50 protein-coding genes and 3 pseudogenes (1 of these 53 running past the window's edge) are annotated in these 56,780 nt (G+C 60.2%); 33 read left to right on the plus strand and 20 right to left on the minus strand.

Features of this window, described 5'->3' with window-relative positions:
• Positions 1–344 precede the first annotated feature (344 nt).
• The gene (locus AAEZ05_RS02150; protein ID WP_045059036.1) at positions 345–1,445 is read left to right on the plus strand and encodes a polyamine ABC transporter substrate-binding protein; all 1,101 of its coding nucleotides are present in this window, start codon (positions 345–347) and stop codon (positions 1,443–1,445) included.
• Between the two features lie 64 nt (positions 1,446–1,509).
• Here the strand turns inward: AAEZ05_RS02150 and AAEZ05_RS02155 are convergent, their stop codons facing one another.
• Both AAEZ05_RS02155 and AAEZ05_RS02160 read right to left on the minus strand, forming a co-directional pair.
• Positions 1,510–3,681 (minus strand): ATP-binding protein, encoded by a 2,172-nt coding sequence (locus AAEZ05_RS02155; RefSeq protein ID WP_350646496.1) that lies wholly within the window; start codon positions 3,679–3,681, stop codon positions 1,510–1,512.
• Between the two features lie 108 nt (positions 3,682–3,789).
• Complete coding sequence (locus tag AAEZ05_RS02160) at positions 3,790–4,026, minus strand: hypothetical protein (RefSeq protein WP_045059038.1); 237 nt, start codon at positions 4,024–4,026, stop codon at positions 3,790–3,792.
• Between the two features lie 188 nt (positions 4,027–4,214).
• Here AAEZ05_RS02160 and AAEZ05_RS02165 point away from each other — a divergent pair, with 188 nt between their 5' ends.
• Positions 4,215–4,556: a YajG family lipoprotein gene (locus AAEZ05_RS02165; RefSeq protein ID WP_045059039.1), complete on the plus strand. Its 342-nt coding sequence runs from the start codon at positions 4,215–4,217 to the stop codon at positions 4,554–4,556.
• Positions 4,557–4,643: 87 nt separating this feature from the next.
• On the opposite strand, the gene uraH is transcribed toward AAEZ05_RS02165, so the two are convergent.
• On the minus strand, positions 4,644–5,054 hold the full coding sequence (gene uraH / locus AAEZ05_RS02170) for a hydroxyisourate hydrolase (protein WP_045059040.1): 411 nt from the start codon (positions 5,052–5,054) through the stop codon (positions 4,644–4,646).
• A 10-nt stretch (positions 5,055–5,064) separates the two neighbouring features.
• Complete coding sequence (locus AAEZ05_RS02175; protein WP_236695851.1) at positions 5,065–5,523, minus strand: GlcG/HbpS family heme-binding protein; 459 nt, start codon at positions 5,521–5,523, stop codon at positions 5,065–5,067.
• A gap of 188 nt (positions 5,524–5,711) precedes the next feature.
• Here AAEZ05_RS02175 and AAEZ05_RS02180 point away from each other — a divergent pair, with 188 nt between their 5' ends.
• Positions 5,712–6,383 (plus strand): heavy metal response regulator transcription factor, encoded by a 672-nt coding sequence (locus AAEZ05_RS02180; RefSeq protein WP_350646497.1) that lies wholly within the window; start codon positions 5,712–5,714, stop codon positions 6,381–6,383.
• Positions 6,380–7,750 (plus strand): heavy metal sensor histidine kinase, encoded by a 1,371-nt coding sequence (locus tag AAEZ05_RS02185; RefSeq protein ID WP_045059043.1) that lies wholly within the window; start codon positions 6,380–6,382, stop codon positions 7,748–7,750. The genes AAEZ05_RS02180 and AAEZ05_RS02185 overlap by 4 nt, the downstream gene beginning before the upstream one ends.
• A 23-nt stretch (positions 7,751–7,773) precedes the next feature.
• On the opposite strand, the pseudogene proP reads toward AAEZ05_RS02185, so the two are convergent.
• A pseudogene (proP, locus tag AAEZ05_RS02190) lies at positions 7,774–8,976 on the minus strand (glycine betaine/L-proline transporter ProP); the annotation flags it as partial.
• A 101-nt stretch (positions 8,977–9,077) separates the two neighbouring features.
• On the opposite strand from proP, the gene AAEZ05_RS02195 reads away from it, so the two are divergent.
• Positions 9,078–9,305, plus strand: a complete 228-nt coding sequence (locus tag AAEZ05_RS02195) for a hypothetical protein (RefSeq protein ID WP_045059044.1) — start codon at positions 9,078–9,080, stop codon at positions 9,303–9,305.
• Positions 9,306–9,702: 397 nt separating this feature from the next.
• Here the strand turns inward: AAEZ05_RS02195 and AAEZ05_RS02200 are convergent, their stop codons facing one another.
• The 3 genes from AAEZ05_RS02200 to AAEZ05_RS02210 all read right to left on the minus strand — a co-directional run bounded on the left by AAEZ05_RS02200 (position 9,703) and on the right by AAEZ05_RS02210 (position 13,064).
• A complete protein-coding gene (locus tag AAEZ05_RS02200; RefSeq protein ID WP_045059045.1) occupies positions 9,703–10,263 on the minus strand; it encodes a hypothetical protein in 561 nt (186 codons plus the stop codon).
• An 83-nt stretch (positions 10,264–10,346) separates the two neighbouring features.
• Complete coding sequence (locus AAEZ05_RS02205; RefSeq protein ID WP_045059046.1) at positions 10,347–12,473, minus strand: TonB-dependent receptor family protein; 2,127 nt, start codon at positions 12,471–12,473, stop codon at positions 10,347–10,349.
• 141 nt (positions 12,474–12,614) lie between these two features.
• Positions 12,615–13,064 carry a hypothetical protein gene (locus AAEZ05_RS02210; RefSeq protein ID WP_045059047.1) on the minus strand — a complete coding sequence of 150 codons (450 nt, stop codon included), beginning with the start codon at positions 13,062–13,064 and terminating at the stop codon, positions 12,615–12,617.
• 319 nt (positions 13,065–13,383) lie between these two features.
• Here AAEZ05_RS02210 and AAEZ05_RS02215 point away from each other — a divergent pair, with 319 nt between their 5' ends.
• A complete protein-coding gene (locus tag AAEZ05_RS02215) occupies positions 13,384–13,809 on the plus strand; it encodes a universal stress protein (RefSeq protein WP_350646498.1) in 426 nt (141 codons plus the stop codon).
• Positions 13,810–13,818: 9 nt separating this feature from the next.
• Here AAEZ05_RS02215 and AAEZ05_RS02220 read toward each other — a convergent pair whose 3' ends face one another.
• The gene (locus AAEZ05_RS02220) at positions 13,819–14,622 is read right to left on the minus strand and encodes a helix-turn-helix transcriptional regulator (RefSeq protein ID WP_205892246.1); all 804 of its coding nucleotides are present in this window, start codon (positions 14,620–14,622) and stop codon (positions 13,819–13,821) included.
• Positions 14,623–14,726: 104 nt separating this feature from the next.
• Between AAEZ05_RS02220 and AAEZ05_RS02225 the strand changes: the two genes are divergently transcribed.
• The 8 genes and pseudogenes from AAEZ05_RS02225 to AAEZ05_RS02260 all read left to right on the plus strand — a co-directional run bounded on the left by AAEZ05_RS02225 (position 14,727) and on the right by AAEZ05_RS02260 (position 23,996).
• Positions 14,727–15,683 carry a threonine dehydratase gene (locus AAEZ05_RS02225; protein WP_350646499.1) on the plus strand — a complete coding sequence of 319 codons (957 nt, stop codon included), beginning with the start codon at positions 14,727–14,729 and terminating at the stop codon, positions 15,681–15,683.
• A 182-nt stretch (positions 15,684–15,865) separates the two neighbouring features.
• Positions 15,866–16,141 (plus strand): annotated as a pseudogene (locus AAEZ05_RS02230) (Nramp family divalent metal transporter); the annotation flags it as partial.
• A 222-nt stretch (positions 16,142–16,363) separates the two neighbouring features.
• On the plus strand, positions 16,364–18,094 hold the full coding sequence (locus tag AAEZ05_RS02235; RefSeq protein ID WP_350646500.1) for a PAS domain-containing sensor histidine kinase: 1,731 nt from the start codon (positions 16,364–16,366) through the stop codon (positions 18,092–18,094).
• Positions 18,079–18,468: a response regulator gene (locus tag AAEZ05_RS02240; RefSeq protein ID WP_350646501.1), complete on the plus strand. Its 390-nt coding sequence runs from the start codon at positions 18,079–18,081 to the stop codon at positions 18,466–18,468. The genes AAEZ05_RS02235 and AAEZ05_RS02240 overlap by 16 nt, the downstream gene beginning before the upstream one ends.
• Before the next feature lie 9 nt (positions 18,469–18,477).
• Positions 18,478–20,592 (plus strand): EAL domain-containing response regulator, encoded by a 2,115-nt coding sequence (locus tag AAEZ05_RS02245; RefSeq protein WP_205892242.1) that lies wholly within the window; start codon positions 18,478–18,480, stop codon positions 20,590–20,592.
• Between the two features lie 175 nt (positions 20,593–20,767).
• A complete protein-coding gene (locus tag AAEZ05_RS02250) occupies positions 20,768–22,078 on the plus strand; it encodes a sensor histidine kinase (protein WP_350646502.1) in 1,311 nt (436 codons plus the stop codon).
• An 88-nt stretch (positions 22,079–22,166) separates the two neighbouring features.
• Complete coding sequence (locus AAEZ05_RS02255; RefSeq protein ID WP_045059064.1) at positions 22,167–23,609, plus strand: ATPase domain-containing protein; 1,443 nt, start codon at positions 22,167–22,169, stop codon at positions 23,607–23,609.
• A 24-nt stretch (positions 23,610–23,633) separates the two neighbouring features.
• Positions 23,634–23,996, plus strand: coding sequence for a response regulator (locus AAEZ05_RS02260; RefSeq protein WP_045059053.1), 363 nt, complete (start codon positions 23,634–23,636; stop codon positions 23,994–23,996).
• Between the two features lie 43 nt (positions 23,997–24,039).
• Here the strand turns inward: AAEZ05_RS02260 and AAEZ05_RS02265 are convergent, their stop codons facing one another.
• From AAEZ05_RS02265 to AAEZ05_RS02275, 3 genes are all read right to left on the minus strand, one after another.
• Entirely contained in the window at positions 24,040–24,339 is a 300-nt protein-coding gene (locus tag AAEZ05_RS02265) for a hypothetical protein (RefSeq protein ID WP_350601140.1), read from the minus strand.
• A gap of 96 nt (positions 24,340–24,435) precedes the next feature.
• Positions 24,436–25,377, minus strand: a complete 942-nt coding sequence (locus AAEZ05_RS02270; protein ID WP_045059054.1) for an EamA family transporter — start codon at positions 25,375–25,377, stop codon at positions 24,436–24,438.
• A 199-nt stretch (positions 25,378–25,576) separates the two neighbouring features.
• Positions 25,577–26,470, minus strand: coding sequence for a LysR family transcriptional regulator (locus tag AAEZ05_RS02275; RefSeq protein ID WP_045059055.1), 894 nt, complete (start codon positions 26,468–26,470; stop codon positions 25,577–25,579).
• 241 nt (positions 26,471–26,711) lie between these two features.
• Here AAEZ05_RS02275 and AAEZ05_RS02280 point away from each other — a divergent pair, with 241 nt between their 5' ends.
• Together AAEZ05_RS02280 and AAEZ05_RS02285 are read left to right on the plus strand one after the other, a co-directional pair.
• Positions 26,712–27,923, plus strand: coding sequence for an MFS transporter (locus AAEZ05_RS02280; RefSeq protein WP_350646503.1), 1,212 nt, complete (start codon positions 26,712–26,714; stop codon positions 27,921–27,923).
• A 105-nt stretch (positions 27,924–28,028) separates the two neighbouring features.
• Positions 28,029–29,888: an ABC transporter ATP-binding protein gene (locus AAEZ05_RS02285; protein ID WP_350601138.1), complete on the plus strand. Its 1,860-nt coding sequence runs from the start codon at positions 28,029–28,031 to the stop codon at positions 29,886–29,888.
• A gap of 20 nt (positions 29,889–29,908) precedes the next feature.
• On the opposite strand, the pseudogene AAEZ05_RS02290 reads toward AAEZ05_RS02285, so the two are convergent.
• Positions 29,909–30,295 (minus strand): annotated as a pseudogene (locus AAEZ05_RS02290) (helix-turn-helix domain-containing protein); the annotation flags it as partial.
• Between the two features lie 296 nt (positions 30,296–30,591).
• On the opposite strand from AAEZ05_RS02290, the gene AAEZ05_RS02295 reads away from it, so the two are divergent.
• Together AAEZ05_RS02295 and AAEZ05_RS02300 are read left to right on the plus strand one after the other, a co-directional pair.
• On the plus strand, positions 30,592–30,903 hold the full coding sequence (locus AAEZ05_RS02295) for a cupin domain-containing protein (RefSeq protein WP_045059058.1): 312 nt from the start codon (positions 30,592–30,594) through the stop codon (positions 30,901–30,903).
• A 210-nt stretch (positions 30,904–31,113) separates the two neighbouring features.
• Entirely contained in the window at positions 31,114–31,515 is a 402-nt protein-coding gene (locus AAEZ05_RS02300; protein WP_350646505.1) for a DUF2790 domain-containing protein, read from the plus strand.
• A 44-nt stretch (positions 31,516–31,559) separates the two neighbouring features.
• On the opposite strand, the gene AAEZ05_RS02305 is transcribed toward AAEZ05_RS02300, so the two are convergent.
• From AAEZ05_RS02305 to AAEZ05_RS02325, 5 genes are all read right to left on the minus strand, one after another.
• Positions 31,560–32,492: a LysR family transcriptional regulator gene (locus tag AAEZ05_RS02305; protein ID WP_045057886.1), complete on the minus strand. Its 933-nt coding sequence runs from the start codon at positions 32,490–32,492 to the stop codon at positions 31,560–31,562.
• 72 nt (positions 32,493–32,564) lie between these two features.
• Positions 32,565–33,515: an aldo/keto reductase gene (locus tag AAEZ05_RS02310; RefSeq protein ID WP_350646506.1), complete on the minus strand. Its 951-nt coding sequence runs from the start codon at positions 33,513–33,515 to the stop codon at positions 32,565–32,567.
• A gap of 15 nt (positions 33,516–33,530) precedes the next feature.
• The gene (locus AAEZ05_RS02315; RefSeq protein WP_350646507.1) at positions 33,531–35,018 is read right to left on the minus strand and encodes an efflux transporter outer membrane subunit; all 1,488 of its coding nucleotides are present in this window, start codon (positions 35,016–35,018) and stop codon (positions 33,531–33,533) included.
• A 19-nt stretch (positions 35,019–35,037) separates the two neighbouring features.
• Complete coding sequence (locus tag AAEZ05_RS02320) at positions 35,038–36,513, minus strand: DHA2 family efflux MFS transporter permease subunit (RefSeq protein ID WP_350646508.1); 1,476 nt, start codon at positions 36,511–36,513, stop codon at positions 35,038–35,040.
• Positions 36,513–37,649: an HlyD family secretion protein gene (locus AAEZ05_RS02325; protein WP_045057892.1), complete on the minus strand. Its 1,137-nt coding sequence runs from the start codon at positions 37,647–37,649 to the stop codon at positions 36,513–36,515. Before AAEZ05_RS02325 ends, AAEZ05_RS02320 begins: the two co-directional genes overlap by 1 nt.
• A gap of 260 nt (positions 37,650–37,909) precedes the next feature.
• Between AAEZ05_RS02325 and AAEZ05_RS02330 the strand changes: the two genes are divergently transcribed.
• From AAEZ05_RS02330 to AAEZ05_RS02360, 7 genes are all read left to right on the plus strand, one after another.
• Positions 37,910–38,533 (plus strand): TetR/AcrR family transcriptional regulator, encoded by a 624-nt coding sequence (locus AAEZ05_RS02330; protein WP_045057882.1) that lies wholly within the window; start codon positions 37,910–37,912, stop codon positions 38,531–38,533.
• A gap of 10 nt (positions 38,534–38,543) precedes the next feature.
• A complete protein-coding gene (gene mug / locus AAEZ05_RS02335; protein WP_045057891.1) occupies positions 38,544–39,071 on the plus strand; it encodes a G/U mismatch-specific DNA glycosylase in 528 nt (175 codons plus the stop codon).
• A 138-nt stretch (positions 39,072–39,209) separates the two neighbouring features.
• Complete coding sequence (locus AAEZ05_RS02340; protein ID WP_045057881.1) at positions 39,210–40,454, plus strand: serine hydrolase domain-containing protein; 1,245 nt, start codon at positions 39,210–39,212, stop codon at positions 40,452–40,454.
• A 573-nt stretch (positions 40,455–41,027) separates the two neighbouring features.
• Complete coding sequence (locus AAEZ05_RS02345; RefSeq protein ID WP_350646510.1) at positions 41,028–41,852, plus strand: aspartate/glutamate racemase family protein; 825 nt, start codon at positions 41,028–41,030, stop codon at positions 41,850–41,852.
• Positions 41,849–43,234 carry an FAD-dependent oxidoreductase gene (locus AAEZ05_RS02350; RefSeq protein ID WP_350646511.1) on the plus strand — a complete coding sequence of 462 codons (1,386 nt, stop codon included), beginning with the start codon at positions 41,849–41,851 and terminating at the stop codon, positions 43,232–43,234. Before AAEZ05_RS02345 ends, AAEZ05_RS02350 begins: the two co-directional genes overlap by 4 nt.
• The gene (locus AAEZ05_RS02355) at positions 43,231–44,019 is read left to right on the plus strand and encodes an electron transfer flavoprotein subunit beta/FixA family protein (RefSeq protein WP_350646512.1); all 789 of its coding nucleotides are present in this window, start codon (positions 43,231–43,233) and stop codon (positions 44,017–44,019) included. Before AAEZ05_RS02350 ends, AAEZ05_RS02355 begins: the two co-directional genes overlap by 4 nt.
• Positions 44,016–44,975 carry an electron transfer flavoprotein subunit alpha/FixB family protein gene (locus AAEZ05_RS02360; RefSeq protein ID WP_350646513.1) on the plus strand — a complete coding sequence of 320 codons (960 nt, stop codon included), beginning with the start codon at positions 44,016–44,018 and terminating at the stop codon, positions 44,973–44,975. The genes AAEZ05_RS02355 and AAEZ05_RS02360 overlap by 4 nt, the downstream gene beginning before the upstream one ends.
• 72 nt (positions 44,976–45,047) lie before the next feature.
• On the opposite strand, the gene AAEZ05_RS02365 is transcribed toward AAEZ05_RS02360, so the two are convergent.
• Positions 45,048–46,007 (minus strand): LysR family transcriptional regulator, encoded by a 960-nt coding sequence (locus AAEZ05_RS02365; protein WP_350646514.1) that lies wholly within the window; start codon positions 46,005–46,007, stop codon positions 45,048–45,050.
• 97 nt (positions 46,008–46,104) lie between these two features.
• Here AAEZ05_RS02365 and AAEZ05_RS02370 point away from each other — a divergent pair, with 97 nt between their 5' ends.
• Genes AAEZ05_RS02370 through AAEZ05_RS02380 form a run of 3 tightly spaced genes read left to right on the plus strand, consistent with a single transcriptional unit; the run spans position 46,105 to position 48,885 of the window.
• The gene (locus AAEZ05_RS02370) at positions 46,105–47,559 is read left to right on the plus strand and encodes an FAD-dependent oxidoreductase (protein ID WP_350646515.1); all 1,455 of its coding nucleotides are present in this window, start codon (positions 46,105–46,107) and stop codon (positions 47,557–47,559) included.
• On the plus strand, positions 47,556–48,287 hold the full coding sequence (locus AAEZ05_RS02375) for an SDR family NAD(P)-dependent oxidoreductase (RefSeq protein ID WP_350646516.1): 732 nt from the start codon (positions 47,556–47,558) through the stop codon (positions 48,285–48,287). The genes AAEZ05_RS02370 and AAEZ05_RS02375 overlap by 4 nt, the downstream gene beginning before the upstream one ends.
• A 22-nt stretch (positions 48,288–48,309) precedes the next feature.
• Positions 48,310–48,885 carry a cysteine hydrolase family protein gene (locus tag AAEZ05_RS02380; protein ID WP_350646517.1) on the plus strand — a complete coding sequence of 192 codons (576 nt, stop codon included), beginning with the start codon at positions 48,310–48,312 and terminating at the stop codon, positions 48,883–48,885.
• 85 nt (positions 48,886–48,970) lie between these two features.
• On the opposite strand, the gene AAEZ05_RS02385 is transcribed toward AAEZ05_RS02380, so the two are convergent.
• Positions 48,971–50,827, minus strand: coding sequence for a sigma 54-interacting transcriptional regulator (locus tag AAEZ05_RS02385; protein ID WP_350646518.1), 1,857 nt, complete (start codon positions 50,825–50,827; stop codon positions 48,971–48,973).
• A 420-nt stretch (positions 50,828–51,247) separates the two neighbouring features.
• Here AAEZ05_RS02385 and AAEZ05_RS02390 point away from each other — a divergent pair, with 420 nt between their 5' ends.
• The 5 genes from AAEZ05_RS02390 to AAEZ05_RS02410 all read left to right on the plus strand — a co-directional run.
• The gene (locus tag AAEZ05_RS02390) at positions 51,248–52,138 is read left to right on the plus strand and encodes a VOC family protein (RefSeq protein ID WP_350646519.1); all 891 of its coding nucleotides are present in this window, start codon (positions 51,248–51,250) and stop codon (positions 52,136–52,138) included.
• Between the two features lie 81 nt (positions 52,139–52,219).
• Positions 52,220–52,756, plus strand: a complete 537-nt coding sequence (locus tag AAEZ05_RS02395) for a flavin reductase family protein (protein ID WP_350646520.1) — start codon at positions 52,220–52,222, stop codon at positions 52,754–52,756.
• Positions 52,757–52,811: 55 nt separating this feature from the next.
• Positions 52,812–54,032: an acyl-CoA dehydrogenase family protein gene (locus AAEZ05_RS02400; RefSeq protein ID WP_350646522.1), complete on the plus strand. Its 1,221-nt coding sequence runs from the start codon at positions 52,812–52,814 to the stop codon at positions 54,030–54,032.
• A gap of 106 nt (positions 54,033–54,138) precedes the next feature.
• On the plus strand, positions 54,139–55,815 hold the full coding sequence (locus AAEZ05_RS02405) for a DUF1302 domain-containing protein (protein ID WP_350646523.1): 1,677 nt from the start codon (positions 54,139–54,141) through the stop codon (positions 55,813–55,815).
• Positions 55,816–55,824: 9 nt separating this feature from the next.
• Positions 55,825–56,780 carry the 5' portion of a DUF1329 domain-containing protein gene (locus tag AAEZ05_RS02410; RefSeq protein WP_350646524.1) on the plus strand. The gene runs 412 nt beyond the window's last position, so only the first 956 of its 1,368 coding nucleotides appear in the window; the start codon lies at positions 55,825–55,827; its stop codon lies beyond the right edge, outside the window.

The raw sequence follows: 56,780 nt of genomic DNA on the forward strand, positions 1-56,780 counted from the left end.
GCTACGTTTTTCGCCCGTATTCATTGCACCTTCCTGATAAGAAGCCAGAAGGTGTAAACCTTATTCAGGACGAGACAACTCCAAATCTGAAGCCCGCTTAGAGCGGGCTTTTTCGTATAGCCTATAAAACCCTTCGACGTCCATTTGCGGACAAGTATTTTGGCCATTTCGATCCCCTTTTGGCCAATCGCCCACTGTGAACCGACCCTGCTGTCAGCAAGAATCGGTGGCAGTCGCCACGACGATCAGATTCCTGCTGCTCCTTGCCTTTGGCTATTTTTCAAGCCTGCTGCCGTGTACAGAACATAAAAACCATCGTACTGACGTCACACTTGGGGAAATCAATGCAAACGATGAAACGCATTCTCGGTGCAGGCCTGTGCGGGCTGACACTGCTGGCCGCCGCAGTACACGCCGAACAGCGCGAACTGAGAGTTTATAACTGGGCAGACTACATCCTGCCATCGGTGCCCAAGGACTTCGCCAAGGACACTGGCATCAAGGTGACCTGGGACACCTTCGACACCAACGAGTCACTGGAAGCCAAGCTGTTGACCGGTAACTCCGGCTACGACCTGGTAGTGCCGTCGAACCAGTTCATCGAAACCCAGATCAAGGCTGGCGTGTTCCAGAAACTCGATAAATCCAAGTTGCCGAACTGGAGCCATCAGGACCCGGAACTGCTCAAGCTGCTGAACAAGAACGATCCCGGCAATCTCTACGGCGTGCCCTATATGTACGGCACCGTGCTGATTGGCTTCAACCCGGCCAAGGTCAAGGCGGCACTTGGCGAGAATGCCCCGGTGGACAGCTGGGACCTGGTGTTCAAGCCCGAGAACATGGAGAAGCTCAAGGCCTGTGGCGTGGCCATGCTCGACTCACCTTCGGAAATCCTGCCGCTGGCCCTGCATTACCTTGGCCTGGATCCCAACAGCCAGAATCCCGATGACTACGAAAAAGCCAAGGCGTTGATGATGAAAATCCGCCCGTATGTCACCTACTTCAACTCCGCCAAATACATGACCGACATTGCCAACGGTGACATCTGCGTCGCCATTGGTTACTCCGGCAGCTTTTATCAATTCGGCAACCGCGCCAAGGAAGCGGGTAATGGCGTAGTAGTGGACTGGCGCCTTCCCAAGGAAGGCGCGCCGATCTGGTTCGATACCTTCGCCATTCCCAAAAGTGCGAAGAACGTCGAGGAGGCCCACGAGTTCCTCAATACCCTGCTGGACCCTAAAGTCATCGCCCCGATCAGTGATTTCCTCGGGTACCCCAACGCCAACAAGGATTCGATCGCGCTGATCAACAAGGACATTACCGGCAACCCGAACCTGACCCCGACCAGCGAAGCCCTGAAAACCCTTTACGTCGTGCAACCGCTGCCACAGAAACTTGAGCGGGTGCGTACTCGGGTGTGGACCAGTATCAAGTCCGACAAATAACCGCTCGCTCCACACCGTCGGCAAAACGACGGTGTGTGCGCAGCTTCGCTGGCCAGAGCGACAGCTATGTGCTGCCCAGGCCTGAATCGAGCAGCTCGCGCACCCGATGGCTCAGATCATTGAGGCTGAACGGCTTGGGCAATACCTGGGTAGACGCATCCATCGAGACCAGGCGCGAACCTGCGGCAAAACCGGTAATGAACAGCACATTGAGCGACGGGTATCGCCCCCTGAATTCCGCAGCCAGGCTGACTCCGTTCATCACGCCGGGCAAGCCGATATCCGTCAGCAACAGGTCCAGATGGTCGAGTTTTTCCGCCTGCTTGATGGCAGACACGCTGTCCACGGCTTCGATCACGCGATAGCCCATCTCGCTCAGAAACTCCGATACCATCTGCCGAATGGCTTTTTCGTCGTCCACCAGCAGGATGACTTCGTTGTGGGCTGCGGGCAGCGTGGAATGCGCTTCACCGGCTTTTTTTCGGCTATGCCCCGGCTGCGAATGGTCTACCGGGAAGTACATGGTGACGGTCGTACCTACACCGAGGCTGCTGTGGACTTTGATCTGGCCTCCGGATTGCTGGGTGAAGCCATAGATCATCGACAGGCCCAGGCCGGTGCCTTCACCTATTTTCTTGGTGGTGAAGAAAGGGTCGAAGATGCGCGAGAGGATATCCGGGCTGATACCGGTGCCCGAGTCGGTGACCGAAATGCTGACATAGGTACCCTGGGGCATGTTCCTGTCAAAGGACGCTGGCGCATCAATAGTGCAGCGATCAACCATCAAGCTCAGAGTGCCGCCGTCGGGCATCGCATCCCGCGCATTGATGGCGAGGTTGAGCAGGGCATTTTCCAGCTGGTTGAGGTCGCAGCGGATGCGGTCGCTCGCTCTGAACGAGCACTCGACGACAATGCTGGGCCCCACCGAACGCCTGATCATTTCTTCCAGGCCCGCGACGACGGTGCGCGGTTCGAGCAGCTCGGGCTCCAGTGATTGTTGTCTGGAAAACGCCAGCAGCCGCTGAGTCAGGGCGGCCGCCCTGGAGGCGGAAGTCATGGCGACTGAGTTGTTGCGGGTGAGCTGATTGTGCTGCCCGGCGTCGATGCGTCGCTGCATCAACTCAAGGCTGCCAATGATCCCGGCCAACAAGTTGTTGAAGTCGTGGGCGATGCCGCCAGTCAGCTGGCCGACTGCTTCCATTTTCTGACTTTGCCGAAGTTTGGATTCTGCCATGGCCCGCTCTTGCTGTTCGGCCTCAAGCTGCGCGGTGCGCTGGGCGATTCGGTCTTCCAGCAAATCGTTCCAGTCGCGCAACGCTGACTCAAGTTGCACCCGGTCATCGACGTTCTCCAGGGTGCCATACCATTGCTCGCTGTGCCCGCCAGCGTCGAGGCTGCACAATGCGCGCACCCTGAACCAGGGTAGCTCGCCATCGTGCTTGCGCAATCGGACGTGCAGATCGAAGGGTTCCAGGGTCGCCAGCGAATGATCCCAGCCTTGCGCCAGGGATTGGCGATCGTCAGGGTGGGCGGCTTGGGTCCACTCGCGACCCAGCGTTTGCGCCGGGTTCAGCCCGGTGTATTCGTGCCAGCGCTGATCGATGGAAATCAGCGCGCCTTGACTGTCGGCGCTCCAGGGCCACAACGGATTGAGCTCTGCGGCGATCCGGTAGTGCTTCTCGCTTTCGCGCAGTTTTTCTTCGGTGGAGCGCATGACCTGCAAGGCGTTGAAGCGTTTGAGGACCGCCCCCAGCAGATTGCTGTAGACCCGCAGGAAATCAATATCACTGTCGGTAAATTCGCGAGGGCAGCGGCTGTCGACTTCGAAAATCCCGAAGGGACGCTGATCGGTGGCCCCGTGTACCAGCACGTTGACGAACGCTTGCACGCCATTCCTGGTCTGGAAGTCGTGGTAGCGGAAGCGAGTTTCGGTGGCGACATTCACCGAGATCACCGGTAGATCAGTGTCCAGGGAGTAACGCTCCGGGCTGCCTTCACAGGCTTGCACCTGGACCTTGCCCACGACATCCGGCGTCCAGCCAATCCCGTTGCGCACCAGGAACGTGATGCCGTCTTCGCGCAACAACATGAACTTGGCCAGATTGGTTTCCAGCGCCTCACCCACCAGGCGACAGGCCTCGTCGAGGATGTGCTCAAGATCATCCGACACCAGGGCCAGCTCGCCAAATTCGGCAAGCACCTTGCGCTGGCGCAGTAGTGTGTCCTCGATGTCCATGGGTTTACCCGATCTGATTTTAATATCCGAGGGGTAGGGCGGCGGGTAGGTTCAACCGGTTTGATCGAAGGCTCGGGGTTTGCTCCCACAGCAAGGCAGCGGCCGAATCTACAGCCAGGTATCTGCCAGACGCCGGTCCAGCTCCTCCAGATCCGCCATGCCCAATACACGCGTGGTGTTCAGGCCGCGCAGGTAGCCGCGTAGCTGATTGGCAGTGTCCCGGGCCAGCTCCGGGCTCGGCGCGGGGTCGCTCAATAGCACGCTTTCGTACTGCACCAGATATTCGGCCACCCGTTCACGGTACTGGGGCAAGACGGCGTCGCGGATAAAGTCAAAAGTTCTCAAGTAGAGACCCTCATCGATCTTGTTAGATGGCGTGCCTGCCGGGACGGCGGGCAACTATTGCTAGAAGTAATAGTGAACATCACCAAAGGCAAGTTCTACTTTGCTGACAATACCCGGAAAATCACCACCATCGAACAGGGCGATGCCGTTCAACTGCTGAATCGCCCAATTTTTTCAGGATGAGATGGATGCGTGCTCTTTTTGTTTTTGCCATGGCGTATGCCTCGTTGCTGCTGGCCGGTTGTGCCTCCGCGCCGAACGATCCGACCATGACCTTGCAGACCAGCAAGACTCCGGCCCAGTACGCTGACTGCGTCGTACCGAAGTTGCAGGGCAGTGCGTTGCATCCGACCGTTTCCCAGACACAGCGCAGCTACCGGATCGTGGTGCCGAGCAAAATCTCGGCGGACAACGTGCTGGAAGCCTACAAGGCCGGCCACGGCGGCAAAGTGTTCATCTATGAGCGGCACTTGCTGGCGTCGAATTTACTGCCTTCCAGTTTTGAACGTGCAGCACAGGACTGCATCTAAGGTTTACTACAGAGCTCCTTTGGTTGGCCGCAACCAACCAATTTTTTAACCCCGCACCTCATTCGGTTGCGGGGTTTTTTTTGCGCTTTAGTTACCCCGGTAGGTCGAAAACCCGTAAGGACTGAGCAGCAGCGGGATGTGGTAGTGAGGAACGGTGCCATCCACCTCGAAAATCACCGGTACTTCCGGGAAGAAACTGGCCACCTTGTGCGCCTTGAACCACTCGCCGGTCTTGAAGGTGACGCGGTAGGTGCCTTTCTCCAGGTTCTGGCCTTCCGGATACAAACCGGTAACCCGCCCCTGTTCGTTGGTCGCGGCGCTGTTGAGCATGTCCCAGTTCTTGCCGTCCTGTTTTTCCAGCGTGACGTTGACCCCAGGGGAAGGCAGGCCATCCTGCAAGTTGAGTACGTGGACGCTCAGCGGGTTGGCTGCCGCTGATGCCAGGGTCGACAGGGCGCTCAATACGACGCCGGCGAAGAGAGATTTCAATACAGTCATGGTGATTTCCTTAGTGTTTAACGGCAGGGAGGACTTGGTTGATGGCAGCCAGTGCACAGCCTTCATCGAATGCAGCGCCACCGGCGCCGGCCACTCCGATGGCGCCGATCACCTGGCCCTCGAACTGTAATGGCACGCCCCCACCCAGCAGTAACAATTCACCCAAGGTGTTGAGGTTTTCTGCATCCGGGGTGCTGCGAGCTCGCTCGGCGAGAAGGCGGGTCGAGGTCTTGGTCGATAGCGCGGTGTAGGCTTTGCGTTGAGCGGCCAGCGTGTTGTGCGGGCCGACGTTGTCGTCGCGCTGCACGGCGACCAGGTTGCCGCCACGGTCGACGACGACGGCAACGGCCGTGCGGCCATCGGCGTGGCAGGCGCCCAGCGTGGCATTGAGCAAGTCATTGGCCAGCGCCAGCGTCACGTCCATCCGCGGCACTGGCGCCTGGGCGGCGTGGACGAATACAGGGCTCATGGCGAGTGTGATCAGCAATGAAGTCGATAGGCCGGTACGCATGCTTGTTCCTTGATCAGGGCGGGTTGAGTCATTGGTCGCCATGATGCCCGGCCCGTCCGCTCAGGATGATTGCCCGATCATTACCAATATGTAATGTGAGAACCACGCGAAGCGGGCTAGCCTATGCTCCAGTTCTGGAGGAAAAAATGCGTATCCTGGTGGTTGAAGACGAAGCAAAGACGGCGGATTACCTGCGCAAGGCCCTGACTGAGTCGGGCTATGTGGTCGAGATCGCCCTGAACGGGCTGGACGGCCAGCACCTGGCTCAGGAGAGCGAGTTCGACCTGATCATCCTCGACGTCATGTTGCCCGGCCTGGATGGCTGGCAATTGCTGCAGATCATCCGGCGCAAATGGCAAACCCCGGTACTGTTCCTGACGGCCCGGGATTCCGTGGACGATCGGGTCAAAGGGCTGGAACTGGGCGCTGACGATTACCTGGTCAAACCTTTCTCCTATGCCGAATTGCTGGCCCGGGTGCGCACCCTGCTGCGCCGCGGCCCGCCGCGTGAGGTCGAACATTTCGTGGTCGGCGACCTGAGCCTGGATCTGGTGCGGCGCAAGGTCACCCGCGGCGGGGAGCGCCTGATCCTGACCAACAAGGAGTTCGCCCTGCTGCACTTGCTGCTCAGTCGGGAAGGGGAGGTATTGTCCCGTTCGCTGATCGCCTCGCAGATCTGGCAGATGAACTTCGACAGCGACACCAACGTGGTCGACGTCGCGATCCGTCGATTGCGGGCGAAGGTGGATGATCCTTACCCGCTCAAGTTGATCCACACCGTGCGCGGTATTGGCTACATGCTCGAGGTGCAATCCTGAACCTGTTCCCGCGCGCCCTCAGCCTGCGCCTGGCGGTGATGTTCGCGCTCGTCAGCGCGCTGTTGCTGGGCGCGATCGGCTTTTACCTGTATCAGTCCCTCGAGCGGGAGATTGCCTGGCGCGATGACCAGGCCTTGCTCGGTCGCCTCGAGCGCATGCAGGCGTTGATCAACGACAGCGACAGCGTCGAGCAATTGCGCAGTCGGCCCAAGCTCTACGAGAACATGCTGGGCAATCGCGACAACCTGCTGTGGATCCTCGATGAAAGCGGCCAGGTGCTGATCGAAATCAACCCGGCCCAGATGAACCTGCCAAGGTTGCCAGCCACGCCCCAGGCGCTCGTTGCTGACGCAGATGCGTCAGAACCCGTGCGCCTTGCCTGGAAGGATGTCACCCAGGGCGACCGCCGTCTCACCCTGATCGCCGGCAAGTTGCTTGGTGAGCGAGAGCAGATGCTGGCGGCCTATCGATTCAAGCTCTGGCTGGCCATGTCGGTCGGTGCGCTGCTGGCTTTTGTGCTGGGCTGGTGGGTCAGCCAGCGTGGTTTGCGACCGGTGCGCCTGTTGGCCAGGCGCGCTGCCGGGATCGATGTGCAGCACCTGCATTTGCGCCTCGATGAGTTCAGTGAACTCAGTGAGCTGCAGGCGCTGAGCCATGCACTCAACCAGATGCTCGCACGACTGGAAGACGGCTTTGCCCAGCTGTCGCGTTTTTCCGAAGACCTGGCCCATGAGATGCGCACGCCGCTGAGCAACCTGATGGGCCATACCCAGCAGACCCTGCGGCACAGTCGTTCGATCGAGGATTACCAAAACCTGCTGGTATCCAATCAGGAAGAATACGAGCGTCTGGCGCGAATGATCGACAGCATGCTGTTTCTCGCCCGCACCGAGCAGTCCGACGCGGCGGTGAAAGCCGTTCAAATCGACTTGCACGAGCTGATCGAGCAGCTCTGTGATTACTTTGAAGGCGTGGCGCAGGAGCGCGAGGTAGGGCTGATCAACCAGGCCCATGATCAGTTGCTGGCCGACCCCGGCCTGGTGCGCAGGGCTCTGGCCAACCTGCTGGCCAATGCCCTGCGCTACGCGACGCCTGGCACGGCGGTGACGATCAGCAGCACCCTGCTGCAGGACCGCCTGGAGATTACGGTGCACAACCAGGGCGCGCCGATCGCTGCGGAACATCTGCCGAGATTGTTCGAACGGTTCTACCGGTGCGACCCGTCACGCAATCAGCCGGATGATTCCGGCGGGTTGGGCCTTGCCATCGTCCGCTCGATCATGCACCTGCATGACGGTTGGGTGAGCGTGGACAGTGACGAAACCGGTACGCGTTTTCGCCTGGGTTTTCCGCTCGCCGAGACTTGAGCGAATCACCCGGGACAGATGGGTTAATCAATTAGCGGATGCTGCTGCACCAGCCGCTCGCGCTTGGCTTGCAGCTCGGCGATTTCGGCATCGAGGTCCTCGATCTTCTGCTCGATGTTGTCATGATGCTCCTGCAGCAGCTCCCGTGCTTCCTCCAGGTCGGACGCCGCTGGCGCCGCACCGCGCAATGGTTTGTTGGCCGTTTCTTTCATCGTCACGCCGGTGACCAGGCCGACCACGGCGATCACCATCAGGTAATACGCCGGCACGTACAGGTCTTGTGTGCTTTCCACCAGCCAGGCGACGATAGCCGGCGTCAGGCCCGCTATCAGCACCGAGACGTTGAAGGCGCTCGCCAGCGCGCTGTAGCGGATGTGCGTAGGAAACATCGCCGGGAGGGTGGACGCCATTACCCCGATGAAGAAGTTCAGCAGAACCGCCAGCATCAGCAACCCGGAAAAAATCAGGCCGAGCTTGCCGCTGTTGATCAGCATGAACGCCGGAATAGCGAGGAAGAACAAGCCAACGCTGCCGCAGATGATGAAAGGACGACGACCAATCTTGTCGCTGACCAGCCCGATCAGCGGCTGCACGAACAGCGTGCCGACCATGATCGCGATGATGATCAACACACCGTGATTTTCGCTGTAGTGCAGGTTGTGCGTGAGGTAGCTCGGCATGTAGGTGAGCAGCATGTAGTAAGTGACGTTGGTCGCCGCGACCACGCCGATGCAGGTCAACAGGCTGCGCCAGTGCTTGGTGGCGACTTCCTTGAAAGACACCTTCGGCCCACGTGCCAGGCCGTCGCGATCGTCCTGTTCCAGCTGCTCTACATGCTGCTGGAACGCCGGAGTCTCTTCCAGCGCATGACGCAGATAGAGGCCGATCATGCCCAGGGGCAGGGCGAGGAAGAACGGCAGACGCCAGCCCCAGGCTTCGAACTGTTCTTCACCTATGATGGTGGAGATCAGCACGACCACCCCGGCACCGAGGACAAAACCGGCGATCGAGCCGAAGTCCAGCCAGCTGCCGAGGAAACCACGCTTGCGGTCAGGGGCGTATTCGGCGACGAAGATCGAGGCGCCGGTGTATTCCCCTCCAACCGAGAAGCCCTGCGCCATTTTGGCCAGCAGCAGGAGGATCGGCGCCCAGATGCCAATCGAGGCATAGGACGGGATCAGCCCGATGGCGAAGGTGCTCAGCGACATGATGACAATGGTGGCGGCCGCTCCCGCAAGGATCGTTGCCAAGCTGAAATTGTGCGAACTAAAAACTGACCAGGAGGTCAGGATGATCAGCAGCTCTTCTTTCATTCCGAGGATCGATCATGCGCAATTTCACGGTGCAATACCTGTTCAACGGCGAGCTCCGCTCCCACCTGTTCGAGCTCAAGCAGGAGCAGTTACCAGTGCATGAGGCCGCTCTGCATCTGTTGGAGTTACATTTTGGTGACGCGGAAAACGGCCTGATCATGCCCCCAGCTGACGCATCGCCGGAGGAAATTGTGCAACAAGCTGAGGTGGTAGGGTTAACGCAGATTAAGGTGCTCGATTGAGTGCAATCGCATTCCCCTTGGGAATGCACGCAACACGCGCCAACGAGTACGCCACGCAGAGCCGTATTGCGTTAGCCGGCTACGACGCTTGCTCGCGGGCAAGTCGAATCGTCGCACCGCCGCTCCCACAGGTGTTGTTGGTGTGCGCAGCAATTGTGTTGGGCGGAGATCACTGTGGGAGCCGGGCTTGCCCGCGACGGCGTCTGCACATTCGACATTGATGCGGCAAGGGGAAGACAATTGCTCCAGCAGGGGATTTGCGGTGTGGGTCAGAACGTTGTCTGACAGAGATTGCCGAACTGTTGCATCGGGAAGGGTTAGGCAAGGCACTTGGCGAGGCTTACTCCGCAGAACGACAAGCCCGGGGCGAGGCCTCTAAAGGCAGGCCACAGCGCGCTTAGTTGGACAGTGAAACCGCCAGGTCCAGCGCAGTGAAGGGCACGTAAATCAGGGTGATGAACGAATACGTTTTACGTGACCGGGCCAGGAATGCGCAGACCGGCAGGACGATCATGATCACATCCAGGACTCCCCACAGTGCAAGCGGCGAGGCCTTGAAAAACCACACGTTAACGCATAGCCCGAGCAGCAGGTAGGTCGACAGCGACAGCAGGGCGTAGCGGCCATCCTGCTCGAAGTAGAGGCGCAGGCCGTTCTGTTCGTCTTCGCTGCGGCTGGGAAGCAGCAGCGCAGCGGCCACAAACAACGATAACGCCAGCAGGACCAGCACCAGGAATTCGGGGAACGAAAAGGTCGTCTTGACCGCCGGCAGGGAGTTCACCGCCCACCAGAAATCCAGCTGGGTGGCGAACAGCATGATCGCCCAGACCAGGGGCACCCAGTCAGGTTTGGCGACCCGGCGAATGCGGAAAACAGTCAATGCACCCAGGAGCAGGCGGGTAACGGACAACCCCAGGATCATGGAGAGTACCGTGGCCACGATGGCGAAATTGCTCATCACCCCTCCTGTTCAGATTGCCAATCTGCGCAACACCGCAAAATTGTCGCAAGCGTAGACCACAACTCAGCGACGTGCAGGCCTCAGCGAAGGCTCCAAGACACCCCGGCGTACACACCCAGGCCTTCACCCGGCGTCGACCGCGCGGCATCCAGGCCCTTGTCGTCATAGCCCGGCGTGACCGTGGCGGCGTAGTGCTTGTTAGTCAGGTTGCGCAGGTCCAGCCAGGTCTGCCAGTCGTCCTTGGGCGAGTTGTAGCCCACCGTCGCACCGAACAGCGCATAGGGATCGGCGTAATAGCTGTTGGCGTAATCGACTGCCACCTTGGATACCCACTGGGTGTTCAGCCCGGCAAAAAATCCCTGGGGCCAGTCATAACGCAGTTCGCCCTGGTAGTAGTGCATTGGCAGGCCCGGCAGGCGGTTGTCGCCGAAGCGATCGTCGTCGCGGTAATGGAAGTCGCTGAAGGTATAGCTCTGGCGCAGGCTCAGTTGGCCGCCGTCGTCTCGGGACCAGAGGTTGCTCTGCAGGCCGGCTTCCACACCCTGATGCACGGTGGGGCTGGCGTTGAGTTCGTATGGCGTGGTGGCGTTGGCGTCCGGCAGCACCGAGAGCAACTCGTTATGCACCTGGGCGTAGTACCAGGCCAGGCTCCATTGACCCAGGCGACTGTCGCCGCGCCCGCCGAGTTCCAGGGTGGTGGCGGTCTGGTTTTGCAGCTTGACCGGATCACGTTGAGTGCCCGTGGCGGCGCCGCTGCCTGCCGGGAAGCGCTGGTTGGCGCTGTAGATCAGCGACCAGGGATGCGGCCCTTCAACGGATCGGCTGAGGTTGCCAAACAGTTGCAGGTCCGGGTTCACCTGATAGCGCAGGCCCAGGCGCGGGGCGTAGTCCCAGTCATTGAGACTGGTCTTGCCGCCGCCGTCCGGGTAGGTCACGGCGCTTTCGCGCCGTGTGTAGATGGCGGCGAGGCCGGTGGTCAGCCACAGGTCGTCGGCGATCTGCAGATCGTTGCCTGCGTGCAATACCGTGTCCGAGCCCTGATAGGTGAAATTACGCATGGCGGTGCCCGGGGCGTACCCGGCGGTGTTGCCGGTGGGGATGCGCACCGATTCACTGGCGCCGGCGTTGGGCAGGTGCCTGGTCACTCGCAGGCCGACATTGCTCTGGCTTTCCAGGCCCCACAGGGTATCGCGACGCTTGTAGTCGAAGGTGCCGCTGACATCCGAATACGCTACCTTCAGGCGGTTGGGGCCTTCGCGCAGGTCCATCGGATAGTCGTGATAGGCCAGCCCGGTCTGGATGCTCGAATCGTCATCGATGAACCAGGTGGTCTTGTTGCCGATGAACGTGCTGCCCGGCTGATCGCGGCTGTCGTCCCGTGCGACATAGGCCGGGTTGGCGGCCCGTGCGTCGTGCTCGATGGAGTGCTTGGTCACGCGCCCGGCCAGATCGTTGTCGGTCTGGCGGTGGCGCAGATAGAAGCGCGTTTCCAGGTTCGGGTTGAAGCGATAACCGAAGTTGGCGATCAGCCCCTGGCTTTTGCTGGCGGCGTGATCCTGATACCCGTCGGCGCTCGCGTCGGTCACCGCCACGTAGTAATCGAATGCCCCCAGCACCTGCCCGGAACTGATCTGGCGCTGCTGATAGCCGTGACTGCCTACCGCATAGCGCACCTGCAACCGCGCCGCGTCGTAGCCCGTGTGGCTGATATAGTCGATGGCCCCACCCAGGGCCAGTGCACCGCGGTCAAACCCGTTGGCACCGCGCAACACTTCCACATGATCGAGCCAAAGCGGTTCCAGCAACTCATAGGGCGTGCCCCCCGGCCCCGTCAGCGGCAGGCCGTCGAGCATGGCGTACAGACCCGAGGCATGGGCGCCGGGCGCACGGTTGATTCCGGAGCCACGGATCGAAATCTTCACCCCTTCATTGCCCGCAGACTGCGCATAGACGCCCGGCTGATAGGCCAGCACATCCTGGTTGCTGGCAACTCGACCCTGCAGCGCACGGCGCATGTCGACCACGTTAGTGCCGCCAGGCACCTGGGAAAGCCGCTCGCTGGCTTCCTCGATGGACGAGTCTGCGGTGCCTTGTCCGTCAGCTTCGATCAGCACCTGCCCCAACTCCATGCCCTGTGCCGCAGCGATGGCCGGACAGACGAGAGCCAGGCCCAGCAGGGCTGCCGGGAAGGAATGGGGCGAGGGCATGGGGAACTCCGGGTGAATGGCGCGGGCAGTGAGAAGTGCGACGCAGGAAACACCGAAGGGAGCACATTACTGCCGAAAAACTAATGCTCCAGGCTACATGCTTGCACTGCAAAGCCCTCATGACGCGTCACATGCCCATGACTAATTCACCGAGCCTGCTCGCTTGATATCACCGCAAAAAATATCGAGATTGCCGCTGTCCGGGGCAGTTCGCACGACGACCGAGTGCTCACTGGCAAGCAACACGGGCAGTTCCACTGGCGCACTTCTTGAGAATACCCAGCCGCGAATGGCCTGGCGTTCGGTGCCGACCTGGTCGTTCATTTCGTAGGCAACGGGGCCGGGCTGCTGGCAGCTGCCCTTGTTGATGAAGGTATACAGCCGCAGCGGCAGGGAGGCGCCGTCGGGAACGCCACTGATGATGAAGTTGAATCCGGTTTTCTTGCCCCAGTTGGCCAGGGTTACATTGCCGATTTGCCCGGTGTTATGCCGGGTGGCCTGGAGTGGCACGGACACTCCTTTCTGGGCTGGAGTGGTGCAACCGACCAGGGTGACGGTGATCAGCAATGCCAATGAGTTTTTGAGTTTCATTTCGAATCTCCAGAGTGGAAAAACTGCACTGGTAGATTAGTAGGTTTGCCGCTGTCGAATCTGCTGATTAGCGGGTTTGATTCTAACGTGGCGAAACGCAACTTATCGTTTCGCGGCGACAGGTTTTGGGGCCGCTTTGCGAACCAGCGCGAGCAAGTTCGCTCGGCACGGGGTTGGTGGTGCCCCATACCTGGAGTGAGCTGATTGCTGCGTTGTGTGCACTCATACAGTGCTCACAAGTCAGTTATCGGAGAATTTGACGGTTGCTAGACTTCGCAGCTCTTCAGCCTTCTTATCCAGCATTCAAACGGGATCAATGATGTTCAGTGAAATCCTGGTGGCTATCAATGGCAACGCCCAGAGCGACAAGGTCCTGGAGTTGGCCATGAGAGTGGCCCATGACGCCACGCGTGTGCATGTCGTGAGCGTAATCGCGTACGAATTCAGCGCACCGGATCTTGAGTCCCGGCAAGCATCGCCCGCCTCGTGGGCAGAGCAGTTGCACTGCGAAGAAATTGTCGAAAAGGCCCGGCTGTTTCTTCAGGCTCGGCACATCAAATGCACGGCCACCGTCATTGCCGGCGACCCGGAGGATGCCATCTGCAACCACGCCCGGGAGCAGGGGTGCGATCTGATTGTGATGGGGCATCACCACATGTCGACGTTTGAGCGGCTGGTGGGCAACTCGGTGGCGTATGAGGTTTTGCAGAATGCTCCCTGCCCGATTCTGATTGAGGCGGGGTGAGTGGTGTTGTCATTTGCCACTGCGCAACTGCCCCGGACTCGCCCCCAGCCGTTGTCGGAACAGCGTCGCCATATGTGCCTGGGAATTGAAGCCGCAGATGAGGGCGATCTCGGCCAGGCTGGCGCTTGAGTCGCGCAGCAGGGCGCGGGCCTTGGCCACGCGCCGGTCGATCAGGTAGCTGTGCGGGCTTTTACCGGTAGCCTGTTTGAACGCCCGCATGAAAAACCCTTCCGACAGTTCAAAAAGGCCGGCCATCGCCAGCACACTCAGCGGCCCCTCAAGGCCCGCATCGATGAACTCATCCAGCAGGCGCAGGCGGTTGGCCGTAAGGGAGCCTGTCGGTTGCGCAGGTGATGCGATGTGCGCCGTTGCCCGCTCAGCCAGGGCCAGTGCCCAGGCCTGCCAATCGTCATCCACGGCGGCGTGCAGCATTGCGTTGCGCATGCGCAGCGCCAGGCGGATCGCTTGCGGATCGATACGATTATTAAAAGCATGATCGCCGGGCAATTCCAGGCCATCGGTGCGCACCACCCGCAGGTATTCACCGCCCTGCGAGGACTCGGACAACACATCGCAACCGGCCGGGACAAACGCCAGGCCGTTGGGAGTGGCGAGGAAGGGCCGTACCCGGTCGTTGCCGATGGCGTGCACGCCGCGCTGGCTGTCAAAGGCGAAGCCAATGGCGGCCTGGCTTGCTACGTAACGGGTCGTGTAGGGAGCGGCGGGCAACAACTCAATCGCCCACGGCCCGGCGTCGACCCGGCGCACCGGTTCGGTCATGAGCGTTGAGGGCTGGCGATTTCGCGGGTTCATGCCCGCATAGTAGTGAAGATGGGGCAAAAAAGTCAGGTCGGTTTTCTGAAAGCCGACGTAGCGCCTGCGCACCTAGACTGGGCAAAACCTCAAGGAGACGGACCATGCACACATTGACTCGCGACGACATCGAACACGCCGCCCGCCTGGTGTACCAGGTCATGCCCGCCACGGCTCAGTACGCCTGGCCGTTGCTGGCAGAACGGTTGGGCTGCACGGTGTGGGTCAAGCATGAAAACCACACCCCCACGGGCGCCTTCAAGGTACGCGGCGGCATTACCTTCATGCACTGGCTCAAGCGCACCCACCCCGGCGTGAAGGGCATCGTCACCGCGACTCGCGGCAACCATGGCCAGAGCCTGGCGGTGGCTGCCAGTGCCGTGGGCTTGCGCGCGTTGATCGTGGTGCCCGAAGGCAACTCGGTGGAGAAGAACAACGCCATGCGTGGCTTCGGGGGAGAGGTGGTCGAGTGCGGCCGCGATTTCGATGACGCCCGGGTCGAGGCTGCTCGCCTGGCGCAGGCGCATGACCTGTTGCTGGTGCCACCGTTCCACACCGAACTGGTCAAGGGCGTGGCCACCTATGCCCTGGAACTGTTCACTGCGGTGCCCGACCTCGACACCGTCTATGTGCCGATCGGCTGCGGTTCGGGGATCTGCGGGGTGATCGCCGCGCGCGACGCGCTGGGCCTCAAGACCCAGGTGGTGGGAGTGGTGTCGACGGAGGCTGACGCCGCCAGGTTATCGTTTGAGGCGGGAGAGATCTGTGAAACCCCCTCGGCGAATACCTTTGCCGATGGCTTGGCGGTGCGCAAGCCGATTCCCGAGGCATTTGCCATCTACAGTGCGGGCGCGTCGCGAATTGTCGCGGTTAGCGACGGGCAGATCGCCGAAGCGATGCGCATGTATTACACCGATACCCACAACCTTGCAGAAGGCGCGGGCGCTTCGGCGCTGGCGGCCCTGGTACAGGAGCGTGAAACAATGGCGGGCAGGAAAGTCGGAGTGATCCTGTCGGGGGGTAACGTCGATCGTGGGGTATATGCACAGGTGATCCAATAAGCGGACTGGCAATTAATTGTTCGGGTAAAGACTGAAACCGAGCACAGCGGCCGGGGACACGGGTCACCGGGCCCGGCCGTCAATATGGAAACATCTGCCACACTCTCCCCGACCAGCCATTGTTATGTTCCCTGGCAGTGGTGCTGGTGGTGTGGCTGCTGGTCGGTCGCAACATCTACTCTGTGTTCTTCATCGGCGTATTTGCCACGCTGTTCGCCAGCATCTCCGGCAAAACCGCCGCCTTCTCGATGCTCATTACCGATGCCTTCCAGCACGTGCTGCCCAAGCGTCGCGACAAGTACGGCAAAGAGTTTCACCATGATCCGATGCACAAGTGGTTCATGCTGTTCATACTCGTGACTCCGCTGGTCTGGTCGGTACCGGGCATGCCGGACTTTGCGACCGGCCTGGCCCTGTGGGTCGCGTTCCAGCTGGGCGTTGACCTGTTCAGCCTGTAGCAGCTGCAACCGTCGAGGGGCCCCATGGCCCCTCGGTGTTGGGTGTGCGGTTGATGGATTTGTTCATCGCTGAAAGCCTCACGAAAGTTTCCTGGCGCACCTTCGAGCCGAGCTCTGCTATCGTATGAAAACCTCTAATCGCCCCTTCGGGCGATTTTCCGTAAGCACGCTTTACGGCACCGTCATCACGGTCAGGTTTGCGAGTTAACGGAAAACCATTTCATGGAAAACCCGCCGGTAGATCGTCCACCCTCCGAACCCCAGTCTCGCGCCGAGAAGATTGTCGAGTTTCGAAGGCAGAAAAGCCTGCTCAAGACCGGTGCCCTGCAAGACGCGATTTTCAACAGCGCTTATTTCTCCAGCATCGCTACCGACGAAAAAGGCGTGATCCAGATCTTCAACGTGGGTGCCGAGCGCATGCTTGGGTACCTGTCAGAGGATGTGGTCGACAAGATCACTCCGGCGGACATTTCCGACCCTGCCGAGCTGATCACCCGCGCCGCAGCCCTCAGCCTGGAACTCAAGACCGAAATCACGCCGGGCTTCGACGCGCTGGTATTCAAGGCTTCCCGGGGCATCGAAGATATTTATGAGCTGACCTACATCCGCAAGGACGGCAGCCGCCTCTCGGCAATGGTCTCGGTGACTTCATTGCGCGACAGCGCCGAAGTCATCATCGGTTACCTGTTGATCGGTACTGACAACACCGCACGCAAGCAGGAAGAAGCCACCCAGGCCTTGCTCGATCAGCGCCTGCGCGACCAGCAGTTCTATACCCGCTCGCTGATCGAGTCGAACATCGATGCGCTGATGATGACCAATCCCCAGGGGATCATCTCCGACGTCAACAAGCAGATGATGGCGCTGACCGGGCGCACCCGGGACGAGTTGATCGGTGCACCGTGTCGCAACTTCTTCACCGACCCTGCACGAGCCGATGCGGCCATCAAGCGCGTGCTAAGCGAAAACAAGGTCAGCGACTATGAACTGACGGTGCGGGCCTACGACGGCACCGAAACCGTGGTGTCCTATAACGCGGCGACCTTCCACGACCGCGATCGCAAGCTGCAGGGGGTATTTGCCGCCGCCCGGGACGTCACCGAGCGCAAGCGCTTCGAGCGCACGCTGGAAGAGAAAAACGTCGAACTCGAACATGCCAGCCTGATGAAGTCGGAGTTCCTGGCGACCATGTCCCACGAACTGCGCACTCCGTTGAACGCCGTGATCGGTTTTTCCGAAGCGCTCAAGGACGGCATGGTGGGTGACATGACCGACACCCAGCGCGAGTACATCAGCGACATCTTTACCAGCGGCCAGCACCTGCTGTCGCTGATCAATGACATTCTCGACCTGTCCAAGGTCGAAGCCGGGATGATGGCCCTGGAGCTCGAACCCGTCGAGCTGCAAGGCCTGCTGAGCAACAGTTTGCTGATCGTGCGCGAAAAGGCGGCCCTGCAACGTATTCAGCTGAAACTGGAAACCGACGACGACCTGGGCACCTTCGAGCTGGACCTGCGCAAGACCAAGCAGATCGTCTACAACCTGCTGGCCAACGCGGTGAAGTTCAGCACCGCTGAAGGCGTGGTCACGCTGGCGGTCAAGCAGGTTACGCGCGAACAGGTCGGGATCATTGAAGGCGACTGGCCCGTGCATGGCTTTGAGGTGCCGTCCAGCGAGCATGAGCAGTTTCTGCAACTGAGTGTCAGCGATACCGGCATTGGTATCGCCCAGGCGGACATGGACAAGCTGTTCAAGGCCTTCAGCCAGATCGACAGCAGCCTGGCCCGTAAATTCGAGGGCACTGGCCTGGGCCTGGCGATGGTCAAGCAATTGACCGAGCTGCAGGGTGGCAGTGTCGCGGTTGCCAGCCGCGAAGGGGCAGGGGCCCGTTTCGTGGCCTGGTTGCCCATCCGTGGAACAACAATTGTGGAGGCGCCGTGGCTGAAATCCTGATCGTCGAAGACAACGCCGCCAATATGCGCCTGGCCCGGTTGCTGCTCACCAGTGCCGGTCACAGCGTCATTTGCGCGGCTGATGCGGAAACCGGCCTGCAGCTGGCACGCGAACGGCAGCCTGCGCTCATCCTGATGGATATCCAGCTGCCGGGCATGGATGGCCTCAAGGCCACCTCGCTGCTCAAGAAGGACGCGGCGACGGCGGCCATTCCGGTGGTGGCGCTCACCGCCATGGCCATGAAGGAAGACGAGGAAAAGACCCGCCTGGCGGGTTGCAATGCGTACATTATCAAACCACTACGTTACAAGGAGCTCTACCGGGTCATCGACACGTTGCTGCAAAACACTCTGCCTCAACAGCCCTCTACCTGAGCTCTCTCCATGTCCGACACTGCCGCAACCCTGTTGATCGTCGACGATGAAACCCATGTGCGCAAACTGCTGCAGATCCTGCTGCAGAATCAGGGTTATCAGACACAAACCGCCAGTTCGGGGGAAGAGGCCCTCGCGATGATTGCGCAACAGCCGCCCGACCTGATCCTGCTCGATATCATGATGCCGGGCATGGACGGCTACGAAGTCGCCCGCCACCTGAAAACCGACAAGGCCACCTCGAACATTCCGATCATCATGCTCTCGGCTTTGGGGGAGCACAGTGCGCGTATATCGGGCCTGGAGGCGGGGGCTGAAGACTTTCTCAGCAAGCCGGTGGAAAGTGCCGAATTGTGGCTGCGGGTGCGCAACCTGCTGCGGCTCAAGGCGTTCGGCGACTACCTCAAAAGCCACAGCCTGATGCTCGAAGAGCAGCTGCAGCAGCGCACCATCGACCTGGAGCGCTTTCGCTCGGCGATGGATGCCTCGGGGGACGCGATTTTCCTGGTCAACCGCAGCAGCATGCAGCTGATCGAATTCAACCGGCGGGCTTGCCAGGTGCTGGGTTACACCCCTGAAGAGCTCCTGCGCATGACACCTGCGGACCTCGGCGATCAAACCATTGAAGAGCTCAAGGGCTTGTATGACCAGATCATCGCCGGCACAGGGCCGAACGAGCCTGCAGAGTCGCGCATCCGTTGCAAGGACGGCAGTTACCTGGAGGTGGAAGTCCATCGCCAGGCCTACAAGACCGGCGACGACTGGATCATTGTCGGTATCGCGCGCGACATTACCCAGCGCAAGGAAAACGACCAGCGCATGCTGCAAATGGCCCACTACGACACCTTGACCGGCCTGCCCAACCGCAATCTGTTTTTTACCACACTGGAGATGGGGCTCACCCAGGCGGTGCTCAGCGATTGGCAGTTGGCCGTGGTGACGGTTGATCTGGACGATTTCAACAACGTCAATGAAACCTGGGGCCACCTGCTTGGTGACCAGATGCTGGCTGAGCTGGCTCAGCGCCTGACTGGCTGCCTCAACGTCAGCGATACCTTGGGGCGCTTGCACGGTGACGAATTCGCCCTGATCCTTATGCTCCGCCAGGGCCAGGCGGACCCGCTGCAAACCGTCGAGCGCATCCGTGAAGTGCTGCGCCTGCCGTTTCAGCTCGACGGCCAGGACACGTCGATGACCGCCAGTATCGGTATTTCCCTGTACCCCAACGACGCCGCCGATGCCCAGAGTCTGATCAAGCAGGCCAACACCGCCAGGCACCGGGCGAAGAAGATCGGCCGCGATACCTACCGGTTTTATACCGCGCAAATGAACGTGGAAGCCTCGGCGCGCCAGGAGATGGAAAACGCCCTGCGCGAAGCCGTGCAACAGCAGGCGTTCGAACTGTTCTACCAGCCCAAGATCGACCTGGAAGACGGCGCGGTGTGCGGGCTTGAAGCCCTGTTGCGCTGGCCGCGGCCGGGGCAGGCCAATGTGTCCCCTGCGGTGTTCGTACCTATCCTGGAAAGCATGGGGCTGATTACCGAGGTGGGTAACTGGGTGATCACCCGGGTCTGTCAGAAAATGGCCGAGTGGCAACGTGCCGGGCAGGGGCCGTTGCAGGTGGCTGTCAACGTGTCCGGCCAGCAGATCATCGAGGGCGACCTGATCGCCAGCATCCGCCAGGCCCTGATCGACAACCAGATTGAACCACGCTGGCTGGAAATCGAACTGACCGAAAGCTCGCTGATGGAAAATACCGCCCACACCATCGCCAGCCTGCAAACGCTCAAACAACTTGGGGTCAAGGTTTCCATCGACGACTTTGGCACCGGTTATTCCAGCCTGGCTTACCTGCGGCGATTCCCGATCGACAAACTGAAGATCGACATCGCCTTCATCCGCGAGGTGACCAGCAACCCCCAGGACGCCGCGATTGCCCGGACCATTATCGAGCTGGCTCACAGCCTTGATCTGCAGGTCATCGCCGAGGGGGTAGAGACCCCCGAGCAGCTGGCATTCCTCACGGAAAACGGTTGTGACCAGGTGCAGGGTTACCTGTTCAGCCGGCCCTTGCCGGTCCCGGAGCTGGAGGTGTTCCTGCGCGAGCAGCAGGCATCCACCTGAGTAAAATGATACTCAACATAAAAATTTGAAACCTTTTGCCGTGGATTGCAATCCATCGCCCATAGGGGAGCAATTTTGCGCTCGCCGTCAGGTGGGCAAAAAGCAAAGGTTGGCTTTACACAAGACGACGTTGCCCGGTGCACGAAGGGCAGTCTCACAACGAGCCGGACTCAACATGCCAACTAATCACTTACCAGGCGCCGGCGCTGGCTTCCTGGCCTACGACACCCATCGGCTCGCCCTTATAGAGATAGGCGAGCGGATTCGCGACCTGGATGACACGCCCGCGTTAGCCTATGCGGCAGCGGAAATACTCGGGCGCACATTGCAGGTCAGCCGGGTCGGCTACGGCACCATCGACCCGGTGGCCGAGACCATCACGATTGAGCGCGACTGGAACGCGCCGGGGATTGAAACCCTGGCTGGCGTCTTGAGTTTTCGCGAATACGGCAGCTACATCGAAGACCTGAAAAAGAGCGAGACCGTGGTGGTGCGCGATGTCGGCGAGGACCCGCGAACTCGTGACAGTGCCCAGCAGCTCAAGGCGATCAGCGCCCAGTCGTTTATCAATATGCCCATCACCGAGAAAGGCCGGCCGGTGGCGCTGCTCTACCTCAACCATTGCGAGGTTCGCGACTGGTCGGATGATGAGCTGGCGCTGATTCGCGAAGTCGCCGAACGCACGCGCATGGCAACCGAACGCTGCCGTGCCCGGGATGATCTGCGCGATTTGGCCGCGTCCCTTGAGCATCAGGTGCAGGTGCGCATGGAGCAATTGCGTCAGTCGCAGAAGATGGAGGCCGTGGGGCGCTTGACCGGACGCTTTGCCCATGACTTCAACAACCTGTTGACCGTTATCCGGTCCTCCTGTGACTTGCTCAAGCGCCCTGGCAGTTCCGAGGAACGCCGTCTGCGCCTGGTCGAAGCGATTTCCGAGGCCGTGGAAAGAGGCAGCAGCCTCACCGGTCAGTTGCTGTCATTTGCGCGCCGCCAGGCGCTCAATCCGTCGGCGCTGGATGTGAACGCCAGTGTCACGGCCATCGCCGACGCCATTACGTTGCAGGTTGGGCCGGGCATCAACGTAGTCATCGATTTGCCTGAACAATTCTGTGCGATTCTCGCTGATCCAGGCCAGTTCGAAGTGGCGCTGCTCAACCTGGCCAACAACGCCATTGAAGCCATGCACGGCCAGGGTGAAATGGTCATCAGCGTGACCGCAGCCGAGCGTATTCCGGCTACCCGGGGTGACCCTGCCATCGACGGCAACTTCATTGCCATCGCTGTCAGCGACAACGGCTCGGGCATTGCGCCGTTTTGTCTCGAAAGGATTTTCGAACCTTTTTTCACGACCAAGACCGTTGGCCAGGGCACCGGCCTGGGCTTGAGCCAGGTGTTCGGGTTTGCCAAGCAGTCTGGTGGCGAGATACGCGTGGACAGTTGCCTGGGCCAGGGCAGTGCCTTCACCCTGTATTTACCTTGTGCGTAAGCGAGCGAGTGGATAGCCCGAATCGGAAAATGGCGTTAGCATCGTAGACCTTCGGCCGATGGCCTGTAGTTCAGATCAGGGTTTCATTGTGGAAAAGCTAAAACGCCTTCAAAGCGGAATCGAGGGGCTTGATGCTCTGCTCAAGGGTGGGCTTGTCGCGGGTTCGTCCTACATCATTCAAGGACGCCCGGGCTCTGGTAAAACCATCCTCGCCAACCAGCTCGGGTTTCATCATGCGCGCAATGGCGGCCGGGTCCTGGTCGCCACGTTGCTGGCCGAATCCCATGATCGCCTGTTTCAGTTTCTCTCGACCCTGAGCTTCTTCGAGCCGGCCCGAGTCGGCGCCGAGATTCAGTTTGTCAGCGCTTTCGACACCCTGGAAAACGAAGGCCTGGACGAAGTGGTCAAACTGCTGCGGCGTGAAATCAGCCGACAGAAGGCCACGGTGCTGGTGGTCGACGGCTTGCTCAATGCGCGCTCCAAGGCCGACTCACCCATCGACACGAAAAAATTCATCTCCGAGCTGCAAGGCCACGCCGCCTTCGCTGGTTGCACCGTGCTGTTCCTCACCAGCTCCCGGCTGGATGACGGCAGCCCCGAGCACACCATGGTCGATGGCGTCATTGAGATCGGTGAAGAGCTGTTCGGCACCCGTTCCGTGCGGCGCATCCAGATGCGCAAGACCCGGGGCAGCGGCGCGCTTACCGGCCTGCACGAATGCGAAATCACCGATGACGGCCTGGTCGTCTATCCACGTTTGGAAAGCCTCTACAGCCATCCGTCCATGCCCGACAGCGCAGACCTGACGCGCATCCCCAGCGGCATTGGTGCGCTTGACGGTCTGATCGGCGGCGGGTTGCACAGTTCCTCCGTGACCTTGGTGATGGGCCCTTCGGGGGTCGGCAAAACCACCCTGGGCCTCAAGTTTCTTGCTGAATCGACGGTGGACGCCCCCGGCCTGCATTTCGGTTTTTACGAAAGTCCGCAACGGCTGCGGCTCAAGGGCCAGTCGTTGGGGATCGACATCAAGGGCATGGAAGAAAGTGGCGCGCTCAGCATTGCCTGGCAGCCCACCACCGAGGGCTTGATCGACAGCCTGGGTGCACGCCTGCTGAGCATCGTCGAGCAGAAGGGCATCAAGCGCGTGTTTATCGATAGCCTCAGTGGTCTGGCACGGGTGTCGACCACGCCGGCGCGGATCACTGATTTCTACAGCGCCCTGATGAGCGAACTGCGCGCCCGGGGCGTGACGGTATTCGCCTCGTGGGAGATGCGTGACCTGTTCGGTTCCGAGGTCAGTGCGCCGACGCCGGACCTGTCGAGCATCGTCGATAACCTGATGCTGATGCGTTTCTTCGAGACCCAGTCTGAACTTCGACGACTGCTTTCGATTCTCAAGGTACGAGACAGCGGCTATGACCCCTCGCTTCTTGAAGTGGTTATCCATGAACACGGCGTCGAACTGAAAAAGGCCTCACGACATGCAACGGCAGTCCCCAATGATTCTGCGTTGCCCGGTTCAATTTCCTAAGTCTGTGAGTCGGGTTGAATTGACATGACCACCATCCTGGTCGTCGACGACGAGTACTTGATCGCTGATATCCTCGGCTACGCGCTGGAGGATGAGGGGTTCATGGTAGTAAAGGCCAGCAATGGCCAAAAAGGGCTTGAGGTGCTGGAGCGCGAGCGTCCTTCGCTGGTCATTACCGACTTCATGATGCCGGTGATGGACGGCCTCGAATTTGCCAAGGCGGTTCGGGCACTGCCGGTGGCCAGTCAATTGCCGATCATCCTGATCAGCGGTGCCCAGGCCCACATCGGCATGCAGCGCTCGGACCTGTTCGATGCGGTGCTGGAAAAGCCGTTCAATATTGACCTGGTGATCGCCAAGGCGCGGGAGCTGCTGGCGTTGAGCTGACCGGCCTGGCAAAACCTGCCGCCACCCCCAACTCCCTGATGCATCAATTCCGGCACTCCGACAAGACCACCTTGCAGGTCCTGGGCGTGCCGCCTGATCGTCCGGCATAACGAGCGCAGTTATTCAGCGACTTCTGCCGGGCGATGCTCAGGGTAGCCCCCCACGCCAGGCCGCCTTCGCCGGCCGTGGGCAAGGCCTTGGCATAGCAACTTGAACCGACGTTCGAAGCCGCGTAGCGAGCCGTGGTGGTTCCGCCGGAACAACCGGCAGTCAGCGCCAGGTTAATGGCGAGCAGGGAGGGTATGACCCAGGTTGAGCAGGGATGCGCTGTTTTGGCGGTCATTCCCATGTCCCCTGTAGCGACGTGATGGTGACCTGTTTAGCGTAGTCGGTTTATTTTCTACGCAATATTGAGTTTTCATTCCTGTAATGACGATGCCTACTTTGGCGCGCCGGTCATGCGATAAGTCAGCAAAACGATGCCGGTGACCACAATCACCCCTCCCAGCACCTGCCCCGCGCTGAGCATTTGATCCAGCACAATCCAGCCCATCAGCAGCGTTGCCAACGGCTCGATGTTCATGACCGGCGCATTGCGTGGCATGTTCAGTCGAGGCACTGAAATGAACAGCACGATAAAACCGGTGCCATAAAGCACCACCAGAGTGGCGAGGGCCAGCCATCCGGTCGAGGTTGCGGGCAGGTTCAGTCCGCCTGGCAGGGCGCCGGTCAGGCCCGCCAGATTGACGCTGCTGAAGACGATAAAAATGGTCAACAGACTGCGCACCGAACCACGTACCTGCGCCAATTTGTGGTCGGTGATCCACAACGCGCAGGCGAATACGCTGGCGGCGCAGAACGCGAGTGCGACGCCCAGGAGCCATTCCGGGCTGACGTCGCTGGTGGTCGAAAGGCGCCCGGGGACGTCGAGCACAAACACCAGCCCCACCAGAATCAAACCCATCAACATAGCGGTGCGCGCGGTTGGTCGCGGGCCGCCCATTGCCCATGTAAGCAACGCCAGCAGGATGGGGAACACGTTTGCCACCAGCAGCGCCAGTGCCACCGGCACCCGCGCGACAGCCGAGTACAGGCACAGGCTCTGCGCGGTAATCAGGAGGCCCAACAGCAATTGCCAGCGCCAGGCACCTGCCGGCAGACGCAGACTCTGTTTTTGCCACAGCACCAGGATGGCGAGTACCAGCAAGGTCCCGCCAGAACGCAGCAAAATCGCCAGCAACACACCCGCGCCATCATCGAAAGCGACCCGTGCCGCCACATGGTTGCCGGCGAACGCACAGCCCATGCACAACAGAATGATCACGGCGAGATGGCGGGGGAAAGGCGCCGGTAGGGTTTGGGCAAGGGCAGGGCGGGGCATGGCAGATCTCGAAGGGTGACAGGCCAACTCGGGATGGCTCGTGGGTTTTTGTTATGTTGTCGTACAACTGCTTCGATTTGTACCGTATTCAGCCAGGCCGGGCAAGAGAGTTTTTGAGCGATGAAGGCTTTAGGATTGAGCTAAGTTGAATTTTTCTAGTGCTTTGGCAAAGCTGTAGAGGTCGTATGACTTCGTTAGGTCAGCTTCTGTACCTCAACGCTTCCACCAATGCAGAAAACGCTGCAGACGTCTGGCGTCTGTTGGGATAGTACAAATGGTAGCCCTGGAACTCAGGGCACCAGTCGGCCAGGACCTCCTGGAGTCGGCCGTCGGCCAGGTACGGTGCAACCAGTTCTTCGGGTACGTAGGCCAAGCCAATGCCATCGGCGGCTGCGTTGAGTACATGCATGATGCTGTTGAACACCAGTTGGCCGTCGACCTTGACCGTAAAAGCCTTGCCATTGTTTTCGAATTCCCAGGCGTAGATCGCCCCGGATGGTCGGTGGCGGATGTTCACGCATTTATGTCTGGTCAACTCATGGGGGGTTGTGGGAGCCGGGTTGCGGGCGAAGTATTCTGGAGAACCCACCACGGCCAACCGCCAATCCGGGCCTATGCGAACGGCGATCATGTCTTTGCTGATCGATTCGCCCATTCGGATGCCGGCATCAAATCGCTCCTCGACCACGTTGGTGAAGCCATAGTCGACGTAGAACTCCAGCGTGATATCCGGGTAGCACGTCAGGAATTCTGCAAGCATCGGCCGCACGCACAATTCAATCTGATCGTCAGTACAGGAAATACGAATCGTGCCACTGGGCTTGTCCCGCAGCTCGCCCAGCGCTTCAAGCTCGGCGGTAATCTGGTCAAAGAGCGGGGCAATCGAGCGCATCAACCGTTCCCCCGCCTCCGTGGGCGCCACATTGCGTGTCGTACGGGCCAGCAGTCGTATCCCCAGTCTTTGTTCAAGTGCGCGGATCGTATGGCTTAGCGCAGAAGGCGAGACGCCCAGTTTGGCGGCGGCTTTCGTGAAGCTCTGATCTCGCGCTACTGCCAAAAAAGCCTGCAGGTCGTTGACTTTGGTGTTGGCCATTACTGAATTTTTCTCAAAACCGCATGAAGATTATGACTACTAATCAAGATATTCCCGATCAGTCAAGCTATGTCACCTACGGGCGATGGCTTGGATGGCCGGTGCGGGTCAGGTGCATCGGTATGACCGCGTGGACTTGATTCCCTGGACCCGGCTCAACGCCTTTTTTACCCGGCAGCTGACGGTGGTTGGCTAACCGGGCAGGGCTGCACCCCACAACGTTTGGATGAGAGGTTTTTGCATGACGGCTCAAGTATTCGACACCCCGGAAGGTGATGTCTCAGCCCGGCCTGGGACTGGCGAACAGCCGGCCTGCTGGAGTGGCATTTTTGCGATGACACTGTGCGTATTCGCGCTGATTGCCTCGGAATTCATGCCTGTCAGCTTGCTTACGCCGATTGCCTCGGACCTGCAAATCAGTGAAGGGCTGGCCGGTTACGGGATCGCCATATCCGGCGCTTTCGCGGTGCTGACCAGCCTTTCGATTTCCAGGCTGGCAGGCTCGCTGGACCGCAAGACGCTATTGCTGCTACTGACCGGGATGATGTGTATTTCGGGGCTGGTGGTGGGCCTGGCGCCAAACTATACGGTGTACATGATGGGGCGTGCGCTGATCGGCGTGGTGATCGGCGGGTTCTGGTCGATGTCGGCGGCAATGGCCATGCGCCTGGTGCCTTCCCATAGCGTGCCCAAGGCTCTGGCGATCTTCAACGGTGGCAATGCGTTGGCAACCGTAGTGGCCGCACCGCTGGGAAGCTATCTGGGCAGTGTCATCGGTTGGCGGGGCGCTTTTTTGTGCCTGATTCCGGTCGCGATCATCGCGTTGATCTGGCAATGGATCAGCCTGCCAGCCATGCCGGCGGCGCCGCGCAAAGCGGGTGCTGGCAATGTCTTTCGATTGTTCAAAAAGCCATTGGTCAGTTTCGGCATGTTGAGTGTGGGCCTGTTCTTCATGGGGCAATTTGTGTTGTTCACCTATCTGCGCCCGTTCCTGGAAAGTATCACGGGTGTAGATGTCTCCCTGTTGTCGATGATCCTGCTGGTCATCGGAGTGGCGGGTTTTGTCGGGACCCTTGTGATCGGCACATTCCTGAAAGCCGGAATGTACCGGGTACTGGTCTGCATTCCACTGTTGATGGCCGCCATTGCACTGTCCTTGATTGTCCTCGGCGACGGAGTCGTGGCAGCGTTTGTATTGCTGGGTCTGTGGGGCCTGATCGCAACGGCGGCACCGGTGGGGTGGTGGTCATGGCTGGCCAAGGCATTGCCCAGGGACGCGGAAGCCGGTGGCGGCCTGATGGTGGCCGTCATTCAGCTATTCATCGCGCTGGGCTCCACCCTCGGCGGGCTGCTGTTCGACGCAAGCGGCTATCGCCTGACATTTCTCGCCAGCGCCATCTTGCTGGTGCTGGCGGCAGTGTCGGCCTTTTTCACATCGCGAAAACAGCTTTGATGGAAGGTGGATTTGATCAAGGCAGGCTAATGTCCGCCGCTTGAAACCCTCAAGGCAACCGTTCAATGGCAGAATCTCCCGAACTTGATCTTTTTGGAGACCACCATGCTTCGTGGATTTGAACGAAGGCTCGACCCTTTTCCTCCCGACGAGGTACCACCGCCACCCGCGGGGCTGGCGCGGTTCCTGTGGGCATGCACACGGGGCGCGCGCGGTTATATTCTTGCGTTTGCGCTGCTGAGTGCCGGTGTGTCGATCTACGAAGCCTGGCTGTTTTCTTTCCTCGGCCAGGTCGTGGATCTGCTCTCGACCTGGAAAGCCGGCGGTGATGCCGCGGCCCAGGAAAGTCGCGTGCTGTGGGGCATGGGCATCGTAATGGTGACCAGTGTTGCACTGGTGGCGTTGCGCACCATGGTGCAGCACCAGATATTGGCGATCAACCTGCCGTTGCGGCTGCGTTGGGACTTCCACCGCCTGATGCTGCGGCAGAGCCTTTCGTTCTTTTCCGATGAGTTTTCCGGCCGGGTCACCACCAAGGTGATGCAGACTGCGCTGGCTGTGCGCGACGTGCTGTTCACCCTTATTGAGATCGTCCCGGGAATCGGCGTGTACTTCATCGCGATCATTGCGCTGGCCGGCGGCTTCGCACTGAAACTGATGCTGCCTTTCATTGCCTGGATCCTGCTGTTCGGGCTAGCCATGCTCTATTTCGTACCCCGTTTGGGCAAAGTCGGGCAGGAACAGGCGCACGCGCGCTCCTCGATGACCGGGCGTATCTCCGACGCCTATACCAACATCACGACGGTCAAGCTGTTCTCCCACTCCAATCGTGAAGCGCACTTCGCGCGTGCAGCCATGGAGGATTTCAAGCTGACCGGCTTTCGCCAGATGCGCCTCGTCAGCCAGTTCGAGATCGTCAACCAGGCATTGGTGGTGGCCTTGATCATGGCGGCCGGCGGCTATGCCCTGTGGCTATGGCACCAAGGCGAGGTCGGCGCCGGTGCCGTGGCGGCCATCACCGCCATGGCGTTGCGCATCAATGGCATGTCGCACTGGATCATGTGGCAAATGACCTCTCTGTTCGAGAGCATCGGCACCGTGCAGGACGGCATGTCCACACTGACCCACGGCCCCAAGGTGCAGGACGCGCCGGACGCAGGTGTGCTGGTGACTTCTGGCGGGGCGGTCACTTTCGACAACGTCAGCTTCAACTACAACGGCGAGCGCCAGGTGCTCGATGGCCTGAGCCTGAACATCCGCGCGGGCGAAAAAATCGGTCTGGTTGGCCGCTCCGGGGCAGGGAAGTCGACGCTTATCAACCTGCTGCTGCGCTTTTACGACGTCGACAAAGGAGAGATTTGCATCGACGGGCAAAACATCGCACACGTCACGCAAGACAGCTTGCGCAGCGCCATCGGGATGGTCACTCAGGATACTTCCCTGTTGCACCGTTCCATCCGCGACAATATCGCCTACGGCCGACCTGACGCGAGCGACGCGCAAATCCGCAGTGCTGCGGCCAGTGCGCAGGCCGATGAGTTCATCAGCCAACTGAGCGACCGACAAGGCCACACCGGCTACGACACCCTGGTAGGCGAGCGCGGCATCAAGCTTTCGGGCGGCCAGCGCCAGCGCGTCGCGATCGCCCGGGTGATGCTCAAGAACGCTCCGATCCTGCTGCTTGACGAGGCCACCAGTGCACTGGACTCGGAAGTCGAAGTGGCGATTCAGGAAAGCCTCGATGACATGATGCAAGGCAAGACCGTGATCGCAATCGCCCATCGGCTGTCCACGATCGCAGCCATGGATCGACTTATTGTCATGGATGACGGCCGTATCATCGAGCAGGGCACTCACAGCGAACTGCTCGCTAAGAACGGCATCTATGCGCGGCTGTGGCATCACCAGAGCGGCGGTTTTCTGGGGGAGGATCGAGGGGTGGCCGAGTTTATGGAGCAGGAGTGAGCGTGAAGTGTCCGGCGCGTTTATTCATGCGCCGTCTCCGCACCGGCCGCTGACGACAGTTCGTAAGCTTCTTTCATCCTCTGCCAGGTATGCGCGTCGGCGGGGATGAGGTGCTCGATGCGCAATGAGGCCACGGTGATATCGAGCGGCATGCCGAACGTTGTAAAGGTGGATAGGAATCGCAGTTCCCCTTTGTTGGTGCGCACTCGGGTCAGTATCAAGGGTGACGATGGTGTGTCCAGCGGGATGTCTGTCGGCCCTGCCAGGTGCTGCATAAGACGCGCCAAGTCGGGATTGCTGATGGCTTCCCTGGCGGCACGTTGCCACGCAATAGCCCGGATTTCCTGTGCGTTCACCAGACAGTCACCCAAGCCGCCGGGACGCAACAGGGTGTCGAGCAGGTTGAGACGTCGCCTCATGCCACCGCCGCCTTGTAGGAGCTGCCGAAGGCTCGGGCCGCGTTCGGCAGCTCCTACAGGGAATGTTGCAGCACAACATTCATCGAGCATCGCGAATGCGTGCGGAAAAGTTCGGTATCCCGTGTATGTCACCACCTGGGGCGATCCGAAATCGGAGGACAATAGATCCGGTTCCTTTTCCGATAACGTGCATCTCGCATTGGCCTTCTTTTTGGTTAGCAGTGGACGGTCAAAGGTTCTGATAGATTGGGACAAATTTGCTATCTGTTCGAGAAACACAATCCATGAGAGTTATTCGTAGCAAGGACTTCACCGCCAGTCGCGCCTGGGGCGCTGACGACATTGCTAACATGGGTGGAACCACCGTCCGCCTCCACTGGACCGACCAGCCGTACAAATGGCATGTGAATGATGGCGAGGAGGTATTCGCCGTCCTCGACGGCACGGTAGATATGCATTATCGCGAATCAGGCATCGAGCGCGTCGTGACATTGGTGGTGGGCGACGTGTTCTTCGCAGGGGTTGGATGTGAGCACGTTGCGCATCCTCGTGGAGAAGCGCGGATTCTGGTTGTCGAACGTGAGGGCAGCGTTTGAGCGACCTAAGCTTGCGCTCATCACTATCAGCGGCTCTGACAGATCATTCGGGATCGATAGCGTGCATTGGCGACAGGTCGCTCCTGGCAAAAAAGCTTCCGGTCATCAGAAGCTATTCTGAGCCAATTACTCCGTTCATGAAGACTCTCACGTAAGCCTCATGAAGGGATTCTTCAGCGGAACGTAAGAAACACGTAACCGGCCCTGGTCATGCAATCCTCGATTCATACAAACTCCGGCAATACTCTTTGTCCAACCCCCCCGTTTTTCTCCCACCCCGCGCCACCTAACATCGCCCCCAAGCCGCCAGCAATTACGCTTCGCGGCTTCCTCAACGAGGCGGTGAACATCATGACCTTCAAGAAAACAGCCCTGCTCATACTTTTCGGCACCTTCGGTGCACACGCCTATGCGGCGGACAACGCCGAGTCCAAAACCATCCCAATCGAGACCTACGACTACGCAACCAAACTGGACATCGAGCACGTCATCTCCATCAGCGAACCAGCCAACGAGTGTGCCCCGGTGCCGGTTCGGATGACTTATGAGGACTCTTACGGCGAGCGCCATGTTTTGCAGTATCAAGTGATGGGGACCGGCTGCTCAAGTTGAGTCCGGTGCTGGCGTTGGAGGGTCGACACTCCATGCCGCTACGCTCAGTTTCCTGGTCCGATGATGTGTTCATCCGATGCCAGTCGCTCTGGTATCGACTGCTTGAGAAATTCCACCCAGGTTTTGATTTTCGCATCGACGAACTTGCGCGACGGGTAGATCGCGAACAGGTTCAACTCTTCCATCCGATATTTCGGCAAGACCCGCACCAGCGTTCCCGCCCTCAAGCCGTCCACGGCCGATGCAATCGGTTGTATGCCAATTCCCATGCCTTTGTTGATCGCGATGGTCATGCCGTCAGCGGTGTTGATGTGCAAGGGCGACACCGGAATGTTGATGGTTTCCATGCCTTCGGGCCCTTCGAATGTCCAGTTTTCCTCCGGCATCACTGTGTTGACGATGCGCAGGCAATCGTGTTCGCCGAGTGTGGCGGGGGAGTCGGGGGTTCCGCGTTTTTTCAGGTAGGCCGGCGAGGCGCACAGCACGCTGTAGGTGGTACCCAGCCGTTGTGCAACGAAGCCGGAATCGGGCAGGTCGCGGGCCAGGACGATGGACATGTCGTAGCCTTCCTCGAGCAGGTCGGGGACGCGATTTATCAGGGTCAGGTCGAACATCACGGTGGGGTGGATCTCGCGGTATCTGGCGATGGCGTCGATCAAGTAATGGTTGCCGATAGCCGACATGGTGTGGATTTTCAGGCGGCCGACGGGAAGGGTTTGCGCGGTGCCAGCTTCGTCGTCGGCGTCGCGCACGTCGTCAATGATCTTTTCGCAACGTTTCAGGTAGCGCATGCCGGCCTCCGTGAGGGCCAGACGTCGAGTGGTTCGGTTGATCAGGCGCGTGTGCAGCCGGGTTTCGAGGGCGGTGATGGTTTTCGAGACGTTGGTCGTGGTGGTATCCAGCAATTGCGCAGCGGCGGTGAAGCTGCCGCTTTGGGCGACGCAGACGAAGAAGCGCATGCTCTGGAAGACGTCCATCGGGGTGCTCCCGCAAATTCACTGGAAAAATAGATAGATGGCCTCGCTCGGAGGCCGTCTATCTATCGTGTGTCACTTCTTGCGTGGAATAAACCCCGGCACCCCTGTCTCCACCACGGAGTTGAAACGAATCCGCGTGGTGATCTCGTCCTTGATCTCCCGCATGGCGCGCTGCGGCAGGGTGCTGATGTCGAAGTTCTCCTGAATGTGCCCTGGCGTCGCCGAAGTGGTGAGAAACGCGGTACCGCGCTGCACAGCCCAGGCAAGCAGCACTTGTGCCGGGGTCTTCTGCACGCGCTTGGCGATGCCGGTGATCACCGAGTCCTCCAGCACATTCGGCTGCATGCCATGGCCCAACGGGGCGAAGGCGAGGACGAGTATGCCGTGCTGTTTGCAGAACTCCAGCAGCTCCCATTCAGGCAAGTACGGGTGCGATTCGATCTGCACCACGGCCGGCTTGATCCGTGCGGCGGCGACGATTTCCTTGAGAGCGTCGAGGGTGATGTCCGAGAGGCCGATGGATTTGCAGCGACCCTCATCCACCAGGTTCTCCAGGGCGCGCCAGGTATCGATCAACTTGACCTCGCCGTCGTAAATCACATGCCCGTACACGTCGCGAGGGTCCTGGTCATCACCCGCCTGGAAAGCGAACGGCGTGTGAATCAGGTAGCAATCGATGTAGTCGACTTGCAAGCGCCGGCAGCTCGCTTCGAGTGCTGCTTCGACTCGCTCCGGACGGTGGTTGGTGTTCCACAGTTTAGTGGTGACGAACACGTCTTCGCGTCGGATCAGACCGGCGGCGAACACCTGCTGAAAGGCCACGCCGATCTGTTCTTCATTGCGATAGCGCTCGGCGCAGTCGAAGTGGCGAAAGCCCACTTCCAGGGCGCATTTGACCGCTTCGGTGGTGGTGCTCAGGTCGCGGAACAGCGTGCCGAATCCCACCGCCGGCATCGCGCCAGCGCCATTGTTCAGCGGTAAACGGGTGTCGCGTAGTGCATCGTGAAAGGCTTCGTAGGTCATGGCGTTTCTCCGTCGTTACAGCGGTTGTTGAGCGAGGGATTTCGCAGCGGCGTGGGCGGCGACTTGTTGCTTGAACACGCCAACCGAGTGGCCGCCGAGCGCGACGAACAGGTGCACGCTGTCGAGGTATCGCGCGGTCCGGGCCTGGATCTGGCCGAGCAGCGCCTGCTGGTAGGCGCGCTCGGCTTCGAGCACCTGCAGCACGCTGTTTTCTCCCTGCACGTAAGCTTGTTGGTTGAGCCGCAAACTGCTATCGGCGGCGCGCAAGGCGTCGTCCTGGACCTGGCTCCGCTCCGAGCCGTGGTTGATCGCCTGCAAGGTGTCCGCGACCTGACCGAACGACTGAATCAGCGTCTGTTGATAGCGGGCGAGTGCCGCGTTGTAGCCTTCGACGGCCGCCTGACGTTCAGCTTTGAGCGTGCCACCATTGAAGATCGGCGCGGTCAGCCCCGCGGCGAATCCCCACAGTGCGGCGCCCCCGTTGCCGGATGCCGCTTGCGCCAGCGAGGCGGACAGCTCGACATGCGGGTACAGATTGGCGGTGGCGACACCCACGGCGGCGCTGGCGATGTGCAGTTCCGACTCGGCTTGCAGCACATCCGGCCGGCTGTGGGCCATCTCCGACGGCAGACTGACCGGGATGCTCTGCGGCAAGTTGAAGTCATCGAGGCTGAAGTCGGGGGCAATCCAGTCCGCCGGACCTGCGCCGGCCAGAATCGACAACGCATGACGTGCGGCATCGCGCTGCTGGGCGAGGGGCGGCAGCAGGGTGCGATCCTGGGCGAGGCGGGTTTCGGCCAGCGATACGTCGATCTGGTTGGTGCTGCCGCTCTGATGGGCGCGGCGGATCAGGTCGAGATTCTTCGTGTCGTTGGCCAGCAGGGTTTCCACGGCCTGGATCTGCGCGTTGGCCGAGGCGAGCAGCAATGCCTGACTGGCGACGTCTCCGGTCAGCGTCAGGTACGCGGCTTCGTAGCGATGGGTTTGCAGAGTGGTCAGTGCTTGCTGCTGTTCGACCCGCCGTTTGTTGCCACCAAACGCATCCAGATCAAACGCGACTCGTGGACCGATTGCGTAGAAATTTTCCACCACGGGTTCCGGCCCGTTGTGCGTGCGTTGGCGTCCGGCCTGGCCGGCGAAATCCACTTGCGGATACAGCGCGCCTTCAGCGGCTGCCACCGAGGACGCGGCTTGGCGAATGGTGGCGTCGGCAGCGACCAGTTCGAGGTTGCCAGCGATGGCGCGACGCACCACTTGATCGAGCTTCGGCGAGTGAAACGCCGACCACCAGTCACCGTTGAGGCGTTGGCCCATGTCGAAGTGCTGAGCCCCCGGCGCGCCCTGTGTCTGCTCGGCCTGCTGGTCGTAGTGTTGCGATTGACTGACATCGGGTCGCTGAAAGTCCGGCCCGACAGTACAGGCCGACAACATGACCAGCGCCGCCAACAGGGTGATTTTCGTCGGCAACGATTGCCGCGAGATGAAGCGCGTAAAAGATTTCATGTTCCAGACTCCACTAACATTAGTTGGCCGCAACGGGCTTGCGCAGGAACAGCACCAGTGGACTGACCACCAGCATCGCCACTAGCAGAATCTTGAATTGGCCCATGACCGCGATAAACGCCGCTTGATGGGTGATCAGATGGTTCAAGCCCTCGAGCGCTGGCGGGGACGTCGGCAGCGAATGGCGATAGGGCGTCAGCTGGCTGGCCAGCGCCGAGTGCATGGACTGGGTGTTGTTGAAGAAGTAGATCTGCACCACCGCCACGCCAAGCGTGCTGCCGTAGACGCGCATCAGGTTGAAGAAACCGGTGGCTTCCGGGCGCAGCTGCGGTTCGAGGGTGCTGAAGGCGACTTTGCTCAGGGCCGGCATCAACATGCCGAGTCCGGCGCCCTGGACGAATCCGCTGACGGCCATGGGCGTCCAGTCCATCAGTGGCGAGTAGCCGAGCATCAGCCAGTTGGCGTACACCACGAGCGCGATGCCGAGGACAACAAACAACCGAGGATCGATCCGCGTCGGCGCCCGGCCCATCAGCAGGAAAGCGCCGACCAGGCCAATGCCGCGCGGTATGGTCAGGAACCCTGTGGTGTCTGGCGGGTAACCGAGGATTTCATCGAGCATCGGTGAGGTCAGCGCCATGGTCGACAGCAACACGAAACCGAGGGCGAAGAAGATTGCTGTTGAGCATAGGAAGTTGCGGTCGGCGAACAAACCCTTGCTGAGGAAATGTACCTGGCGCGTCAGCACATGCACCACGAACAGGTACAGCCCGAGCGCGCTGGCCAGCGCTTCGATCCAGATCTCCGGCGAGTCGAACCAGTCCAGCCGTTCGCCACGGTCGAGGAGCATTTGCAGCCCGATCATGCCGAGGGTGAAGCTGGCAAAGCCGAAGAAATCGAATGCGGGACGCTGTGCGGCTTTCTTCTCGGCGAGCAACAGTGTTACGACCATGAAGATGTAAGCGGTCAGTGGCAGGCTCAGGTAAAACATCGGTCGCCAGTCGAAGTACTCGCAGATCACACCGCCGATGCTCGGACCGCTGACGATGCCGAACAATACCAGCGCCGTCCATTTCGGGCCAAAGCCCTGGCGGCGTGCGGCGGGCAGCGTCTCCATGGCAATAGCCATCGACAACGGCGCCAGCACGCCGGCGGCGAGGCCTTGCAGGATGCGCGCGGCGATGAACGTCAGCGGCGTGTCGGCCAGGGTACCGAGCCACAGGCCCGTGGCGAACGCGGCAAGCGCAGTCTGATAGACAAGCTTCAAACCAAAGCGCCCGGCCAGCCATTGAGCGACCGGCGTGGTGATGGCGCTAGCGGCAAGGTACGCGGTGAAGATCCACCCGGCCTGGTCGTCGGTCATCGACAGGCTGCCCTGAATCAGGCGCAGTGCCGCGTTGGGCAGCGGCAGGTTGGCCGACTGCAGGTAGGTCGCAAGCAGGGCGACGAAGCGCAGGGCGCGGGCGTCGGCTGCCGCCGAGGTGGTGGTATTCATCAGAAGTCACCTGCGCTCAGCAACGACTTGAGGGGATGCCACCATGGCGTACGGTGCCCGGTGTCGACCCGGACCGTGGCGCTGGTACCGGAAAACAGCGGCAGGCTCGGATCAAGCTCATCCAGCTCCAACCGTACCGGCACCCGTTGCACTACTTTCACCCAGTTACCAGTAGCGTTCTCCGGCGGCAGCAGAGCAAAGTCGGAACCTGCGCCCGGGCTCATGCTGGTAACGTGGGCCTTGAACTGGCGATCCGGATAGGTATCGATCGAAATGGTCGCGGCCTGCCCGGGGCGCATGTGCGTGACTTGCGTCTCGCGGAAGTTGGCTTCGACCCAGATCTCGCGGTTGGAAATCAATGCGAACGCGGGCGCGCCGCTGTTGAGGTAGTTGCCGACTTGCAGATCGTCGACCTTGGCAACGATTCCGTCGTCCGGTGCGGTCACGGTGGCGTAGGACAGGTACAGTCGCGCCTCATCGAGCTGCGCCTTGGCCTCGCGAACGGTCGGGTGGCTGTCGATAGCGATGTTCGCGTTGCCGTTCAGCGCGACCACCGTGCTGGCGATTTGTTGTTCAATCGAGGCGATGCGTTGGTGCGAGACTTTAAGGTCGGTTTCTGCCCGTTCGTATACCGCTCGTGAGACGAAGTCGGCGGCTACCAGGGCTTTTTTGCGGACGAACTCTTTCTGGTCGTAATCCTCCGACGCCCTGGCCGATTGCAGTTCGGCCTGTTGCTGGCGATAGCTGGCCTTGAGGCTGTCAATGCGCAGCCGGGCGTTACCCAGTTGGGCTTCGGCGCGGTCGACGGCGATCTGCAACGGCGCCGGATCGATGAGAAACAGCACCTGGCCCTTGTGCACCGATTGGTTATCTTCCACCGCGATCTCGACCACTTGCCCGGAAATCCGCGCATTGATCGAGGCTTTTGCGACCCGGGCGTAGGCGTTATCGGTGGAAACGAAGGGCTCGTTGGCCAGGTAATAGTTGCAGCCCAGCGCTGCAAACAGCGCCGGGAGGCCGGCCATGAGCAGCGGCCGAAGCTTCTCCTTGAACTGCTTTTTTGGCGAGGTGCCACCCAGGTCAGGACCTGGATGTTGTTGGGCGTTTGTTGCCGAGAGATCGAATTGCTTAGTCATGATCGAATCCACCTGTAACCGGGAAATCGGGCCGACCTGTGCGCAATCGCCAGCGGCCCCGACATCATCATTGCCGTGAGTAATCAAGCCCGTGCGCGGCGGGGGGAGGGTGGCTCCGTTGCCGCTGTTTTCGTCGTCGCCAGACCCGGTTCGAGCTCCGCTACAACAAACTGCGAATCAAGGAATTTGTGTTTCCTCAATTTTGTGCGATGGTGTAAGAATATGGGTGACTAACCCTTCCTGCAAGGAATTTGTACGACATGGCACAAAATAAACCGACGGTAGGAAAAGGCCGCGGCCGTCCCCGCGCCTACGATCCGCAGACCGCGCTGAACCAGGCGCTAGGTGTGTTCTGGAACACCGGCTATTCGGCGGCTTCGCTGGATAGCATCGCCAGCGCCGCCGGAATGAACCGGCCGAGCCTCTATGCCGCGTTCGGCGATAAACACGCGCTGTATATAAAGGCGCTCGACCAATATTGGGAAACTGCCCATGCCACGATGCAGGCCGCGCTGAACAACAGCGACCTGACGCTTGCGCAAGCGCTGATAGACTTCTATGAGGGGCAACTGGCGATTTACTTCTCGGGTGACGGCCAGCCTCGTGGCTGTTTTGCGATTGGCACGGCGACCACTGAAGCGGTCGAGGATCTGCAGATCCGCGAAGTGCTGTCACTGCGACTCAGTCAACTGGATGCTGATCTGGAAGCGCGGTTGCGCAAGGCCGTCGCCTCCGGCGAGTTGCCAGGCGATGTCGACGCCGAATCCCTGGCGGTACTGGCGTCGTCGTTGCTGCACAGCATTTCGATCCGCGCCCGCGCCGGCAAATCCCGCGAGGAACTGAGCGCGCAGGCTCGTAATGCCGTTCGCGTCATCTGCGGCTGAGAGGTGTCAGGTGGGAGAGGGGCTTGAGGACATTCTGGCCGAAAAACTGTCAGTGGTTTTTTGCGGCATCAATCCCGGACTGTTGGCCGCCGCCCAGGGGCATCACTTCGCAGGGCGGGGCAATCGCTTTTGGCGCACATTGCATCTGGCCGGGTTCACCCCGCATGTAGTGTGCGCGGTAGACGACCACTCGCTTCTGCAATACGGCTGCGGATTGACCGCCGTCGTCGAGCGGCCGACGGCGCGGGCGGATCAGTTGTCGGCTGATGAATTCAGCGCTGTAGCTGTCGGGTTCAAGCAGAAGATCGCCCGCTGTGCGCCTCGCTACGTGGCGTTTCTTGGCAAAGCTGCATACGCCGGATTGTCCGGGCGAAAACAGCTGCAATGGGGGCTTCAGGCGGAGACGTTTGCTGGCGCGGCAGTGTGGATTCTGCCGAACCCCAGTGGACGTAATCTGGCTTTCAATCTGGAGCAACTGGCGGCGGCGTATCGAGAGCTCTACCGGGCATCTGTGGTTGGAGCGCGGGTGGCCGATTGAGCGCAAAGACATAAACGTGAAACATATCCGCCATTCCATCAGCGCTGCCCATGCGGCGCAATCCCAATGAGTAGGCTATGGTTCAAGCGCGTGCGTGTCCCAATGTTCGTGAACGGCAAAAACAAAAAAGGATAGGTTATGCACTCATCCGTTATTTTTCGTCCGGCTGCGCCTGGTCGGGCGCTGCTTCTCTCGCTGGGTCTGCTCTCTGCGGGTATCACCTCGGGCGCATGGGCTGACGACTATCCCCACTCCCAGGAGCCGATTGGCACCGTCGAGCAGATCTATGACGGCGCCATGCTCCCCGATCTTGCGGTCAGTACCTACCGCAACATCGACCGGCTGTTCCCTACCCACAGGATCAAGGCCGGCGACCACCCGTATGCGCTGGCGAAATCGGAAAAACAGTTGCCCGACGTGCGCTTTACTGTAGGGGACAAAAAGTACGACCTGTATGACTTCGTCGCACTGGACAGCATTACGGCGATGCTGGTGCTCAAGGACGGCAAGGTCGTGTTCGAGACCTATCAGCGTGGCAACACCGAGAAAACGCGCTGGATGTCGATGTCGATGGCCAAATCCATTACCTCTACGCTGGCGGCTGCAGCGATCAAAGACGGCCTTATCAAGGGCCTCGATGCGCAAGTGGTGGATTACGTTCCAGAACTAAAGGGCAGCGCCTACGATGGCGTAACCGTGCGCAACGTGCTGATGATGTCGTCGGGGGTGAAGTGGAACGAGACCTACACCGACCCAGCGTCTGACCGTCGTGCGCTGCTCAAAGCGCAAATATCGCAAAAACCGGGTTCGGCCATGGCGTTGATGGCAAGTTTGCCGCGAGCGGCTGAGCCCGGCACGACCAACAATTACAGCACTGGCGAAACGCAGGTACTCGGAGAGATCGTTCGTGGCGCTGTGAAGATGCCGCTGGCCGATTATCTGTCGAAGAAGATCTGGCAGCCGTTCGGTATGGAGAGTGATGCCCGGTGGTGGCTCGATTCACCTGACGGCGTGGAAATCGGTGGCAGCGGTATCAGCGCCACGCTGCGCGATTATGGACGCTTCGGGCTGTTTTTCATGAGCGGCGGCAAGATCGATGGAGCGTCGATTCTACCCGAGGGTTGGGTCAAGGAGGCGACGCTGCCGACCACCCTCAAAGGCGGCAAATCCCTGGACTACGGCTACATGTGGTGGACGGCATGGACCGAGCCGTCGGTGAAAGACGGCGCCTATTCCGCGGTCGGTATCCAAGGCCAGAACATCTACATCAACCCCGCCAATAACGTGGTAATTGTCACCTTCGGTGCCCAGCCCAAGCCGGTTGATAAAGAGCCGATCGACCCAATGGTGTTTTTTGATGCCGTGGTAGCTGCGTTGAAGTAATTCAGAATGTCGGATGACGTTGATGTCATCCGACGAAAGACTGTAGCAACTGTGTTGGTGTGCTAAATGCGCGTTGGCCTGTAAAGGCTTCGCATATTTTTTCTGCTTCTCAAACCTGTGAGCAAGAGGCGATGACTGCTTAACAATTATCACGCGGACTCAGTTTGTTCGTTCCTACCAGTGAAACCCGGCATATCGCTGGTTCTGCCGGTTAAGCCTTGAAGATGAAGCCCCCCAATAATCCGACTTTTTCAGCAGAGTGAGCCGATTGTGGCCTGTCATTGAGGCCAGTCCTTGCTGCCCCGAAATTTAAGTGCTCGGAGATAAAAAGCTGACTGGATGCCTTCGCGCCTGAAGGTACGGTCAGAGTAAAGAGTAGAGGCTTCTTTCCGGAACATGAGCCTCGTTATTTTTCGATCTTGCAGGTTTTTTGAAAGGCCCGTTCAACCTCAGCGTCTACTCAGCCTTGCGCCGGTCCGCTAATAATTCCTCATCAACTATTCGCCAGGGTGTTTCAGTGAGTTGGCCGCAAGGTCAGCGCATCCAGGACCTGGCTCTTGAATGAGGACACCTATGAGCATCCGTATCTGGCATCAAAGTTTCACTGTTCTAAGCGACCTGGGTGCTTACGACGAAGCGTTGCGCGCACATTTTCGCAAGGTTGCCCGCCCAGGCACGGAAATCCATATGCACGGGATGCTCCCTGGCACGTACCGCAACAACTATCCCGGCGATGACATCAAGTATTCAGCGCTGCAATACTTGCATGGCCTGCAGTTCATGGCGGCGGGCATCAACGCCCAGGATCAGGGGTTCGATGCCTACGCCATCAGTACGCTGCCGGAACCGGCGCTCAAGGAAACGCGCAGTCTGCTGGACATTCCAGTGGTGGGCTATGGCGAGTCCGCGATGCTGACCGCGTGCATGCTTGGTCGCACCTTTGGGGTGCTGGTGTTCATCAACGAATTGGTGGAACAGATTACTGAAAATGCCGCGCGCCATGGTCTTGCCGGGCGGTTGACCGGGGTGCGGCATGTGGGCTTTCACTTTGCCGATGTGCTGGCGGCCTTTAGCGACCCCAGTGATCTGATCGAGCGCTTTCGGAGCGCCGCTCGTGGCCTGATCGCCCAGGGTGCCGAGGTGATCATTCCCGGGGAGGCCCCCCTCAATGTATTGCTGGCCACCCATGGCGTCAACGCTGTCGATGGGGTGCCGGTACTCGATTCGCTCGGCGCCTGGGTCAAGCAGGCGGAAGCCATGGTCGACTTGCGTCGCGCCAATGGTACGAGCACCTGTAATCGTGGCTATTTCTCGGCTCAACCGGCGCCTGATCGTGTTCGGGAAGTCTTCGGGTTCTATGGCTTGTCCACACTTTTGCACGCTGGAGGCCCGGTATGAATCATTACGAATGCGACCTGTTGGTAATAGGGGGCGGGCTGGCGGGTTTTTGCGCAGCCCTGAGTGCGGCCCAAGCGGGGTTGCAGGTGGTAGTGCTGGAAAAGACCGCACAAACCGGCGGTTCATCGGCCATGAGCGGCGGTTGCCTGGCCTTCGCCGGCACCGATCTGCAGCGCTCCCACGGCATTGAAGACTCCTCGCAACTGCTGTTCGATGACCTGGTGGATGTGGGCAAAGGTGAATGCGACGAGTCCCTGGTCAAGCTCTACACAGACCACCAACTGCAGACTTATCAGTGGCTCAAGGACAACGGGGTGGTGTTCGCCGAGGTCATCGAGGCCGCCTCAGGGCAGTCGGTGCCACGGGTGCACAACGTCGATCCCGCCGACATGGTGCGCCAACTGCAACTGGCCGCGCTCGCCACGAACAAGGTCGAGGTGTGGCTGCACAGCCGTGCCCGTCGCCTGCTGCGCAACGAAGGTGGCCGGGTGGTCGGGGCCAGTATCGAGCGTAACGGTGAGCAGCAGCACGTCATGGCCCGCAGCGCTGTGCTGTTGGCCAGTGGTGGTTTTGTGCAGGACCGTGAGTTGATTCACCGTTTTGTCCCCCAGTACGACAATGCGGTGTTTATCGGTGGCGAAGGCAATGAAGGCGACGGCCTGCGCATGGCCTGGGCCCTGGGCGCGGACGTGCGCGACCTGCCCTACATCAAGGGTACGTTCGGCAAACACCCGATGGACGAGCACAACCACCACGCCTGCCTGGCCGTTTACAAAGGCGCGATCGCGGTTAACCAGGACGGTCGGCGTTTTGTCGACGAGTCGCAGTCCTACAAGTTGCTCGGCGATGCGGTCATGCAGCAGACATTCGGCGTGGGTTACCAGATCCTCGACCAGGACGTCATGGACAGTGGTGACAACCAGGTCCGTATCCTCGATTTCACCAGGCGCCTGGAGGAGGGACTGTTCGTCGAGGCACAGACCCTTGAACAGCTGGCGCGCCTGATCGAAGTGCCTGAAGACGTATTGCTGGCTGAAGTTGCCGCTTACAACGATGCCGTGCGCCAGGGGCTGCCACCGGCATTCGGGCGTCAGCATCTGGTGCACCATCACGGCCAGTTGCGCACCCTCGAGCGTCCTCCTTTTTATGCCTACCCATCGACGGCTGCGGTGTTCGGCACCTATTGCGGGGTGATCGTGGACACGCAGTTGCGTGTGCTTGATGTATTCGCAGAGCCCATCGAGGGCTTGCTGGCGGCGGGCGAGATGATCGGTGGCTTTCATGGTGCCGCTTACATGACCGGTTCGGCGTTGGGCAAGGCCGCCGTGTTCGGACGCCTGGCCGGCGCCCGGGCACGCACTGCGAGCGAGGGCCGACCATGAAGATTCTTGTGCTGCTGGCGGGCGTAACGGATATCCGCTTCCCGCTGCACCCCATCAGTTTGAACAGCCAGGCGACGATCGATGAGCAAGGATCGCCCCGGCGCGTGCTCAGCCCGTTCGACGAGGCCGCGCTGGAAGTCGCGCTGAAATTGCGTGACGCCTGCGCCACGACACAGATCGATGTGTTGCTGTTGGAGGGCGCCAACAGTGAAAACCTGATGCGCAGTGTCGCGGCGTTTCGTCCCGACTCATTGCACTGCCTGGAGCTCAAACCCCTGCAACTGTGGGATGCCCGTCAGACTGCCGCGCAGATCGCCGGGCTGATCAAGCGCGATTACGGCGGGCACGAACTGGTGCTGGTGGGGCGTGAACTGGGCGATCTGGATGAAGGCAGCATTGCGGTATTGCTGGCGCGCAAGCTTGGCAGATCACAGTTTTCAATGGCCCAGTCGGGCCAGTGGCAAGGTGAGCGACTGTGGCTGATGCGCGAGCGCGGCACCTGTGAAGAGTGGCTTGAGGTCGATCAGCCCTTGTTGGCGAGCGTGACCAATGATCGGCGCAACAAGCTGCGATACGCGCTCATGAAAAACGTCATGCAAGCCAAGCGCATGACCTTTCCCCATGTCGCGGCGTCGGCCCCGGTGCGTGCCGGGTTGACCTTGTCACAGCTGCAAGCCGCGCCAGTCATCCCTCGTCACGGTCAGTGTCGGCTATTGAGTGGGGACGTCGGACAGCAGGCCAAAGCGTTGGCTTGCTGGTTGAAAGAGCAAGGTGTCAATCCATGAGCAGAATTCTGGCAGTAATCCCCCAGGCCTGGGGCGCTCAGGCGCTGGAAGCAGCCCTGGGTGCAGCGCAACAGGTCAGTGCCGGGCAGGACTTCGCGGCGGTGCTGATCAGCAGCCAGCCCAGTGCGCACCATGCCGAACTGGCGATTCGGGCCGGAGCCCGACAGGTGTACCAGTCTGTGCATGGGGCTTTAGGCGAATGTGACGAGCCGCAGGTGCTGGTGGCGGCGGTTGGCGAAGCGCTACGGGCGATTCCCCGGCTCGGTGGTGAGGTGCCGTTGGTGTTACTGCCACCGGGGCCTCCTGGCGAAGAGCTTGCGGCATTGCTGGCCGACGCGCTCGATGGGCAGGCGTTGGGGCGTTGTGTTGCACTGCGATTCGAGGGCGAGCGACTTGTGGCTGAACGAGCGGCCTGGGGCGGGCGCATGCGTCTGTGCCTGCACGTCGACAGCGGTCCGGCTTTCGCCTGTCTACGGGCAGCCCGGCCACTGTTCAATGCGCAAGCCGAGGCCGATATTTTCACCATCGAATTACACGGCCAGCTGCCCAGGGCGCTGACCCTGGACCAGCGCCAAAGCGGTCAACAACTGCCGCCTCTGGAGGGCGCCAGACTGGTGGTGTCCGGTGGACGAGGGGTCAATGAACAGGGCTTCGTGTTGCTTGAGGAACTGGCGGTGAACCTGGGCGGGACACTGGGCGGCAGTTTGCCCGCAGTGGATGCGGGCATGGTCCCGGTGCTGCGCCAGGTGGGTGTCTCCGGCAAGTTCGTAAGCCCGCAGATCTACCTGGCGGTGGGGATCTCTGGCACCCTGCAGCATCTGGCCGGGGTCAGCCTGGACAGCTGCATCGTGGCCATCAACCAGGACCCCGAGGCGGATATTTTCAAGGTCGCAAGCCTGGGCATCGTCGCCCCTTGGGAAACCATGCTGCCGGCGTTACTGGATGAGTTGCGCTAGGTTCCTGGGCACCGAAGAATCCATGCCAGTCCACGCCTGTGACTGGCATTGTTCATTGGGCGGCGCGGGGGGCTAGACGAGCCCGCGTCGTCCCTGCTTTATCGAGATGCTTGCGCCCGACGCCGGGCGGCGCTGGGCATCCAGGGCATCCAGGGTGGCCAGGATGAAATCGATGAACGCGCGGGTGCGCGGTGCGATAAAACGCGCCTTGGGCGTCACCGTATAAAAGCTTCGGCTGCCGGTACTCCAGTCGGGGAATAGCTCCACCAGTTCGCCGCTGCGGATCAGTCCGTTGACGAACACGTCCAGCACGTAGATGACGCCTTGCTCGGCCAGGGCGGCCTGGATCAGCGCGTCGGTGCTGTTGAAGTGCAGGTCGCCACGGGGCGTCAGTTGGTGTTGCTCGCCCTCGCAGGTAAAGGTCCAGTCCGAGACGGTGTAGCGGCCGGCGCCGAAAATACCCAGGCAGTGTTCAGGCTGCAGATCCTGCGGCTGTTCGGGCGTGCCGATCCGTTTGAGCAGCCCGGGCGCTGCGCAGGCCACGTAGTGCGCATGATAGAGCGGTCGGGCGACCAGGTCGGCATCGTTGACCGAGTCGATGCGAATCGCCACGTCGGTGCCGGTGGCGATCAGGTCTTCGGCATGGTCGGTCTGGCGCAACGCCACGGACAAGCCGGGGTGTTGCGCGGTAAAAGCGGGCAATGCCGGACACAGCAAGGCACGGGCGAACGCCGCTGGCGACTCGATGCATAACTGTCCGCTGATCTCGCCCTTTTTCTGACGAACCTGAGCTTCCATATCGGCGACCAACTGCAGCACCTGGTTGCACTGCTCGAAATAACCTTCGCCATCGTCGGTCAAGCGCAACGAGCGGGTGTTACGCGATAACAAGGACACCCCCAGGTAGTCCTCCAGCTTGCGCACGCTTGCAGTCACGGTGGCATTGGCGATATCCAGCGACTCGGCGGCGCGGCTGAAGCTGCCGCATTCCACCACGCGCACGAAGACTTGCATTGCCCAGAGTCTGTCCATCGGTTTTCACCTTTTTCTAATAGCCCATTAGCCGCGTCAGGCTCGAACCCAGGGGCAGCGATTTCTATAGTACCAGCCACCAAGAGAGGAACTACCCATGGCTGAATTAAACTTCGATCTGATTGTGGTGGGCTGCGGTGTTGCCGGCTTATCGGCGGCGGTGGCGGGCGCCGAACGGGGCCTGCGCGTGGCTGTCCTGGAACGGGCCAGTCGTGAAGAGCGGGGCGGGCAAAGCCGTTTCACTGAGGCTTATCTGCGAATGAAGAGCCATACGGAGGTGACCGACGATTTCGACGGATTCCTGGCCGAGCATTCCGGGTATTACCAGGATCCGGATTTTGTCGCCGAAACCCTCGCCGACCGCGCTGACTGGTCGGCACAAACCCGCGCACTGGGTTCCGTTGACGCCAGTGTGATCAGCACTTTTGCCGAACAGGTGCCAGGCACCATCGAATGGCTCAAGAGCCACGGCGTGAAGTTTGATTTCCTGCCGACCCAATTCTTGACCAGCACCCAACCACGGCTGCTGCCGGTCGGCGGCGGCGAGGCAATCGTCGAAGCCCTGGCGGCTAAAGCCGAGGCCCTGGGCGCGGAGTTTTTCTATGAAACCTCCGGGCGTGAACTATTGACCGAAGGTTATGCCAAGGTCCTGGGCATTCGCGCCCTTTCTCGTCAGCAGGGCGATCTGGTTTTTCGTGGTGCGGTGGTACTGGCCAGTGGTGGCTTTGAAGGCAATACCGAAATGCTCAGCCGCTACCTTGGGCCGCGTTCGGTGTATCTGCGCCCGGTGTGCAAGGGTGCCTATTACAACCGCGGTGAAGGTATCCAGATGGCGCTGGACGTCGGCGCCGCGGCCAGTGGCGATTACGGCAGTTATCACGCCGAACCCGTGGACCCGCGTTCGGGCATTTCCGAGCCGTCGATTTTCGTTTTCCCCTACGGCATCCTGATCAACAAACAAGGGTTGCGCTTCACCGACGAAGCACCGGGTACCGTGGATGCCTGGTACGAACGGGTCTCGCGCCAGATCTATCAACAGGATGAAGGCATTGCCTGGGTCATTCTCGATCAGAAGGTCAAGGACGTCCCCAACTACCGTCTGGCGATTCGCACCGATCAGGCTGCGATCGAAGGGGCAACCCTGGCCGAGCTGGCCGCCAGACTGGGCGTCTGCCCAAGCACATTGCAAGACACCGTGCGCCGCTACAACGCCGCCTGCGTGCCCGGGGACTACAAGCCCCTGCAGCTCGATGGCGTGGCCACCGCTGGCCTGGTGCCGCCGAAAAGCAACTGGGCACTGCCGTTGGATACCGGTCCGTTCTTCGCCTACCCGATTATTTCCGCCAACGTGTTCACCTTCGGTGGCCTCAAAGTGGATGAGCGCGCCCAGGTGGTCAACGCCGACGGCCAGCCGATCGGCAACCTTTACGCCGCCGGCGAAACCGTGGGCTTGTATTTTGGCAACTACGCAGGCGGCACTTCAGTCCTCAAAGGCCTGGTATTCGGCCGCTTGGCGGGCCAGGCCGCGATGCAGCAGCGGGGTGCTCAATGAACATTGCCGTGGTGACCGGTGCCGGCGGGGCCATTGGCAGCGCCGTATGCAAGCTGCTGAGCAGTGAAGGTTATCAGGTCGCAGCACTGGACTTGGCCGAGCCTCGGGTGCTGGGCCCGAACATGCGTTTCTATTCTTGCGATGTGGCTTCGCGCATCGCCGTGCGTGATGTAGTCGAGCAGATCGAAGATGACCTGGGGCCTATCACCGCGTTGGTCAATGTCGCGGGGGTCCTGTCCACGGGTAGCGCGCTGGAGCTCAAGGTCTCCGAGTTCGAGCGGGTGATGCGGGTCAATGTACAGGGCACGCTCATTCCTTGTCAGCTGATCGGCCAACTGATGGCCGAGCGCAAGCAGGGCAGCATCGTCAATATCGGTTCGGTGGTCGGCAAGAACGGTGGCAATGCGCGACCGTGGCTGGATGCAAATGAACAGGCGCGGGCCGGTGGCGTCGCTTATGGCATGTCCAAATCGGCGGTGCACACCATGACCCTGTTCCTGGCCAAGGAACTGGCAAGTGCCGGGGTTCGGGTCAACGCCGTGGCCCCGGGTCCGGTAGCCACTGAAATGACCACAGCCTTTCCAGACAATCTGCGCGCGCTGATCCCGTTGGGTCGTATGGGCCGCGCCGAAGAAGTGGCGTTCGCCGTCAGCTTCATGCTGTCGGACAAAGCAGGATTTATCAGCGGGGAAATCCTCGATATCAACGGTGCACTGTGGTGCGACTGATTAAAACCAAGGGAAAAGCACGATGAAAAGTATTTATCTGGTTCTGGACATGCAAAACGATCTGGTTCACCCCGACGGCGCCAGTGGTAAAGGCCCGCTGGGCGAGCAGGTGCGCAGCCGCGAAGTGATCGCCCACACCGCAGCGGCCATTGCCAAGGCACGCAGCAAAGGCATTGCGGTAGCGTATATACGGGTAGCGTTTTCCGATGACCATCGCGAAGCCAATCCCGCGTCCCAGGTGTTCGGCGCCATCGCAAAGAATGGCATTTTGAAAAAGGACGCCTGGGGCGGCGCGGTCCATGACGAGTTGGCACCCTTGACTGACGAGTGGAACATCGTCAAGCACCGGGTTTCACCCTTCTATGGCACCTCCCTTGAAGTGCTGTTGCGCCGTGAAGGTATCGAGCGCATCTACTGCAGCGGGGTCAGTACGCAAGCGGTGGTCCAGGCCACGGTACGCGACGCCCATGACCGTGATTTTGATGTGGTGGTGTTGGAGGACTGTTGCGCATCGCCGTCGGCGCAGGAGCATGAAAATTCCATGGCCAGCATCGCGCGCTTTTGCACCAGCATTAACTCGGCCGTCGCTTTCGACTGATCGCCAGATTCCACCGGGACTCGCCGCTGAGGCGATCCCGGCTCTCTTGTAACCCGCCATTTTCCAGGTCTAGTCATTGCGTCTTTCACTGCGCGCCGGATTCGTCCACCGACATTTTTTTCAGTCGATAATCCAGTTGTGCACGACTCAGTCCTAACAACGTGGCCGCGCGCGAGATGTTGTTTTCGCTCAGCTGCATTGCCACTTCGATATACACCTCCTCGATCTGACTCAGGCGTACCGGGCCACGTTGCAGCGTGCGTTGTGCGACTGCGAGCAGCTGGTCATGGCTTGCATGGTCCTGTTGCGCCAACCCCACGCTGGATGCGTCGACGTCGGGCATGCGAATGCCGATGGCCGGGCCGCTGTCCCAGCTGACGGTGCCGATGCGTTCGAGCTGCCCGCCCAGGGCATCGAGTCCCGAGAGATGCCGAAGATCAAGCATGTCACCGTCGTCGGAGAGGATGATGGCCCGCTCGATGACATTCTCGAACTCGCGAATATTACCGGGCCAGTGGTAATCCAGAATGACTTGCAAGGCCCTGGGCGCCACACCGGTCAAGTGACGACCGTGCAAGGCACACAATTTGCGCATCACCGTGTCGAGCAACAAGGGCAAGTCGTCCTTGCGTTCGCGCAGAGGGGCGATGGTGATCGGAAACACGTTCAGCCGATAGAACAAGTCACTGCGAAAACGCCCGGCCTTGACCGCCTTCGCGAGGTCTTCGTTGGTGGCGGCGATGACCCGCACGTCGACCTTGATGGTTTTATTGCTGCCCAGTCGTTCCAGGTCACCGCTTTGCAGCACACGCAGCAGTTTGCCTTGGGCGGTCATGCTCAGGGTGGCCACCTCGTCGAGGAAGATCGTTCCGCCATGGGCAATTTCAAAACGCCCCGGACGCGGGTCAGTCGCACCGGAATAGGCACCGCGCTGCACGCCGAACAGTTCTGACTCGATCAGTTGCTCGGGGATGGCCGCACAGTTGATTTCAATAAACGGCGTGTTTGCCCGCAGGCTGTTGGAGTGCAACTCGTGGGCGAACATCGTTTTGCCGACTCCGCTCTCACCCAGCAGCAGGACAGTGGCATTGGTGCCTGCTACGCGCAGGACTTTATGCATGGCAATGTGGTAGGCGGCGGAACTGCCCACCGGGCGCCCGAGCTCGGTCACCGACGGTTGGCTCTCTTCCAGCCCGAAAGGCGAGGAGGCCGCCTTGACGTCGGGGTTTTTAACCGGCTTGGCCGGTTGTGTCCGACGATGGTCGGTTACCCGTGGCTGGAAGTATTTGAGGTCGTCTTCGGTGTTGTCCCAGTCCTCGACCGGCTTGACGATCACCCGGCACAGATCATGTCCGCAGCCCTGGCACTGGGTCTCCCTGGCTAGCAGGCGACGACCCATCAGGCGGCTCATGAACCCCGAACTGTAGCCCACCTCCATCCAGCAAATAGGGTCGGTGCTGACCCCGTTGGCGGCGATATGAACGTCACTCTCGACCGAGCGTTTCCAGGTGAACTCGCCGTATTTGAAGCCCTTGGCGTGATCGAACTCAATGCACACCGGTGCGACTTCGACGATGCCGGACAAGGCGTGCAACTGACCCCCAGCCGCCGCGATGTCCAATTCATTACCCGTGCCGCGGGCCTGGATGGCCAGGTCGGCATCGCGCTGGCCCGTCAGGTAGCCGACCCGGGTCAACAGGCCGCGGGTGAACTCCACGCCGTTGCTTTCCAGCAGCTCCTGACGCAAGGCCCCGAACGCCTCGACATGCATCAGCATCATGCGTTTATCGCCCAGCCAGATCAGTCCCTCCTTGGGATTGAAGTACAGCCGGTCGACCAGGTCCTGCATGTCCGGGAAGCGCAGGTCGGTAATGATGTTGATGCCATTGCGATTACGCGACTGCCGCGAACGCGCTTCGCTATCGATTGGAGGAGTAGTCATCAAATGAGCCTGTGTTTTTGTTATAGAAGGCAAGTAGCGATATCCGATGCCAGACGCGTGCCAGAAATGTCATGAGCGCCCTCACTGGCTGAGCGCACTGAAACACAAGCTGCCTTGGGTGCGCTATCCATTCACTGCACTGCAGTCGATTTAATTTCCTCTGCCCGGGATTGACGAAAATCCTTGAATGAAATTCGGAATTTTCGAATTTTCATAAATCCACCTGCTTTGGTGAAAACACTGATTGCGCACGGATGGTCATCACTGGACGGCTGTATACCATTGATTTACAACAAATAAATATTTACTTTTTCTGATATTCAATGCTGGCACAGCGCTTGCTCTTGTCCCTTCAACAGCTGTTCTTCAAAGCGTCACCAGAAAGAACAGAACAACAAAAACAAGATGAGGTGCAGGCAAGTGGCAGAAATTCACTCGTTGGCCTACGCAGGATTCGGTGTAAGCGACCTGGATAAGTGGCAGTGGCTGGCCACTGACATTATCGGCATGCAGGTGGCCAAACGCGACGAGCAGGGCCTGACATTGCGCATGGATGAATACGCCCAGCGATTCTTCCTGGAGAGCAATCCCATCGACGACATCCTGGTGGCTGGCTGGCAATTTCGCAGCGAGCAGGAGCTTGAGAGTTATGTCGGCGAACTGCGTGAAAAAGGTCTTCCGGTCGAAGTGCTGTCCAGGGAGATGTTGCAGCGGCGCATGGTCGAGAAGGCATACAGCATCCAGGACCCGAACGGCTTTACTCACGAGTTTTTCTTTGGCCACAGCGAAGCAGGCCTGAACGACGCTTTTCGTTCCAAAGTGCTCAAAGGCGGTTTCGTCACCGGCGACCTGGGCATCGGCCACCTCCTGCCGTTTGCCAAGAACGGGCCGCAAACCGTGAACTTCTACAAGGATGTCTTGAAGCTGCGAGTCAGTGATTACATCCGTGAGGAAGTGCAACCGGGCATCGTGGTGGACGCCACGTTCTTCCACACCGCCACGGGCCGCCACCATTCCATCGCCACCGCCCAGGCGCCCAGCCCCAAGGTGCTCAACCACTTCATGGTCCAGGTGCAGAACATGGACGACGTCGGCCTGGCCTACGACCGCTGCATCAAGGCGGGCATCCCGATCATTCTCGAACTCGGTCATCACCCGAACGACAGGACCTTTTCTTTCTATGCCCAGACCCCTTCGGGTTTCAACTTTGAAATGGGTTGGGGTGGGGTCGTCATTGACGATCAGCATTGGGAAGTGAAGGCGTTCAACAAAATGAGCGACTGGGGTCACAAACGCAACTTCGTTCTCTGATCCGCGGCGGGCTGCCGGCCTGGTCACGCAGCAATCACGCCTGTGGGCCACCCGTGCCTGCGACACAGTGAGGTTTTCCACATGTTAAACGCCATTCAATCAAGTAGTACGCCAGCAGTGATTGCGCCGACGGTAGCCACCGCTGATTTCTGTAAGGGCATGCGCCATCTGGCCGGTGCCTGTGTAGTGATCGCCAGCGGCAGTGACAACGAGAGAGCCGGGCTGACGGCGACGGCGGTGTGTTCGATCACCGCCGACCCGCCGCGGTTGCTGATCTGCGTGAACCGCAATGTTCGGGCCCATGAAGTGATTCAGCGCGCCGGCGCTTTCAGCATCAACGTGCTGGCCCATGACCAGGAGTTCATTGCCAAGCGCTTTGCCGGAATGGTCGAAGGGGTCAGCGGCGAGGAGCGTTTTGCACAAGCTTGCTGGGAGTCGGGTGTCACCGGCGTGCCGTTGCTCGAAGACGCCCTGGTGAGTTTCGAGTGCCGCCTGGAGCAAGTGATTCCGGCCAGCACCCACGACATGTTTATCGGTGAGGTGGTCGGCGTCCGGGGCTTGCAAGAGCAGGACGGCCCCCTGGTGTACTTCAACAGCAGGTTCGCTGCGCTCAAGTGAAGCCCTGACGGCTTGCGACATGCAGACAAAACAATAAACAAGAGATCACAGACCTATGAACAACTTCGTCAAGCCAACCGAGACCGTGGAGACCCAGGTGATCCCAAGCGAAGCGCAATTGCTGGAGCGTGCGCGGGGATTGATTCCGATGCTGATGGAAAAAGCCGAGTCAGTGGAAAAGAACCGGATGGTTTCCAGCCAGACCATCGAGGCGTTCGTCGACGCCGGTTTCTTCAAGATTCTGCAGCCCAAGCAATATGGCGGGTGGGAGATGGCGCCCGCGGTGTTCTACAAGGTCCTAATGGAATTGGGTCGCGGCTGCTGCAGCAGCGCCTGGAACATGATGATCCTGGGTATCCACCAGTGGGAATACGGTTCGTTGCCAGAGCAGGCCTGCCTGGATGTCTGGGGTGACGACAACGCGGTCATCACTGCCTCGTCCTACCCGCCATTCGGCAAGGTCGAAGAGGTCGAGGGTGGCTACAACATCAGCGGCACGTGGAAAACCTCCAGCGGTTGCGACCACGGCAAATGGGCGTTTCTCGGCGGCCTGCGGCGTGATGCCGGCGGTCAGGTGATCGATCGCCTGTCGATGCTGGTGCCGAGCTCGGCGTGGGTCATTGAAGATGATTGGCATACCTTCGGCCTGGCCGGCACCGGTAGCAAGAGCCTGGTGATCAAGCATGCCTTCGTGCCGTATCACCGCGCTCACAGCCTGATCCAGTACACCTATAGCGAGCGTCCGGCGAACTACCTGTACCCCTTCAACCAGATCTTCTTCGGCGCCGTTTCGGCCTTGCTCGTGGGCATGGCTCAAGGCGGGATCGATGAGTACATCCGGCAGATGAGTGTGCGCACCAACACCACCGACGGCGCCGGGGCGGCACTGAGCCCGTACGTCAAGGATCGGCTGGGCAATGCGGTGGTCCGGGTGCGCTCGGCCCGTGCGCGGCTCTTGCAAATGCTGGCCGAGAGCAGCGAATACGTCGAGCGCCGTGAACTGGTGCCGGCCTTCGACCGAGTGCACTACATGCTCGACATCGCCCGGGTCGGTCGGGACTGCGAAGAGGCTGTGATGCTGCTGTTCAAGGCCACCTCGGCCCGCGGTATTTACCTGAACAACCCACTACAGCGAATCCTGCGCGACGTGATCGCCGCGTCCAACCACATTACCCAGAATGCCGATGACACGGCGGGCATGCTCGGCGCTTATCTGTTGGGGCAGCAACTGCCACCGATGATATTCGGCCTGGGCCCTGTGTCGCTCAACGACTGAGTCGCTGGATCGGGAGGAAGGCATTCCTCCCGACGAGACCCAATACCGCTTCCTCGGCGGTCACTCATAAAAACAAAAATCGGCTTAATGTCGCAGAGGTCTTTTAATGTCCATACATCAGAACCGAGCATCCGGTTGTGTCCGTTCGGCTGCCCAGCGTCCACGGTTGACCCGCCTGGCTGCGGCTTTACTCGGCTGTTCAGTATTGTCCAGCGCGCAGGCGATGGAGTTCGATACCGGAAGTTCCGACCTGAAGGTGCGCTTCGACACCAACGTCAAATACTCCAACGCCTGGCGCGTCAAGGACCAGCACGACAAACTGGTCGCGGACTCGAACCTGGACGATGGCGACCGCAATTTCGACAAGGGCATGATTTCCAATCGCCTGGACCTGTTCTCGGAATTTGACCTCTCCTACCAGAAGATCGGCGCGCGCGTCAGCGGCGCGGCCTGGTACGACGATGTGTACAACAAGGGCAACGACAACGACTCGCCGGGTACTGCCAACGCCTATAGCGTACGGTATGACCGGTTCACGAAAGATACCCGCGACTTGCACGGGCGGGACGCGGAGTTCCGCGATGCGTTTGTCTACGCGAACTACGATCTGGGCGAAGAAATGTGGGGCGTGTCGCGGTTGGGCCAACACTCGTTGCTCTACGGTGAAAGCCTGTTCTACGGCGGCAACGGTATCGCCGCAGGCCAGCAACCGATCGATGCGGTACGCGCGCTGACCGTCCCCAACTCACAATTCAAGGAGCTTGGCCTCCCGGTCAAGCAGTTTTCCACGCAACTGCAGATCACACCGACCGTCTCCGTCGGTGGCTACTACCAGTTCGAATGGGAACGTACGCGAATTCCAGGGGCGGGCAGCTATTTCAGCCCGGCGGACCTGCTTGACGAAGGCGGTGAAAGGATCGTTGTGGGGCGCTTGCCGAATGGCGCACCTGCGGCCTCGTTCTATCGCGGCGATGACATCGAAGCCCGCGACAGCGGACAGTGGGGCGTGCAACTGCGTTACCGCTCCGAGGCCCTGGATACCGACTTCGGCCTGTACGCCATCAACTATCACGACAAGAACTTCCAGACGCAGCTGCGTCCCGGGGTGGGGGCGGGCAGTCGTGCGGACCAGATCGGCGAATACATGCTGGTGTTCCCCGAGGACATTCGTGCCTATGGCTTCAGTGCCAATCGTGGGTTTGGCGACATCAACTTTGGTTTCGAAGCCTCTGTCCGCGATAACGCACCGTTGGTCAGCCTGACCATGACTGACCTGGCGGGCAACGGCGACAACGACGGCAATCCGCTGTACGCGGTTGGCCGTACAGCTCATGCCCAGGTCAACATGATCTACATCATGCCGACCGGGACGTTCTGGGACACCGCCAGCCTGCTGGGTGAGCTGGCCTGGAACCGCAGGCTGAGCGTCGACAAGAACCAGGACAATCTCGACCCCAACGGCACCCGTGATGCCACGGCGATTCGGCTGGCGTTTTCGCCGACTTACTTCCAGGTCTTCGATGGTGTCGACCTGACGGTACCGATGGGTCTGAGCTACGGCATCGACGGCCGCTCTTCGGCGGTGGGCGGGTTCAGCCAGAGCAAGGGCGGCGACTACAACGTTGGCCTGACGGCGGATTACCTGAAGTCGGTCACCTTCACCCTGGCCTACACCGGCTACTACGGTCCCTCGGCGCCGATCAATATCGGCGGGATCAAAACCTTCAAACAGACCAATGCTGACCGGGATTTCCTGTCCTTCAGCGTGTCCCATACATTCTGAGTAACGGCCATGACCAACAACAAGATCGCTCAGCTGTTGACCTGTTTCACCTTTTCCATGTCCGTGGCGTGCGCCTACGGGGCGGTCAGTGCGGCAGACGCTCAGGCATTGAATTCCACCCTGACACCCCTCGGGGCCATACGTGCCGGCAACGCCGACGGCAGTATCCCGGCGTGGACCGGGGGGTACTCCACGGTGCCGGCGGGTTATCAGCAGGGGCACCGGGCCTACGACCCATTCGCCCAGGACAAGCCGCTATACACCATCACTGCCGCCAACCTGGCCAAGTACCAGGACAAACTCAGCGCCGGTGTGATTCAACTGTTCAAGGACAATCCACAAACCTTCCGCATCGACGTGTTCCCCACACGCCGTACGGCATCGGCGCCGCAGTGGGTGTATGACAACACCCTGAAAAATGCCACGCACGCCTCGCTCGAAGGTGACGGCCTGATCGTCAAGGGCGCCTACGGAGGGGTGCCGTTCCCGCTGCCCAAATCCGGCATCGAAGTGCAGTGGAACCACCAGCTGCTATGGCGCGGTGACGCCACCAAAGGCAAGTACAAGGTCTGGACGACGACCGCCGATGGTCAGCGCGTGTTGGCCACCGCCGCCGAGGACAATGCGCAGTATCCGTACTACTACAAGGACGGTTCGGTGGAGACCGCCGGGCCGAACTTCATGATGGCTATTCAACTGACGTATGCGCCGGCCTTCCGGGCGGGTGAAGCGTTGATGGTGCACAACGTGACGGATTACGTGCAGGGCCGGACCCTGTGGCAATACCTGTCGGGTCAGCGCCGGGTGCGTCGTGCGCCGAGCATCAATTTCGACACGCCCAACTCGGTGGCGTCGGGCGTCAATTTCGTCGATGAAAACTACGGTGGCACCGGATCGCCGGAGCGCTTCGACTGGAAGCTGATCGGCAAGAAAGAAATGATCATTCCGTACAACAACAACCAATT

The sequence above is a fragment of the Pseudomonas sp. HY13-MNA-CIBAN-0226 genome (genome assembly GCF_040310305.1).
Taxonomy (GTDB): Bacteria; Pseudomonadota; Gammaproteobacteria; order Pseudomonadales; family Pseudomonadaceae; genus Aquipseudomonas; species Aquipseudomonas gregormendelii.

Bases quoted from the DNA above. Each gene is read 5' to 3' on its own strand.
- AAEZ05_RS02150 (WP_045059036.1), top strand. From the start codon at position 345: ATGCAAACGATGAAACGCATTCTCGGTGCAGGCCTGTGCGGGCTGACA.
- AAEZ05_RS02155 (WP_350646496.1), bottom strand. From the start codon at position 3,681: ATGGACATCGAGGACACACTACTGCGCCAGCGCAAGGTGCTTGCCGAA.
- AAEZ05_RS02165 (WP_045059039.1), top strand. From the start codon at position 4,215: ATGCGTGCTCTTTTTGTTTTTGCCATGGCGTATGCCTCGTTGCTGCTG.
- uraH (WP_045059040.1), bottom strand. From the start codon at position 5,054: ATGACTGTATTGAAATCTCTCTTCGCCGGCGTCGTATTGAGCGCCCTG.
- AAEZ05_RS02175 (WP_236695851.1), bottom strand. From the start codon at position 5,523: ATGAGCCCTGTATTCGTCCACGCCGCCCAGGCGCCAGTGCCGCGGATG.
- AAEZ05_RS02180 (WP_350646497.1), top strand. From the start codon at position 5,712: ATGCGTATCCTGGTGGTTGAAGACGAAGCAAAGACGGCGGATTACCTG.
- AAEZ05_RS02195 (WP_045059044.1), top strand. From the start codon at position 9,078: ATGCGCAATTTCACGGTGCAATACCTGTTCAACGGCGAGCTCCGCTCC.
- AAEZ05_RS02200 (WP_045059045.1), bottom strand. From the start codon at position 10,263: ATGAGCAATTTCGCCATCGTGGCCACGGTACTCTCCATGATCCTGGGG.
- AAEZ05_RS02205 (WP_045059046.1), bottom strand. From the start codon at position 12,473: ATGCCCTCGCCCCATTCCTTCCCGGCAGCCCTGCTGGGCCTGGCTCTC.
- AAEZ05_RS02210 (WP_045059047.1), bottom strand. From the start codon at position 13,064: ATGAAACTCAAAAACTCATTGGCATTGCTGATCACCGTCACCCTGGTC.
- AAEZ05_RS02215 (WP_350646498.1), top strand. From the start codon at position 13,384: ATGTTCAGTGAAATCCTGGTGGCTATCAATGGCAACGCCCAGAGCGAC.
- AAEZ05_RS02220 (WP_205892246.1), bottom strand. From the start codon at position 14,622: ATGAACCCGCGAAATCGCCAGCCCTCAACGCTCATGACCGAACCGGTG.
- AAEZ05_RS02225 (WP_350646499.1), top strand. From the start codon at position 14,727: ATGCACACATTGACTCGCGACGACATCGAACACGCCGCCCGCCTGGTG.
- AAEZ05_RS02235 (WP_350646500.1), top strand. From the start codon at position 16,364: ATGGAAAACCCGCCGGTAGATCGTCCACCCTCCGAACCCCAGTCTCGC.
- AAEZ05_RS02245 (WP_205892242.1), top strand. From the start codon at position 18,478: ATGTCCGACACTGCCGCAACCCTGTTGATCGTCGACGATGAAACCCAT.
- AAEZ05_RS02250 (WP_350646502.1), top strand. From the start codon at position 20,768: ATGCCAACTAATCACTTACCAGGCGCCGGCGCTGGCTTCCTGGCCTAC.
- AAEZ05_RS02260 (WP_045059053.1), top strand. From the start codon at position 23,634: ATGACCACCATCCTGGTCGTCGACGACGAGTACTTGATCGCTGATATC.
- AAEZ05_RS02265 (WP_350601140.1), bottom strand. From the start codon at position 24,339: ATGACCGCCAAAACAGCGCATCCCTGCTCAACCTGGGTCATACCCTCC.
- AAEZ05_RS02270 (WP_045059054.1), bottom strand. From the start codon at position 25,377: ATGCCCCGCCCTGCCCTTGCCCAAACCCTACCGGCGCCTTTCCCCCGC.
- AAEZ05_RS02275 (WP_045059055.1), bottom strand. From the start codon at position 26,470: ATGGCCAACACCAAAGTCAACGACCTGCAGGCTTTTTTGGCAGTAGCG.
- AAEZ05_RS02280 (WP_350646503.1), top strand. From the start codon at position 26,712: ATGACGGCTCAAGTATTCGACACCCCGGAAGGTGATGTCTCAGCCCGG.
- AAEZ05_RS02285 (WP_350601138.1), top strand. From the start codon at position 28,029: ATGCTTCGTGGATTTGAACGAAGGCTCGACCCTTTTCCTCCCGACGAG.
- AAEZ05_RS02295 (WP_045059058.1), top strand. From the start codon at position 30,592: ATGAGAGTTATTCGTAGCAAGGACTTCACCGCCAGTCGCGCCTGGGGC.
- AAEZ05_RS02300 (WP_350646505.1), top strand. From the start codon at position 31,114: ATGCAATCCTCGATTCATACAAACTCCGGCAATACTCTTTGTCCAACC.
- AAEZ05_RS02305 (WP_045057886.1), bottom strand. From the start codon at position 32,492: ATGGACGTCTTCCAGAGCATGCGCTTCTTCGTCTGCGTCGCCCAAAGC.
- AAEZ05_RS02310 (WP_350646506.1), bottom strand. From the start codon at position 33,515: ATGACCTACGAAGCCTTTCACGATGCACTACGCGACACCCGTTTACCG.
- AAEZ05_RS02315 (WP_350646507.1), bottom strand. From the start codon at position 35,018: ATGAAATCTTTTACGCGCTTCATCTCGCGGCAATCGTTGCCGACGAAA.
- AAEZ05_RS02320 (WP_350646508.1), bottom strand. From the start codon at position 36,513: ATGAATACCACCACCTCGGCGGCAGCCGACGCCCGCGCCCTGCGCTTC.
- AAEZ05_RS02325 (WP_045057892.1), bottom strand. From the start codon at position 37,649: ATGACTAAGCAATTCGATCTCTCGGCAACAAACGCCCAACAACATCCA.
- AAEZ05_RS02330 (WP_045057882.1), top strand. From the start codon at position 37,910: ATGGCACAAAATAAACCGACGGTAGGAAAAGGCCGCGGCCGTCCCCGC.
- AAEZ05_RS02340 (WP_045057881.1), top strand. From the start codon at position 39,210: ATGCACTCATCCGTTATTTTTCGTCCGGCTGCGCCTGGTCGGGCGCTG.
- AAEZ05_RS02345 (WP_350646510.1), top strand. From the start codon at position 41,028: ATGAGCATCCGTATCTGGCATCAAAGTTTCACTGTTCTAAGCGACCTG.
- AAEZ05_RS02350 (WP_350646511.1), top strand. From the start codon at position 41,849: ATGAATCATTACGAATGCGACCTGTTGGTAATAGGGGGCGGGCTGGCG.
- AAEZ05_RS02355 (WP_350646512.1), top strand. From the start codon at position 43,231: ATGAAGATTCTTGTGCTGCTGGCGGGCGTAACGGATATCCGCTTCCCG.
- AAEZ05_RS02360 (WP_350646513.1), top strand. From the start codon at position 44,016: ATGAGCAGAATTCTGGCAGTAATCCCCCAGGCCTGGGGCGCTCAGGCG.
- AAEZ05_RS02365 (WP_350646514.1), bottom strand. From the start codon at position 46,007: ATGGACAGACTCTGGGCAATGCAAGTCTTCGTGCGCGTGGTGGAATGC.
- AAEZ05_RS02370 (WP_350646515.1), top strand. From the start codon at position 46,105: ATGGCTGAATTAAACTTCGATCTGATTGTGGTGGGCTGCGGTGTTGCC.
- AAEZ05_RS02375 (WP_350646516.1), top strand. From the start codon at position 47,556: ATGAACATTGCCGTGGTGACCGGTGCCGGCGGGGCCATTGGCAGCGCC.
- AAEZ05_RS02380 (WP_350646517.1), top strand. From the start codon at position 48,310: ATGAAAAGTATTTATCTGGTTCTGGACATGCAAAACGATCTGGTTCAC.
- AAEZ05_RS02385 (WP_350646518.1), bottom strand. From the start codon at position 50,827: ATGACTACTCCTCCAATCGATAGCGAAGCGCGTTCGCGGCAGTCGCGT.
- AAEZ05_RS02395 (WP_350646520.1), top strand. From the start codon at position 52,220: ATGTTAAACGCCATTCAATCAAGTAGTACGCCAGCAGTGATTGCGCCG.
- AAEZ05_RS02400 (WP_350646522.1), top strand. From the start codon at position 52,812: ATGAACAACTTCGTCAAGCCAACCGAGACCGTGGAGACCCAGGTGATC.
- AAEZ05_RS02405 (WP_350646523.1), top strand. From the start codon at position 54,139: ATGTCCATACATCAGAACCGAGCATCCGGTTGTGTCCGTTCGGCTGCC.